Origin of the sequence: Methylomonas defluvii (genome assembly GCF_033949435.1) — a bacterium.
Lineage (GTDB): Bacteria > Pseudomonadota > Gammaproteobacteria > Methylococcales > Methylomonadaceae > Methylomonas > Methylomonas defluvii.
The window spans coordinates 1-51,680 of sequence record NZ_JAXARY010000032.1 but is presented as its reverse complement, the minus strand read 5'-3'; the positions used below and the strand labels follow the sequence as shown (position 1 = coordinate 51,680).

General features: G+C 51.8%; 45 protein-coding genes and 1 tRNA gene. 29 read left to right on the top strand and 17 right to left on the bottom strand.

Annotated elements, in window-relative coordinates; all coding sequences use genetic code 11:
* Window positions 1-84: 84 nt before the first annotated feature.
* The 5 genes from QLH52_RS22870 to QLH52_RS22850 form a co-directional block, all read right to left on the bottom strand.
* Window positions 85-561, bottom strand: a complete 477-nt coding sequence (locus tag QLH52_RS22870; RefSeq protein WP_319963076.1) for a DUF6438 domain-containing protein — start codon at window positions 559-561, stop codon at window positions 85-87.
* Window positions 562-705: 144 nt separating this feature from the next.
* Window positions 706-2,133, bottom strand: a complete 1,428-nt coding sequence (locus tag QLH52_RS22865) for an AMP-binding protein (protein ID WP_319963075.1) — start codon at window positions 2,131-2,133, stop codon at window positions 706-708.
* Between the two features lie 127 nt (window positions 2,134-2,260).
* A complete protein-coding gene (locus QLH52_RS22860) occupies window positions 2,261-3,547 on the bottom strand; it encodes a hypothetical protein (protein WP_319963074.1) in 1,287 nt (428 codons plus the stop codon).
* The gene (locus tag QLH52_RS22855; RefSeq protein WP_319963073.1) at window positions 3,544-3,786 is read right to left on the bottom strand and encodes an acyl carrier protein; all 243 of its coding nucleotides are present in this window, start codon (window positions 3,784-3,786) and stop codon (window positions 3,544-3,546) included. The genes QLH52_RS22860 and QLH52_RS22855 overlap by 4 nt, the downstream gene beginning before the upstream one ends.
* Window positions 3,787-3,842: 56 nt before the next feature.
* Window positions 3,843-4,346 carry a methyltransferase family protein gene (locus QLH52_RS22850; protein WP_319963072.1) on the bottom strand — a complete coding sequence of 168 codons (504 nt, stop codon included), beginning with the start codon at window positions 4,344-4,346 and terminating at the stop codon, window positions 3,843-3,845.
* A gap of 142 nt (window positions 4,347-4,488) precedes the next feature.
* On the opposite strand from QLH52_RS22850, the gene QLH52_RS22845 reads away from it, so the two are divergent.
* The 12 genes from QLH52_RS22845 (at window position 4,489) to QLH52_RS22790 (ending at window position 16,712) form a co-directional block, all read left to right on the top strand.
* Complete coding sequence (locus QLH52_RS22845) at window positions 4,489-4,752, top strand: phosphopantetheine-binding protein (protein ID WP_033156258.1); 264 nt, start codon at window positions 4,489-4,491, stop codon at window positions 4,750-4,752.
* A gap of 2 nt (window positions 4,753-4,754) precedes the next feature.
* Window positions 4,755-5,366 (top strand): COG4648 family protein, encoded by a 612-nt coding sequence (locus QLH52_RS22840; protein WP_319963071.1) that lies wholly within the window; start codon window positions 4,755-4,757, stop codon window positions 5,364-5,366.
* On the top strand, window positions 5,363-5,995 hold the full coding sequence (locus tag QLH52_RS22835; protein WP_319963070.1) for a LolA family protein: 633 nt from the start codon (window positions 5,363-5,365) through the stop codon (window positions 5,993-5,995). Before QLH52_RS22840 ends, QLH52_RS22835 begins: the two co-directional genes overlap by 4 nt.
* Before the next feature lie 3 nt (window positions 5,996-5,998).
* Window positions 5,999-8,329, top strand: a complete 2,331-nt coding sequence (locus QLH52_RS22830; protein WP_319963069.1) for an MMPL family transporter — start codon at window positions 5,999-6,001, stop codon at window positions 8,327-8,329.
* Window positions 8,329-9,531 (top strand): beta-ketoacyl-ACP synthase, encoded by a 1,203-nt coding sequence (locus QLH52_RS22825; RefSeq protein ID WP_319963068.1) that lies wholly within the window; start codon window positions 8,329-8,331, stop codon window positions 9,529-9,531. Before QLH52_RS22830 ends, QLH52_RS22825 begins: the two co-directional genes overlap by 1 nt.
* Window positions 9,531-10,316, top strand: coding sequence for a beta-ketoacyl synthase chain length factor (locus QLH52_RS22820; RefSeq protein WP_319963067.1), 786 nt, complete (start codon window positions 9,531-9,533; stop codon window positions 10,314-10,316). The genes QLH52_RS22825 and QLH52_RS22820 overlap by 1 nt, the downstream gene beginning before the upstream one ends.
* Before the next feature lie 46 nt (window positions 10,317-10,362).
* Window positions 10,363-10,773, top strand: a complete 411-nt coding sequence (gene bamE, locus QLH52_RS22815; protein WP_033156255.1) for an outer membrane protein assembly factor BamE domain-containing protein — start codon at window positions 10,363-10,365, stop codon at window positions 10,771-10,773.
* 15 nt (window positions 10,774-10,788) lie between these two features.
* Entirely contained in the window at window positions 10,789-11,997 is a 1,209-nt protein-coding gene (locus tag QLH52_RS22810; protein WP_319963066.1) for an NAD(P)/FAD-dependent oxidoreductase, read from the top strand.
* Window positions 11,998-12,216: 219 nt separating this feature from the next.
* Complete coding sequence (locus QLH52_RS22805; protein ID WP_033156254.1) at window positions 12,217-13,062, top strand: S26 family signal peptidase; 846 nt, start codon at window positions 12,217-12,219, stop codon at window positions 13,060-13,062.
* Window positions 13,063-13,154: 92 nt separating this feature from the next.
* Window positions 13,155-14,072 carry an AAA family ATPase gene (locus QLH52_RS22800; protein WP_319963065.1) on the top strand — a complete coding sequence of 306 codons (918 nt, stop codon included), beginning with the start codon at window positions 13,155-13,157 and terminating at the stop codon, window positions 14,070-14,072.
* A 13-nt stretch (window positions 14,073-14,085) separates the two neighbouring features.
* The gene (locus QLH52_RS22795; protein ID WP_319963064.1) at window positions 14,086-15,342 is read left to right on the top strand and encodes a DUF58 domain-containing protein; all 1,257 of its coding nucleotides are present in this window, start codon (window positions 14,086-14,088) and stop codon (window positions 15,340-15,342) included.
* Window positions 15,339-16,712: a DUF4129 domain-containing protein gene (locus QLH52_RS22790; protein ID WP_319963063.1), complete on the top strand. Its 1,374-nt coding sequence runs from the start codon at window positions 15,339-15,341 to the stop codon at window positions 16,710-16,712. The genes QLH52_RS22795 and QLH52_RS22790 overlap by 4 nt, the downstream gene beginning before the upstream one ends.
* Here QLH52_RS22790 and QLH52_RS22785 read toward each other — a convergent pair.
* Window positions 16,709-19,102, bottom strand: coding sequence for a phosphoketolase family protein (locus tag QLH52_RS22785; protein WP_319963062.1), 2,394 nt, complete (start codon window positions 19,100-19,102; stop codon window positions 16,709-16,711). The two genes, QLH52_RS22790 and QLH52_RS22785, sit on opposite strands and share 4 nt — an antisense overlap.
* Window positions 19,103-19,433: 331 nt before the next feature.
* Here QLH52_RS22785 and QLH52_RS22780 point away from each other — a divergent pair, with 331 nt between their 5' ends.
* From QLH52_RS22780 to QLH52_RS22770, 3 genes are read left to right on the top strand one after another with little or no spacing between them, the layout of a single operon-like run.
* Window positions 19,434-19,667, top strand: coding sequence for a FeoA family protein (locus QLH52_RS22780; protein ID WP_033156249.1), 234 nt, complete (start codon window positions 19,434-19,436; stop codon window positions 19,665-19,667).
* Complete coding sequence (gene feoB, locus QLH52_RS22775) at window positions 19,664-21,979, top strand: Fe(2+) transporter permease subunit FeoB (protein WP_319963061.1); 2,316 nt, start codon at window positions 19,664-19,666, stop codon at window positions 21,977-21,979. The genes QLH52_RS22780 and feoB overlap by 4 nt, the downstream gene beginning before the upstream one ends.
* Window positions 21,976-22,197, top strand: a complete 222-nt coding sequence (locus QLH52_RS22770; RefSeq protein ID WP_319963060.1) for a FeoC-like transcriptional regulator — start codon at window positions 21,976-21,978, stop codon at window positions 22,195-22,197. The genes feoB and QLH52_RS22770 overlap by 4 nt, the downstream gene beginning before the upstream one ends.
* 45 nt (window positions 22,198-22,242) lie before the next feature.
* Here the strand turns inward: QLH52_RS22770 and QLH52_RS22765 are convergent, their stop codons facing one another.
* From QLH52_RS22765 to QLH52_RS22755, 3 genes are all read right to left on the bottom strand, one after another.
* A complete protein-coding gene (locus tag QLH52_RS22765) occupies window positions 22,243-22,533 on the bottom strand; it encodes a hypothetical protein (RefSeq protein WP_101052361.1) in 291 nt (96 codons plus the stop codon).
* Between the two features lie 71 nt (window positions 22,534-22,604).
* On the bottom strand, window positions 22,605-23,558 hold the full coding sequence (locus QLH52_RS22760) for a YVTN family beta-propeller repeat protein (protein WP_205450212.1): 954 nt from the start codon (window positions 23,556-23,558) through the stop codon (window positions 22,605-22,607).
* Between the two features lie 69 nt (window positions 23,559-23,627).
* Window positions 23,628-24,221 carry an SRPBCC family protein gene (locus QLH52_RS22755; RefSeq protein ID WP_033156245.1) on the bottom strand — a complete coding sequence of 198 codons (594 nt, stop codon included), beginning with the start codon at window positions 24,219-24,221 and terminating at the stop codon, window positions 23,628-23,630.
* A 127-nt stretch (window positions 24,222-24,348) separates the two neighbouring features.
* Here QLH52_RS22755 and sbcB point away from each other — a divergent pair, with 127 nt between their 5' ends.
* The 3 genes from sbcB (at window position 24,349) to QLH52_RS22740 (ending at window position 27,279) form a co-directional block, all read left to right on the top strand.
* Entirely contained in the window at window positions 24,349-25,788 is a 1,440-nt protein-coding gene (sbcB, locus tag QLH52_RS22750; protein WP_319963059.1) for an exodeoxyribonuclease I, read from the top strand.
* A gap of 105 nt (window positions 25,789-25,893) precedes the next feature.
* A complete protein-coding gene (locus tag QLH52_RS22745) occupies window positions 25,894-27,075 on the top strand; it encodes a pyridoxal phosphate-dependent aminotransferase (protein ID WP_319963058.1) in 1,182 nt (393 codons plus the stop codon).
* A 117-nt stretch (window positions 27,076-27,192) separates the two neighbouring features.
* Window positions 27,193-27,279, top strand: a tRNA-Leu gene (locus QLH52_RS22740).
* 420 nt (window positions 27,280-27,699) lie between these two features.
* Here QLH52_RS22740 and QLH52_RS22735 read toward each other — a convergent pair.
* A complete protein-coding gene (locus tag QLH52_RS22735; RefSeq protein WP_319963057.1) occupies window positions 27,700-28,962 on the bottom strand; it encodes a type II toxin-antitoxin system HipA family toxin in 1,263 nt (420 codons plus the stop codon).
* Window positions 28,959-29,192 (bottom strand): helix-turn-helix transcriptional regulator, encoded by a 234-nt coding sequence (locus QLH52_RS22730; protein ID WP_319963056.1) that lies wholly within the window; start codon window positions 29,190-29,192, stop codon window positions 28,959-28,961. Before QLH52_RS22730 ends, QLH52_RS22735 begins: the two co-directional genes overlap by 4 nt.
* 286 nt (window positions 29,193-29,478) lie before the next feature.
* On the opposite strand from QLH52_RS22730, the gene QLH52_RS22725 reads away from it, so the two are divergent.
* Complete coding sequence (locus tag QLH52_RS22725) at window positions 29,479-29,976, top strand: hypothetical protein (protein ID WP_319963055.1); 498 nt, start codon at window positions 29,479-29,481, stop codon at window positions 29,974-29,976.
* A 234-nt stretch (window positions 29,977-30,210) separates the two neighbouring features.
* Here the strand turns inward: QLH52_RS22725 and QLH52_RS22720 are convergent, their stop codons facing one another.
* Window positions 30,211-30,384 (bottom strand): hypothetical protein, encoded by a 174-nt coding sequence (locus QLH52_RS22720; RefSeq protein WP_319963054.1) that lies wholly within the window; start codon window positions 30,382-30,384, stop codon window positions 30,211-30,213.
* 310 nt (window positions 30,385-30,694) lie between these two features.
* Here QLH52_RS22720 and QLH52_RS22715 point away from each other — a divergent pair, with 310 nt between their 5' ends.
* Window positions 30,695-33,631 carry a UvrD-helicase domain-containing protein gene (locus QLH52_RS22715; RefSeq protein WP_319963053.1) on the top strand — a complete coding sequence of 979 codons (2,937 nt, stop codon included), beginning with the start codon at window positions 30,695-30,697 and terminating at the stop codon, window positions 33,629-33,631.
* 198 nt (window positions 33,632-33,829) lie between these two features.
* The gene (locus tag QLH52_RS22710) at window positions 33,830-36,682 is read left to right on the top strand and encodes a TIR domain-containing protein (RefSeq protein ID WP_319963052.1); all 2,853 of its coding nucleotides are present in this window, start codon (window positions 33,830-33,832) and stop codon (window positions 36,680-36,682) included.
* A gap of 1 nt (window position 36,683) precedes the next feature.
* Here QLH52_RS22710 and QLH52_RS22705 read toward each other — a convergent pair whose 3' ends face one another.
* Both QLH52_RS22705 and QLH52_RS22700 read right to left on the bottom strand, forming a co-directional pair.
* Window positions 36,684-36,965 (bottom strand): type II toxin-antitoxin system VapC family toxin, encoded by a 282-nt coding sequence (locus tag QLH52_RS22705; protein ID WP_319963051.1) that lies wholly within the window; start codon window positions 36,963-36,965, stop codon window positions 36,684-36,686.
* Window positions 36,962-37,171, bottom strand: coding sequence for a type II toxin-antitoxin system VapB family antitoxin (locus tag QLH52_RS22700; protein WP_205450220.1), 210 nt, complete (start codon window positions 37,169-37,171; stop codon window positions 36,962-36,964). The genes QLH52_RS22705 and QLH52_RS22700 overlap by 4 nt, the downstream gene beginning before the upstream one ends.
* 468 nt (window positions 37,172-37,639) lie before the next feature.
* Between QLH52_RS22700 and dbpA the strand changes: the two genes are divergently transcribed.
* The 5 genes from dbpA to QLH52_RS22675 all read left to right on the top strand — a co-directional run bounded on the left by dbpA (window position 37,640) and on the right by QLH52_RS22675 (window position 42,548).
* Window positions 37,640-39,028, top strand: a complete 1,389-nt coding sequence (gene dbpA / locus QLH52_RS22695; RefSeq protein ID WP_033156232.1) for an ATP-dependent RNA helicase DbpA — start codon at window positions 37,640-37,642, stop codon at window positions 39,026-39,028.
* A 212-nt stretch (window positions 39,029-39,240) separates the two neighbouring features.
* On the top strand, window positions 39,241-40,377 hold the full coding sequence (locus tag QLH52_RS22690) for an acyltransferase family protein (protein ID WP_033156231.1): 1,137 nt from the start codon (window positions 39,241-39,243) through the stop codon (window positions 40,375-40,377).
* A gap of 36 nt (window positions 40,378-40,413) precedes the next feature.
* A complete protein-coding gene (gene mepA, locus QLH52_RS22685; RefSeq protein ID WP_319963050.1) occupies window positions 40,414-41,271 on the top strand; it encodes a penicillin-insensitive murein endopeptidase in 858 nt (285 codons plus the stop codon).
* Between the two features lie 67 nt (window positions 41,272-41,338).
* Entirely contained in the window at window positions 41,339-41,761 is a 423-nt protein-coding gene (locus QLH52_RS22680) for an HIT domain-containing protein (RefSeq protein ID WP_171695390.1), read from the top strand.
* Between the two features lie 412 nt (window positions 41,762-42,173).
* Window positions 42,174-42,548: a hypothetical protein gene (locus QLH52_RS22675; protein WP_225587603.1), complete on the top strand. Its 375-nt coding sequence runs from the start codon at window positions 42,174-42,176 to the stop codon at window positions 42,546-42,548.
* Window positions 42,549-42,674: 126 nt separating this feature from the next.
* Here the strand turns inward: QLH52_RS22675 and acnB are convergent, their stop codons facing one another.
* The 3 genes from acnB to QLH52_RS22660 are packed head-to-tail and all read right to left on the bottom strand — an operon-like array spanning window position 42,675 to window position 46,899.
* A complete protein-coding gene (gene acnB / locus QLH52_RS22670) occupies window positions 42,675-45,233 on the bottom strand; it encodes a bifunctional aconitate hydratase 2/2-methylisocitrate dehydratase (protein ID WP_319963049.1) in 2,559 nt (852 codons plus the stop codon).
* Window positions 45,234-45,251: 18 nt separating this feature from the next.
* Window positions 45,252-45,866 carry a Uma2 family endonuclease gene (locus QLH52_RS22665; RefSeq protein WP_319963048.1) on the bottom strand — a complete coding sequence of 205 codons (615 nt, stop codon included), beginning with the start codon at window positions 45,864-45,866 and terminating at the stop codon, window positions 45,252-45,254.
* 22 nt (window positions 45,867-45,888) lie between these two features.
* Window positions 45,889-46,899, bottom strand: a complete 1,011-nt coding sequence (locus QLH52_RS22660; protein ID WP_319963047.1) for an isocitrate/isopropylmalate dehydrogenase family protein — start codon at window positions 46,897-46,899, stop codon at window positions 45,889-45,891.
* 323 nt (window positions 46,900-47,222) lie between these two features.
* Here QLH52_RS22660 and QLH52_RS22655 point away from each other — a divergent pair, with 323 nt between their 5' ends.
* From QLH52_RS22655 to QLH52_RS22645, 3 genes are all read left to right on the top strand, one after another.
* Window positions 47,223-48,137, top strand: a complete 915-nt coding sequence (locus QLH52_RS22655; protein WP_101052332.1) for an ABC transporter ATP-binding protein — start codon at window positions 47,223-47,225, stop codon at window positions 48,135-48,137.
* Window positions 48,134-49,429, top strand: a complete 1,296-nt coding sequence (locus QLH52_RS22650; protein WP_101052333.1) for an ABC transporter permease — start codon at window positions 48,134-48,136, stop codon at window positions 49,427-49,429. Before QLH52_RS22655 ends, QLH52_RS22650 begins: the two co-directional genes overlap by 4 nt.
* A gap of 141 nt (window positions 49,430-49,570) precedes the next feature.
* Window positions 49,571-51,442: an ATP-binding response regulator gene (locus QLH52_RS22645; RefSeq protein ID WP_319963046.1), complete on the top strand. Its 1,872-nt coding sequence runs from the start codon at window positions 49,571-49,573 to the stop codon at window positions 51,440-51,442.
* Window positions 51,443-51,680: the final 238 nt, after the last annotated feature.

Genomic DNA, 51,680 nt, shown 5'->3' with positions numbered 1-51,680 from the left:
TTGTTTTGGATGGCATCGTGTCCGCGCATTGAAAGGCTCCAAATTTAGGTAGCCTATTTTAACAGTTGGCGGCTCATCTATGCCTTAGCTTACTTGGCTTTTCGAGTTTTTCACCAGCCTGTTAATAGCATCTTCAAGTTCCATTAATGCTCTACCATAAACAACCGATTTGCTTTTTTTGTTCGAATTAAACGTAATTTTCATATATGACATATCAGTCCATATTTGATGTTTTTTTTTCATTTCCGTTAAATAACTTTCAGGGCGGTCAAAAAAATCAACTTCTTCGAACTTTTCTATTAATCCTTTAATTTTTGTTCTATCTATTTTTTTATACCTATGCCCTTTTATATGCACATAATGTTTGCCGTACCAATGAACGTTACCGTTGTTGAATATATCGATTTTATAATCACGAACACAAGTGCATAATGGACAATATGTTTGCAATGTGATAACGGGTATACTATTTTCAGCTGATGCCACCGTTGAAACAAATATCCAGAAGGACACACTGAATAAGATCGTAAGTACTGTTTGTTTTTTATTATTCAAAGCCATATTCATTTCCATTAAGAAGCTTTTGATTAATGCAGTTTCAGATCGTTCCCACGCTCCAGCGTCGCGATTACCATGCGTCCATATATCACAGCGATTGGGATAACTCTCGCAATAGAAGCAATCAGTTTTATCTCCGCCCAAACTTTAGGCTAAAAGCATAAGAGCTAAGTGGATGTAATCCATCTTTCCATTAGCCAATCGCGGCAATTCTTCCAAAACCAGAAAACGGCTCGGCTGCATATAGGCCGGTAATTGGCGGCTAAGCACCTTGCGAATCTCGGCGATGTTCAGTTCTGGTTCCAAAACCAATGCCAAAGCCGGACGTTGGCCGGCGGTGGGATCGTCCATGCCGATCACCGCGCAGCCTTTGATACCGGGGATGGCATTGACGACGGCTTCGATTTCCGCCGGCTCGACCCGGTAGCCGGAGCATTTCAGCATCCGCCCCAGGCGACCGTGGAAGCGGTATTCGCCTTGTTCCACGCTGGCGCGGTCGCCGGTGGCGTACCAGCCGTCGGCGTTTAAAAAGGCTTGCACCCGGCCATCGCGCCAGTAGCCGCTGGCCAACGTCGGTCCGCGCGCCAGCAATTCACCGGTATCGGCTAGCAAGCTCAGTTCGCAACCGGCGGCGGGCCAGCCTATGGGGATGGCTTGATCGGCGATCAAGCGCTCGCGTTGTACCGGCCAATAGCAGCAGACATTGGTTTCGGTGGGGCCGAAGAAATTGTACAGCGCCGCTTGTGGCAAACTGGCTGCCAGATCGATAAGGGCAGGGGTGGGAAACACTTCGCCGGCGAAGATGAGAAAGCGCAACGCGGCGAGCGGGGTTTGCGTTAAATTGCCCTTGTAGGCGAGGAAGGCCAGCAAGGATGGCACGGTGTACCAGCCGCTGATGGCTTGTTCGCTCAGCCACGCGCTCAACCTAGCCGGGGCCATAGTCAAGCCGGCCGGGATGAAATGCAGGCTGGCACCGCAGCCTAATACGGCGTAAAGATCGAAGGTGGATAGATCGAAGAAAAACGGCGCGCTGCTGGCGATGCGGTCGGCAGGCGTTAAGGCCAGCAAGTCGGCGGCCCAGGATGTGAACGCCAAAATCGCCCGGTGACTAAGCGCCACGCCGCGCGGTTGCCCGGTGGAGCCGGAGGTATACAAAATCGCCGCCAGCGCTTCGGCGGGAATTTCAACTGGAGCTGGAACACCGTCGTTACAGCTGGCGATGTCCAGCCACAAATTTTCATCTAGCCAGTCAGGCGCCGAATCCGATCCTACTGCTGCGCAAACCCGAGCATCGGCGACGATAAAGCTCAGTCTGGGTGCCGGATTCTTCAGATCTAAAGGCACATAGCAGGCTCCCGCCAACAAGACACCGAACAGCGCGCAGGCGGCATCGATACCGCGATCCAGATGCACCGCGACCGGCTGGCCGGGGCGGACGCCTCTTGCTTGCAAGGCAGCGGCAATGGTTTGGGCCTGTTGCAGTAATTGCCGATAGCTGACTTGCCGGTCTTGCTCTTGCAAAGCCGGGGCGTCGGGCTGGAGTTGGCATTGGTGTAGAAAAGGCGCTAGCAACATCGGTTTAGGCTTCGCTAAAAAATGACGATTTTATGGTTCCCACGCTCCCGCGTCCAGAACCGCTGGAGCGGTTCTAACTGCATTCCCACGCTGGAGCGTGGGAACGATGGGTGGAGATGAGCGAGTATCATGGGCTATCCAATAACTCAACATTCATCCGTGCGATCACCGCATCCAACCAAGATTCGTCGATCGCCGGCGACAAGTAGCTATAGGACAAAACCAGCTTGCCGTCGAGTTGGCAGGCCAGCAGCGCCAAACCGGGCGGCAAGCTCATCCAGCACATTAAGGACAAATCAGTTACTGGGACGCCGAGAAAGCCTTGCTTGCGCCAGGACAGTTCGCCGATGTCGGAAAACCACAGCGAGCTCAACTCGCCGCCGCTGTGTTGTTTACGCAAGACTTTGGCGTATTTGTCGGGCGATAGCCATTGGCCCAGCCACATCAGCGGCAGGTAGGCCAGGTCCAGTTCATCGCGGACCACTTGCTTATGTTCGCTGACTAGATGCGCAAACAAACCTGTTCTATCCCGCACTTGCTCGCGAGTGGCGCGGGCGAACAGGCAGCCGATATGATTGCCGAATACCGGCGTCGGAGCGTTCTGGCGGCGCAGGTTAAACGCATAAGGGATGCAATAACCGTCTTTAGCGGCCGGCGGGCCGACCAGTTCCATCGCCCGCATGAAGCAGCCGAGATAGTACAAGGTACGCCCGGTCAAGCCAGTGGCTTGTTGCGCCAACTTGGCGATGCGTTGCGATTGGTCAGCATCGAAGCGCTGTATTTTTAAGTGCAGGCGCTGCGGGCCTTGTTCAATTTGTGTGGGCAGGCAACTATCCAGGCTATTGGCGGCGGTATTGTGGCGTTTGGCTTTGAAAAACAACTGTAGTTTTTTCCAGAAGCTCCATTGCGCCAGTTTGGCTTCGATTAAGGACGAAGATTCCTTGAAGCTTTCCGGCCGTTCGGACGACAGAAAATCCAGCAATATCTTGCAGCCGCGCGCATCCAATAGAGGATGCAACCAAATCAGCAGCAAAGTGCCGCCTTCCGCGCCGGCTATCCAGTGCACGGTCAGCGGCCGGGATTCCGGGCGATTGAAAATGTCCAACAGCAAACGCTGCGATTCCTCCACCTCATCCGCACCGGGTTGGCACTGATGTAGTTCCAGCGGTATCGGGTCGCCGGTGGCGACCCAGGCGAAACGCTTGCCGCTCGGCTGAATAACGGCTGAGGATTGAGGAAAGCGCTCCACCAGCAAATCCAGGCGCTTTTGCAGATCGGACAAATCCGGCGTTTGGGCCAACTGCAAGGCAAACCCGCAATATCCGCCGGGCATCCCGGCGTTGCGAATTTCTTGATCGAGTACGTAGGTAAAATAATCGCCGGGATTGAAGAGCTGTTCTTGAGAGTTTGTCATCCGGCGTAACCGCTACGGCGGATCCAGCTTTCCAGCGAGTTCAGACTGCCGACGTTATCCGGTTCGATTTCGGTGTCAGGCAGCGTCACGCCGAATTCTTTCTCGGCGAACATGATTAAACGCATGATGCCCATGCTATCCAGGCCGGCGTCCAACAGGTTGTCGTCGTCGCCGAATGTGGCCGGGTCTTCGTGGTAAATCAGTTCGGCAAAGATGAAATGCTTGAGTATTTCCTTCATGGCAGCAAAAGGTGGGTGAGTTAAAAACAAATCCTAGTCAAAGCGCAGCACGTGCGTTAAATCGGCTCCGGGGAAAAGGCTTTTAACGCAAAACCCCAGCGCGGCACTTGCCGACAATAGTGGCTGTAAGACGCACCAAACCGGCTGGTCAAATCCGGTTCTTCGCGAAACACCACGGTAATATGAAAAAACAGCGCAATCGAGCCGGCATAGCCTATCAGGCCCGGATCGGCATACAGCAAACATTCCGCTAGCAGCACCAGCAATACGCCTTGAAACATCGGATTGCGGGTCCGCCGATACAAGCCGCTCACTACCAGTTTCTTCGGTGGATCGATAGGCGCTGGCGTACCCAAGCCCGCGACAGCAAAATCCCAGGCGCAGCGCAGGTAAATAGCTAGGCCCAGCATGATACACAAGCCGGCAGGTATCGCCCATGCCGCATTTACTGTCTGCCAGTTCTCCGGATCCGAAAGTAAGTAGTAAGGCAGGTAAATCAGCACCGCGCCGGGGACTATCAGGGTAAACAGCAGGACTTTGAAGGCCAGGAAAGGACGCACGTGTCGGTCTGTCGGAGTTGGAAGTTCGGGTGGGCTAAGCTCGCAGCAATTTTGGCATTCCCCACGCCGCAATCCAAGTGATTTTGAACCGCTGCGGGAATTTGTGTAGAATCCGGCGTTTGTTAATGGAACTTGAACAGCCATGTCAGAAGACTTGATCAGCCAATTGAAAACCATGCTTATCGAGGGCTTGCTCCTGGAAGACATCGTCCCGGATGACCTGTCACCGGATGATGCTTTGTTCGGCGGTGGATTGGGTTTGGACTCTATCGACGCGCTGGAAATCGGCGTGATGCTGGACCGGCAATACGGCATCAAGATCACCTCCGGCGACGAACGCAATAATCAGATCTTTCTCTCTCTCCGCTCGCTCGCCGAATTCGTCGCCGCTAATCGCACCCGTTAACCATGGGGCAGGTCGTCAAACCGCTGATTATCGCCGGTATCGTCGTCGCTTATCCTTTTTTGAGTGCCTATCTGGCTGGTCTGGGATTTGCCAGCTTTGAACTCATCGTCTTCGCTGCGCTGACCTTGTGGCGCGGTTTTACATCGTCCGGGCTAATCTCGCGTTTGCTTAGTTTTTTACTGGCAGCAGTGTTGCTGGCCGGCGCCTATTTTGCCAAGACCTATTTTGTCTGGCTGGTGCCGTCGTTTGCCTATTTGTGGCTGACTTTTTTATTCGGGCATACCCTGTGGTCGCCGCCTTCTTTCATTGAACGCTTGGTGCGTTTGCAGTTTCCCGAGTTAGTGCCGGGTATAGCCGAATATTGCCGGAACCTGACCTGGGTTTGGACCTTGTTCTTTGCCGTCAACATCGCGATCTGCGCCGCGCTGCCGGCTATCATTGGGCAGACCGCTTGGGCACTTTACACCGGTGTAGTGGTGTATGGGTTGATGGGGTTACTCGGAACCGGTGAATGGTTTTACCGGCACAAGCGCTTTCCGGATTTGGAAATTCCACCGGCTCTGGAGACCTTCAAATGCATCGCCATGAACGGCCATAAGGTATTCAAGGGATGACGATAAAGCGCACGCTGTGTTTGCTTTTAGCCATATTACCCGTGCTTGGATGGACTGATGACGCGGTCCTGAGCGAGTTATTGACTCGAATCCGCCAAACAGGTCAGGCGCAGTTTCAGTATGAGGAAACCCGCGTGCTGGAACTGGCAGACGCGCCATGGCACGGACAAGGTGTCATGCTGTCCGGCACCGACGGTAGCCTGGTCAAATTGCAACTGCAACCGGCGCGGGTGATTATGGCTATCGCCGAACAGCACATGCTTTACTGGGACCCGCAGCAAAACCAGCGTCACAGCGCGGCTTTGGATTCGGCGGGGCCGGCGGGCGAGCAAATCAAAGTGTTTCGCAGCATCCTGCAAGGCCGCACCGAAGACTTGCAGCTTAATTATGCCATCGCCGCCGACAAGCAAGGCCCGCAATGGACTTTGCGCTTGACGCCGAAACCCGAGTTGAGCGGTGATGATCTCCCTTCCATTGAATTATCCGGCGATGACCAAGACCAGCAACGGCGCATTTTAATCAAACAGCCGGACGGCGAATCCACCGAATACCGCATGCACAAAGCCACGGCAGCACAAATACAGGACTATTCGCTCCCCAGTTTGTTGCGGGAAGCCAGCGGAGAGTAGGGCGTGTCTTTTGTATGGCGAAAACGCTGGTTCGTGCTGCTGTTTCCTTTATTCCTGGCCATCACGTTCTGGCACATCAAGGTCGAGACAGACCTGAATGCTTTTTTTACCGCGACCGACGATGAAGACTCCCGACTGTTGGCCGGCTTGTTGAAGTCAGGCGAACTGTCGCGGCGCTATTTGCTGGTGGTCGAAAAGTCCGATCACCCCCCAGTGACAGAAGCCACGAATGGCGCTGAAACCCCGATGTCCGTGGCCGCATTCACTGCGAGCTTGCTTAGTCAGTTAGCTAAACTCGATGACGTGGAGCAAGTGTGGCCGGCCGATCAGCCGCCCCGCGATTGGGTCGAAGCGGTGGCTTCGTATGCGCCTTACCACGCCCGGCTGTTCAGTCTAAACCCCGAACAAGACGCGCCTGCATTGTTCGATCCCACCCAATTGCCGGCCAAAGCCGCAGGATTGAAGCAAGCCTTGCTGTCGCCGCAAGGTAGCTTTGTAAAAACCATTGCCAAGCAAGATCCGTTGTTGCTGTCGCTCAACGGCTTCAAGGCGCTACAGGGACAATTTCAGCAGCAAGCCAAACGCAATCAGGGGGAGGCGTTAATCTTGCAAAGCCGGCCGGCGGCGCTGGATTCGGCAGCGCAGACGCGCCTGCAAGCGGCGATACAGGCCAATTTCGCGGCGTTAAACGCCGCGGCCGGGGAGGGTTTCAAGTTGTCGCTGGCCGGGGTGCCGGTGTTCAGCGTGGCCGCGCAAAGCGAGATCAGTCAGGATGTGACGCTGGTATCGGTGGTATCCAGCCTGGCTGTGGCGCTGGTGTTTTTATTCCTGTTTCATTCGCTTTCGGCGTTGCATTGGGTAATGATGGTGCAGGGCGCGTCGTTTGTAATCGGCACCTTGGCGACGGCTTTAGTCTTTCCGCAAGTGCACAGTCTGACGTTGGCGTTGGGCGCCAGTTTGATCGGCATTTCCTCCGATTACCCGATTCATGTGATGGTGCATTGCGCCAAGCATCGCAATACTCCGCTATCAGCGGCCAAGCTGTTGTGGCCCAGCCTGTTGATGGGCGGCTTGACCACGGTGATCGGCTACGGCGCCTTGGGCTTTACCGGCTTTCCAGGCTTCGAGCAAATTGCCGTGTTTGCCTTGGCCAGCGTCGTCGGCTCGCTGAGCTTGACCCGTTGGGTATTGCCGGCTTTGCTGGTCAATTCATCGCTACACGCCGCGCATTTGCCCGGCATCGGCGCTTGGGTGGATTTTTGCGGCCGGCACCGGAAAATCTTGCTGGGTCTGTTCGCCGCCAGCGTGGTCATGGCTGTGCTGTGTCTGCCGCAAATTCGTTGGATGAGCGATATGCAGCAACTAGCGGTCAATATGGATAGCTTAAAACAGCAGGATGCGGCAGTGCGCGCGCATTTTTCCAGTATCGAACCGGGCCGTTTTGTGTTGATACAAGCCGACGACTGGGAAACTGCGCTGCAACGGTCCGAAGCCGCCGAGCGCCGGTTACAGTCTTTAAAGCAAGCGGGAGTCATTAGCGAATATCACGGTCTGTTTCCCTGGTTGGTATCCAAGCAGTTGCAAACAGAGAACAGCCAGGTTTACCAACGTGGCCTGACGCCGGAATTTCAGCAAGCTTGGCAAACCGGCTTAGCCGAGGCGGGCTTGTCGGTCGAGAAGTTAGGGACGTTAGCGCCTGCGTCACCCGATGCACTGCAAGCTGAGTCGGTGATGGATTCGCCTGTCAGACATATTCTGTCCGGGCAAATAGTCAGCGGGCAATCCGGGGTGATGTTATCGCTGTGGTTGGGCGAGCACGATCCCGCCAAATTGACAGCCGGTTTGGCCGGCTTGGAAGGCACGCGGTACTTCAGCCAAAAAGATCAGCTGGATCAGTTGGCGGGGAAATATCGGGATCGGTCTTTAATGATGCTGGGCATAGGCATAATCGTGATGGCCTGGTTTATTTGGCTGCAACAACGCGACCTGCGCAAAGTGTGTTTGACCTTGCTGCCTTCGCTGGCTGGCGTGCTGTTCATTTTTGCCACGTGGGCGCTGATGGGCGAGGAAGTCAGTTTTCTGCATGTGATCGGCTTGTTGTTATCGGTGTCGCTGTGCTTGGATTACGGCATCTTTTTTATCGACAACCGCGGCCAAGATGCCGATGTGACTTACCACGCGATTGCCTCATCCACTCTGACTACGATTGCGTCCTTCGGTGCCATGGGCTTGGGCAAGACGCCCACCTTGCCAATTCTCGCACTGTCGGTAAGCTTGGGCGTGAGCTTGGGTTTTCTGCTTTGTCCCTTACTGATCCAAAAGCCAAAGAATTGATGCGTATTTCCCCACTGATTTCTCCAGTCGCCGTCACGGCCTACCAATGCGTCAGCGCCGGCGGTGACGATGTGGACGCTTTGTACGCCAGTCTGCTAGCCAATCGTCCTTGCCTGAAACCGCTAAACTTGTTCGATATTCCTTTTGATACCGTGGTGGGTGAGGTGACCTCAGCTTTACCGGACATTCGGCGTGATTTGCAAACCTACAATTCCCGCAATGCCCGCTTGGCACTAAAAGCTTTGGAGCAGGGCGGTTTTCGCGCCGAGGTGGAGAGGGCGGTCGCCCTTTACGGTGCAACCCGCGTCGGTTTAATACTCGGCACCAGTACCTCCGGTATCTACGACTCAGAGAACGCCTATGCTCGCTTGCAGCAAGACGGCGTGATGCCAGACAACTTTTATTTCACCAAAGTGCAAACCGCCCAAGCCACAGCCGAATTTTTGCAGCTGGAACTGGGTTTGCAAGGACCGTGCTACGCGATCTCCACCGCGTGCTCGTCCAGCGCCAAAGCCTTGGCCGCTGCGCAAAGATTAATCGTCACAGAGTGCTGTGACGCGGTATTAGTCGCCGGGGTGGACAGTTTGTGCCGCCTGACCCTGCGCGGTTTCAACAGTTTGCAACTGATCTCGGCGGACGCTTGCCGACCGATGGATGCCGGGCGCCAAGGGATTAACATAGGCGAGGGTGCGGCTTTACTGTTGTTGGAAAAACCCAGCACTGACAATACGGATCGGCCACGACTGTTGGCGGTGGGGGAATCGTCGGATGCCCATCACATGAGTGCGCCGCACCCGGACGGGCTTGGGGCTGCTTCGGCAATGGCGCAGGCTTTACGTTGGGCAGGACGCGATGTCAGCGAAGTCGATTACATTAATTTGCATGCCACCGCCAGCACTTTAAACGATCTCGCCGAGGCCAGAGCGGTAGCCAGCGTGTTTGCCAATCCGCCGTCCTGTAGCGGCGTGAAAGGCTTGCTGGGTCATACCTTAGGTGCGGCCGGTGCCGTGGAGGTTGTGGTGAGTCTACTCGCCTTGGAGCGCGGGTTTTTACCCGGCACCTGCGGTTTGCAAGTACCCGACCCCGAATGCCGGTTTCCGCTGGTAACGGCGCCGGAACTGAACGTCAACGCCCGACTGATATTGAGCAATGCGTTTGGCTTCGGTGGCAACAATGCCAGTGTCCTGCTGGAGGCTGCATAATGGAATGCATGAGCCTGCTTGGCGTCGGCGTTTGTGCGCCGGACGCCGCATTTCGGGCCAACCTGCCGTTTCCGGCTTTTGCTATCAATCGCGAGACCATTCCGCCGCTGTTGCGCCGGCGTAGCAGCCAGGCGATGCAGATGGCCTTCAGCGCGGCAAGCGCTGCCTGCGAGCAAGCCCAGCGTTCGCCATCCAGCTTACCGGCGATATTTGCCAGCGTGGCCGGAGAAATAAACACCACCGACCAGATTTGTAACCAACTGGTGAAAGCGGACGGGGTGATGTCGCCCAGCGCTTTTCATAATTCCGTGCAAAATACCGTGGCGGGTTATTGGAGTATCGCTCAGCAATGTACCCAGCCAGCCACCGCTCTGGCGGCAGGATCGGATACCTTGGCAATGGCGTTGTTGGAAGCCTGGTGCCAGTTGGCTTGCCAGGGAGGTGAGCTGCTATTGGTTTGTTACGATGAGGCATGGCCGGGCTATCTGGTTCCCGGTTGCGGTAATCCGGCATTTGCCTACGCCTTGCTATTGGCGGCTGGAACAGTGGACGGACGACTGATGCAGATTAGCAGACCGCAAGTTGGCGAAAGCATTTTTCCGGCGGACTGGACTGATTCGGTTAATAGCATGCCCATTTTGGCCGCCATTCCTTTGCTTGAAGCGGCTTTAACCGGAAGAGTACCGCAAGCCATAGCATTAAGCCCGCATATGCCGGGTTGGCAAGTTCATGCAGGAGTGGCCTCTGCTTATCCGAAAACGGGCGATGGTGAAAAATGGCGGTAACTGAACTACTATTGACCGCTGACAAAACTAACCGGAAGGTATCTCTGTGAAGCACTATAAAACATTTGCATTCTTCGCCGCTTTAGCGCTGGCCGCCGGCTGCGCATCCAGCAATAAGGCGCCCGCGCAAGCAGGCGCACCGACCTCTCAATCAAGCACCGCCCCGGAATCGCGGATTGACGGTAATTTTCCGGCCAATAGCCCATTCGCCAAACTCAAGCTGGGCATGACCCAGGGCCAAGTCCACGAAATTCTGGGTCAACCCACCGACACCAAGTCTTACCAAACCGGTAAAGCCTGGATTCCGTTTTATTTCGGCCCGGACGTGATGCGCACCGATGAGTTTTACAAAGGTGTGGGCATCATTACTTACACCGGCGCCGGCATCGGCGGCGTGCATTGGACTGTGTTTCGGGCCATTTACAATGCAGCCGAAGACGGTTATCCGAACGATTAATCAATATATCTCTGAATGATGCTCGACAATAAGCAAAACGGTTTTGACTATGATGTTGCGGTCGTCGGTGGCGGTCCGGCCGGCTCGACGGCCGCGACCTTATTGGCGCAATATGGCCACAAGGTTTTGCTGTTGGAGAGCGGCAGGCATCCGCGTTTTCACATTGGCGAATCCATGCTGCCGTTCAGCGAACCGGTCATCCAACGCTTGGGGATAGATTGGAGCGCTGGCAACCTATCGAAAAGCGGAGCGGTGTTCATCGACGAAGCGACCGAACAACGCATGTATTTTCCGTTGGCAATCAATCGCAAGACCTACCAGATCGAACGCGCCCCATTCGATCAAATGCTGTTTGAAAACGCCGGCAAACACGGCGTAGATACCCATCAGGACGAAAAAGTACTGGACGTTGCCTGCCAACCGGCAGGGGTGGACATCGTGTCCGATAAAGGCCAATACCACTGCCGCTATTTGATCGATGCCACGGGCCGTAGCGCGTTAATGGGCAGGAAAGACAAAGCTATCAGACGTATCGACAATTTGGGCAAATTTGCGGTATACACCCACTTCGAGAACATTCAACCGGGCGAGGAGGCCGATGAATTGTTCCGTTCCGGCAATATATACGTGCCGGTCGTGGACATCGGCTGGATCTGGATCATTCCGCTGGCCGAGCGGCGCCTCAGTGTGGGCTTGGTGGTACAGAAAGAGCGCCCTAAGGACTGCGATGCGGAAGAATTGTTGCGCCGTTATCTGGCTGCATCGCCGCTCCTGAGTCGTTTGATAACAGGAGCGGCGCAATTCGCGCCGGTACGGGTCGAAGCGGATTTCAGTTACACCAACCAAAGCCGCTACGGCGTCCGCTATGCCTGCTGCGGCGATGCGGCTGGCTTCCTCGATCCGGTGTTTTCGTCCGGCGTATTTTTAGCCTTCACCAGCGCCGCCCGAGTTGCCGACCGCGTCCATGTCGGGCTAAGCGACGGGCGGGAAGCCGATCCGGAGCTGCATACCGAGGACGATGACCAGTACTTGCTGGGTTTTAATACGATGCGATTATTCGTCGAACGCTTTTATCAATCCAATATTGTCCATAACTTGTTTTTCGAAGCCGACCGCGATCCGGATTTGAAAGCTCAGATCGCGCAACTGCTGGCCGGCGATTTATGGGTAGACGACAACAAACTGCAACAAAGCCTGCTAGCTGGTCGCCGCAGTGTAAGTTAGTTTTTCCGGAAATTTCCAGCCTTTGCCGGCTAAGCAGCATTTTTTACCTCCCCAAACCATCTAAACCCATCACTAAAACATCAAATTTTACTCGGCGCAGTTGAGGCAATGCCAAACATTGGGCATATCCTAACCCGACCATCCATCTGTCCGCGTCGCCAACATGCACGGTTTTGAGGCTGTGCTAGTCTTTAGGGCTTTTGACTCGGACGAATCACTATGCGCGTTAATCGATCTTCATTGGTGCCAACGCTGCTCAGCCTGCTGGCGGTGGTCGTTTTCGGCTGTCCGATTATTTACACTGTTATGTACCACCCGATCAGCCGCATGGCATCGGCCAATCCCTTATACAAGGAGTTGTCCAAGAACGCTTTTATGGTAATGTCCGCTAAAGTGGATTTGGCAGCCGGACGCTTGATCAGCTTTGACGATGCGGCCGGCAAACTGCAGATCAGCAGAATCGTCGGGATGCCAGGTGATGAAATCGGTTTTACAGCCGGTGTATTGTCGGTTAACGGCAAACCGGCCGCAGAATATCCGCGGAATACCTTGCCCAACTCGACGCTAATCGTGCCGCAACAAGCCGTTTTCTTTTTCCCGGATTTTATTCCCGACACTGCGGAGTCCGCGAATCCCGGGACATTGGCAAACCATCTGCTGGCGCATAGCAACATAAATGCAAGCGTGCTTTATGTATTCGATCAAGCGACGTCGGCGGCCCAGCACCCGGAACTGTTCGTTTACGGTTCGGTTTTGATCGTGCTCTATGGCCTGGTATTTTTCGGACTGGGCAAGCGTAAGGAGCGTATCGTTAAACCGGTTTATTACTTGGCGCGAATTAGCGTTGGTTTGAATTTTGCGATCTGGTTATTGCTCGGAGTCATAGGCCTATCGCTTGGTTATAACGCTGTCATGCCGGCCATTTATTATGCTTTTGTTTCCTGGTTGACGTTTTTTGGCTTATCTGTCGCCGCTGCGGGCACGACGCTGGTGGCGATTGTGATATTCGCGGTGTTGGCCCTATTTTCCGATACCGAATTTGCTGCCAAGCGCCTTAACTCGTAGTCCGGAATGACAAACGGCCAGGCTCTGCTAAGCTTGGCTCTCCCATTTCCCGCTCACATCTTTAACAGGACAATCCTCAGCTAATGGATGCCATGCTTTCTTTAATTGAAAACGTCGAAAAAGTCATTATCGGCAAACGGCCGGTCATCGAATTGGCCGTGGTCGCGATACTGTGCCGCGGCCATGTGTTGCTGGAGGATGTGCCGGGGACCGGCAAGACCATGTTGGCCAGGGCATTGGCCCGTTCGGTGGCGGTGGACATGAAACGCCTGCAATGCACCTCGGATTTATTACCGTCGGACATTACCGGTGTCGCTATCTACAATCAAAAAACCGCCGATTTTGAATTCCGGCCGGGGCCGGTATTTACCCATCTGCTGCTAGCCGACGAAATCAACCGAGCCACACCGCGCGCGCAATCGGCGTTGTTGGAATGCATGGAAGAATTTCATGTCAGCGTCGACGGGTATACACATGAACTGCCCAAGCTGTTTATGGTGCTGGCTACCCAGAACCCAATCGATATGGCCGGCACCCACGCCTTGCCGGAAGCACAGCTGGACCGGTTTTTCATGCGCTTGCGGATGGAGTACCCCAATATCGAACAGGAAATGCGGATACTGGCGGCGCAAACCCAGACTCATCCTATCGACAGCTTGCCGGCCGTCACGTCCGAAGCCGATATTCTAGCGGCGCGGGCACAGGTCAAGGCGGTGCATATCAGTATGGACGTAGCTAAGTATATGGTCGGTATCAGCGCCGCCAGCCGCCAGCATAGCGATTTGCGCTTGGGTATCAGCCCGCGCGGCACCTTGGCCCTGGCGCGCGGTGCGCAAGGCTTAGCTTATTTGCGCGGCCGGGATTTTGTGTCGCCTGATTTAGTGAAAAGCATCGCGCCGGCGATTCTGGAGCACCGCCTGATCGTCAAACCGCAGGCCGCGGTATTGGGGCGCAATGCCGGCGAGATTCTCGCGGAAATTCTCGACCGGCTGCCACCGCCGGTAGTTTGATCGCTGGACCACAATGGCGCTGAGGCTGAAATTTTTAATCTTGTGCGGCTTTACGCTGGCCGCGTATCTGGCGGCGATCAGCCGCGAACAGAGTCTGCCCTGGCTGCTCGCTGCATTGCTCAGTGCCGCCTTATTGACCAGCATGCTCTGGCCGCATTGGTTGCTGCAACGCTTATCGGTGCGGCGGGTCGGGCCGCAACGGGCGTTGGAAGGCGAAACCATCGTGTTTCGGGTCGACATACAAAATCGCGGCTGGCTGCCGCGTTTCATGGTGGAGTTGGTCGACCGCTTGCCGTTTGTGGGTGCCGCAGAACAAGGCGCCAACGACGGCGATAAATTGCTGGGCAGCGTTGCCTACGTGCCAGGCCGCGGCGCGCGTAGTTTCGACGTACCCTTGCTGTGCGAAAAGCGCGGCTTTTATAAACTGGGGCCAATGGGCTTGGCGTCCAGTTTTCCGTTGGGCTTGGCTGAGGCGCGCAGCCGCGCCGATCGTTCCCGGCAAACCCTGACCATTTATCCGAAGGTCTTTCCGATTCTATCGCTGCCGCTGTTCGGCGCACCCAGCCAAATTCACCGCGGTGGTTATTGTCTGCCGGAAGGCGCCGGTGCGGCGGAATTCTCCGGCCTGCGCGAATACCGGCGCGGCGACAATCCTCGGCATATCCATTGGCCGACTACGGCGCGCTTGAATGAGTTGATGGTCAAGGAGTTCGAGCCTTTGGCGTCGGCCTGCATCTGCATCGCCCTGGATTTAGCCAAGGACGCCAATATCGGCCGCGGCAAGCACAGTACCCTGGAATACGCGATACGCATCGCCGCCTCCGTGGCGGCTTATGCCTGTAGCCAGAATATGCACAGCCGCGTGTTGGCTGATGCCGCACAGCCTTTGCGGATTTTGTCCGGCAAAGGCGATTTTCATTACCAAGCCATCCTGGATGCGCTGGCCGTCGCGGAGGCCGACGGCGACACGCCGTATGCCAAATTGCTGACCGAGATTGCGTTGAATTGCATACGCGGCGAAACGGTCGTGCTGTTATTGGCGGAGCCGCCGCACCGCCATGCCGAAACCCTGCAGGCGCTGGCTTTGCTGCGGGCCAAGGGCGTGTATTTGTTCGCGGTATTGTTTGAACGTGACAGCTTTCTAAACGCAGCCAGTTGGACCCGTCGCGACACTAGCGACCGGACATTGAACGCCGGTTTACTGGAATTGGGTGCGCATTGCGTCACGGTTCGGCGAGGCGATGACTTAACGGCGGTGTTTAACCAATGACCGCATCGTCTCTGAGTTTTCCAGTCTATGTGGGATTGTTTCTAGCGCAATGGCTGGCCGTCGCCTGCAATGCGTTTTTGGATATTCAATACGGCAGCTTTGTGCGGGAAATGCTGTTCTGGGCTATCGTATTCGGCGGCACGTCCATTGTCGGCTGGCGGCAAAGCCACTGGCTTTCGGGAGCGGGCAAGGTTTGGCAAAAGGCGGTGTTGTTTATCGGTTTCTTGCTGTTCGTATTGGTATTTATGCCGATTTGGGGTATGCCGCGTGCCGGGTTGTATCTATTGGCGATGTTACAGGCTTCCTACAATTGCGTCACCAGCGGCCGGCGCGAGATGAATCTGGGGTTGTTGGTGTCGCTGGCGATAGTATTGTTTGCCGCCTCGCATTACCGCGCCGACTGGACCATGTTATTTTATCTAGCGCCTTATATCGTGACGGTGGTGTTTTGTCTGGTTGCCGAACAAGTCCAGCGGCGCGGCGCGGACTTGCAGCGTTTGAGTCTGGGCCGGCCCAGCAGCCAAGGGCAGGGCGCGGCCATTTTGGCGGCCACCGCCGCCATCGTGCTGATCGGTGGCGGGCTTTATCTGATAACGCCGCAAATCAACTGGCCTTATCTGGAATGGCGTTTCGGCCAGGTCAGCTTGCAAAATCCCGGCGGTGATATCGAACAAGCCGGCAGCGGCGGCCAAACCGGTTACGGTCAACCAGCCGAAAAAGCGGGTGGCGAGCAACAACAAGCTGTGGGAGGAGGAGAGGGCACGAGCCAACAATGGCAGGCCGGCAGCCGCTGGCCGAGCCCGGCGGACATGCGTGCCGCCGCTAAGCGAGTCAATATGCCGGCCTGGCAGGCGGCGGCGATCGACGGCATTGCCGACCTTAGTGAATCGGCGCAACAAGCTTTGGTTCCTGCCGTTGCGGTGATTTTCGACTGGTGGGAGTGGTTGAAACAATGGCTGCGCGAGCACTGGCTGGCGGCGTTATTGGGTTTGCTGGCTTTGATTTTACTGGCCATTTTACTGGCGTTCGGGGCTTTGTTGCGGGAAACCCCTTGGGTAATTTGGCTAATAACCCAATGGGACTATCTGCGTTTGGGTGTGATCGGTCGCCATGCCGGCGGCGAAACCGCCGCCCGCCAGTATTACCGGGCGATGTCGCGCTTGTTTGCATTGCACGACGTGCCTCGCGCCGATACCGCCAACACCCGCGAATATCTGGCGCAAATCAGTCGTCGGCATCGCGATGCGCGGCGAAGTGCGGCGGAAATCACCGGTTTGTTCGAAGCGGCCCGTTACGGCGATAAACCGTTAGCAGACGCGCATATTCGGCGCATGCGGCAGTTGTACCGCACAATTTATCGTCAACTTTAATACGGCCAGTGCCATTGGTCGTCTTCCGGCCGGTCTATGCCGTGCTCGTAAGCGTAGTTGCGGCAATCGATTTGCCGGTCACGCAGCTTTTCCTTGACGTGGGCTCCGGATACTTGCAACGCCGGAATCCGATCTATCGCATCGATTGCCAGGCTGAAACGGTCGGTTTCGTTTTGAATGGCTAGTTCTAACGGGGTGTTGATATTGCCTTTTTCCTTGTAGCCGCGCACATGCAGATTATTATGGTTATGGCGCCGATAAGCCAGCCTATGAATTAGCCAGGGATAACCGTGGAAGTTGAAGATCACCGGTTTATCGACGGTAAACAAACTGTCGAAATCCCGATCCGACAGACCGTGCGGATGCTCGCTGGCCGGCACTAGCTTGTACAAATCCACCACGTTGATGAAACGAATTTTCAATTGTGGAAAGTGCTCTCGCAACAAAACCACCGCAGCCAAGGCTTCCTTGGTGGGAATGTCGCCGGCGCTGGCCATCACCAGATCGGGCTCGGCACCATCGTCATTACTGGCCCATTCCCAAATACCGATGCCCTTGGTGCAATGTTTGATCGCCGCGTCCATATCCAGGTATTGCAGATGTTTTTGTTTGTCGCAAACTATCACGTTAATGTAGTCGGTACTTTGCAAACAATGGTTGGCAACAGACAGCAGGCAGTTAACATCGGGCGGCAAATAGATGCGCGTTACCGACGGGCTTTTGTTGACGACCAAGTCCAAAAAGCCGGGGTCCTGATGCGTAAAGCCATTGTGATCCTGCCGCCAGACCGTCGAGGTTATCAACAAGTTTAGCGAGGAGACCGGCGCCCGCCAGGATACAGCCTTGGACATGGCCAGCCATTTGGCGTGTTGATTGAACATGGAGTCGATCACATGTACAAAGGCTTCGTACGACGAAAAAAAGCCGTGGCGGCCGGTCAATAAATAGCCTTCCAGCCAACCTTCCAGCGTGTGTTCGGAGAGCATTTCCATCACCCGGCCATCGGTCGCCAGTTCGCCGCCGTCGGCATCTTCCGGCAGATAATCCGCCAGCCAGGTTTTCTTACTGGCTTTGTAAACATCATCCAGTTTGTTGGAGCTGTTTTCGTCGGGACCGAATACCCGAAAGTTGTGCATATTGGCACTCATGATGTCGCGCAAAAACTTGCCCAGCGGCCGGGTATTTTCCGCCGACACTTTGCCGTGGCCATCCAACGCCAAGGCATAATCTTGAAAATCCGGCATCCGCAAAGCCTTACGCAACAGACCACCGTTGGCATGCGGGTTCGCGCTCATCCGGCGGCTGCCTTGTGGGGCCAGGGCTTTTAGTTCAGGAATCAGCTTGCCATTCTCATCGAACAATTCTTCCGGTTTGTAACTGTGCAGCCAGTCAGACAAGAGTTGCATATGCGCCGGATTGTCTTTCACGCCGGCCAACGGCACCTGGTGAGAACGCCAAAAGGCTTCCACTTTATGCCCATCCACGTCTTTCGGCCCGGTCCAGCCTTTCGGGCTGCGTAAGATAATCATCGGCCAATGCGGCCGGGTAGGGATGCCACTAGCACGGGCTTCTTGCTGGATCCGCCGAATTTCCAGGACGCAAGTTTCCAGTACGCCAGCCATCAGTTGATGCATGGTGTCCGGATCGCTGCCTTCCACGAAATACGGGGTGTAGCCGTAGCCGCGAAACAGTTGTTCCAGCTCTTCATGAGGGATCCGTGATAATAAGGTCGGATTGTTGATCTTGTAGCCGTTTAGATGCAGGATGGGCAGCACCGCGCCGTCGCGGATCGGATTCAGAAATTTATTCGAATGCCAGGATGTAGCGAGCGGCCCGGTTTCGGCTTCGCCGTCGCCGACCACCACCACCGCCAGCAAATCCGGATTGTCGTAAGCGGCGCCGTAAGCATGGGAAATGCTGTAACCCAACTCGCCGCCTTCATGGATAGAGCCCGGCGTCTCCGGGGTGCAGTGGCTGCCGATGCCACCTGGGAACGAAAATTCTTTAAAAAACTGCAACAAACCGTCTTGGTCTTCGCCTTTATTCGGATAAGTTTCGGCGTAAGTGCCTTCGAGATATACTGGTGCCAACACTCCCGGCGCACCGTGACCAGGACCAGCCAGAAATATCGCGTTAAGGTCGTATTGTTTGATCAGCCGGTTGAGATGTACGTAGATAAAGCTCAAACCGGGACTGGAACCCCAGTGGCCGAGCAGCCGGTTTTTGATGTGGTCCGGTTTCAGCGGTTCCTTTAATAAGGGGTTATCGCGCAGATAAATCATGCCGGCCGCCAAATAAGTGCAAGCTCGCCAATAGGCGTTGATGCCTTTTAGTTCTTCTTCGCTCAGTGGCGAGATAACCGCTGGTAAAGCTGTTTCCAGTGTCGTCATGCGCTAACTCCTTTGTTGACCAAAACGTGTTTCCGCGCTACCAGAACGGCGTGGAAATTCCTGGATTAGTGTAGTGTATGCTTGTGCAATTCAAAAATAGTGAATTACCGATAAAATTTGGCATTGTCGCATTGGTTGGATACAGCACTTAAACCGGAACAATGTTCGCCAATGATCGAAATAGCGTGTTTTCGCAATCCACACTATTTAACATAATATACATTATGCGAATTTATTGCCGTCTGTAGTTATCCGGTAAACTAATATTGTCATCCCTTTGGGATGATGTGCTATATTGCAACTTAATGAGAACAATTATTAATTAGTTTGCATGTCGACATATCTTAAAGCGCTGGCGACTGGCGATACAGGTCGTATAGTTGGATTCGATCAATCGGGTGGCGTTTATCGCAAGAAGTTGTTGGCCATGGGTTTAACGCCAGGCACTGAATTTACAATTACGCGATTTGCACCGATGGGTGATCCGGTTGAAATCAAAATTCGCGGCTTTTCGTTGTCGCTGCGTAAAAACGAGGCCTCCGTCTTACTTATAGAAAAAATATGAGTATGGATTTTACTGTTGGCGTGGTTGGTAACCCAAATTGCGGAAAAACCACACTGTTCAATGCACTGACCGGCTCCAGGCAACACGTCGGCAATTGGCCTGGTGTGACTGTTGAACAAAAAACCGGCGAATACGCGCACCAAGGCAAACAGATAAGCCTGGTTGATCTACCCGGCACTTATTCATTAGAAGCCGACGACGACAGTATCTCCCTGGACGAAAAAGTCGCGCGAGATTACGTCGCTTCCCGCCAAGCTGATTTAATCATTAACATCGTCGATGCCTCCAATATAGAACGAAACCTATATCTAACCTCGCAATTGATAGAAATGCGGGTGCCGATGATTTTGGTACTGAACATGATGGATGCGGTAAAAAAGCGCGGCATCAAGATCGACATCGAACTGCTTGCCAAACAAATGGCTTGCCCGGTAGTACCGGTTACCGCTGCTACGGGTTCCGGTATTAAGGAATTGCGCGACCTTATCAATAGAGCTAGCCTCAGCAAGCCCATTCCCGCATTACAAGTTAATTACCATCCAGCTATAGAACAAGCCGTCAGTCAATTGCAGCCTCTATTGGCTCAGCAATCTGTCGATTTAGTTTGTGACAGCCGCTGGCTTGCCTTGCGCTTACTTGAAAATGATACCTTGGCAAAACAACTTGCCGGCCCTGAACTACAAAAAATTGCAGAACAATTCCGCGCCGATATCGAAACGCAAACTCAAGATGAAATCGACATACTCGCGGCCGACGCGCGCTACGGTTTGGTTAATCAACTGGTACAAACCAGCGTCTGCAAACTTAACGAGGTTTCCCGCAGCACCACCGATAAAATCGACAGCGTGGTGTTAAATCGATTTTTGGGGATTCCGATTTTCTTGTTGGTCATGTATGCCATGTTCATGTTTACCATCAACATCGGCAGTGCTTTCGTTGACTTTTTCGACAAAGCGGTCGGTGCGTTACTGGTGGACGGTTTAAGCGAACTATTAACTGGCATGAATTGGCCTGCTTGGCTGGTGGTGTTGATCAGCAGCGGCATCGGCGGCGGTATTCAAGTGGTGTCTACCTTTATCCCCATTGTCGGCTTTTTATTCATATTTTTATCGATGCTGGAAGATTCCGGCTACATGTCCAGAGCTGCATTTGTAATGGATCGGTTCATGTGCATCATCGGCCTGCCCGGCAAATCGTTTGTGCCGATGATCGTCGGTTTTGGCTGCAATGTACCGGCCATTATCGCGACCCGGACGCTGGATAATCAGCGTGACCGGGTATTGACCAATTTGATGAATCCGTTCATGTCCTGCGGCGCCCGCCTGCCCGTTTATGCCTTGTTTGCCGCGGCCTTTTTCCCGGTTGGCGGCCAGAATCTGGTGTTTGGTTTGTATTTGTTCGGTATTGTGGTGGCGGTGTTGACCGGTTTAATCATGCGTCACACCTTGCTGCGCGGCTCCCCTACTCCTTTTTTGATGGAACTACCCGCTTACCATTTGCCCACTTTGCAAGGTGTCTACACCAAAACCTGGGAACGCTTGAAAACCTTTATCTTCAACGCAGGCAAAGTCATCGTGCCTATGGTACTGGTGTTAAATGTATTAAATTCTTTGGGTACGGACGGTAGTTTCGGACAGGAAAATAGCGATAAATCAGTACTAAGCGAAATCGGCCGCGCATTGACACCTGTATTCCACCCCATGGGTATCGCCCACGATAACTGGCCGGCGACCGTCGGCATCTTTACCGGCGTGTTGGCTAAGGAAGCCGTAGTCGGGACGTTGGATGCGTTGTACAGTCAAATGGCCGTTTCCGATCATACCGAAGAAGAAAAAAGCTTTGATTTACAGCAAGCCCTGTTAGAGGCTTGTCAAACGGTACCGGACAACCTGACGGCCATTGCCGAGAAGCTGCTGGACCCATTGGGATTGGGTATCGCTAATATCTCCGATCAGGCTGCGGCAGCGGAACAGCAGCAAGTCAAACTCGATACCTTCGGCGTCATGCAGGCGCATTTCGACGGCCAAATCGGCGCGTTTGCCTACTTATTGTTCATTTTACTGTATGCGCCCTGCGTAGCCGCCACTGCGGCAATATACAAAGAAACCAACGGCAGCTGGGCTTTATTCGTGGTGGGCTGGACGACTTTTGTGGCTTACTTGACCGCCACCCTCTTCTATCAAGGCATGACCTATGCACAACATCCGCATTCCGCTATTGGCTGGATATTGGCATTAACGCTTATCTTTGCCGGAGTACTATTCCTGTTGCGATTTTACGGCGTGCGCCAAGCCAGTGGAGTCCCGCAATGATATTGTCCGACTTACGCAGCTATTTGCAGGAAAAACGTCGGGCGACCTTGAGCGATCTTGTTTTGCATTTTCATATGGATGCCGATGCCTTACGCGGCATGCTCGGCAAGTGGATCAACAAAGGCAAGGTTAGACTAAGTCCTGTCGGTGCTTCCTGCGGCACCAGTTGCTGCAAATGCGATCCGACTTTGACAGAGATCTATGAATGGGTGGATTAGTATAGCGAGGCTTATTAAACAAACGCCTCGCTAAACTGAAGCGGTTTATTTGGCTTCCGCCAACCAACCTTGTAGCGCGTCGATTAACTCTTGCGCTTGTTTTTCGCTGGAAATATTGAATTTGGATTTTTGCTGATATTCGCCGTTACGTTTTTGATAACGGCGAATGCTAAATCTATCCTGGCTATATTGATTTTTAGCCGGCTCCCAATCCTGATAACGGTAAATAACCGTCGCCCAAGCGCCCTTGCTCAGGATTTTTTTGTCCAGTTCCTTGACAGTTTCAACGCCGCCGTCTTCGTAACTAATGGTTAAATCTTCAACGGTTTCAGCCATATATTTCTCAATGAGGTTAACAACGGCGCGCAGTCTACCATACATGCGCGGCCATCAAAATGCCGAATCGCCTAGCGTGCAATGAACTCGCCAAAAGCACGACTGCCCTCCCCCGTTTTAATCGTGTTTACTACTTTTAAAGTTTTGGCGTCGATGACGGACACATTATTGTCAAACCAGTTGGCAACATAGACGTTCTGGTCGTCCGGATGCGTGCTGATGCCTTCCGGCTTATCGCCGACTGCGACCACGTCAATTTGCTTATATGTGGTGGTATCAACGACCGATACGGTGCTATCGTCCTGATTAGTAACAAACAGCAGGCTATCGTTCAACGCCAGTGCAACCGCATACGGCCTGGCGCCAACCTTGATGGTAGCCAAACGCTTTAGACTGCGGGCGTCCAAAACGGTCACATTGTCACTTTCCACATTAGCGGAATACAAACGCTTACCCTGACTATCCACCGCTATGCCAAACGGATGCGCGCCGACTTTGGTGGTATTGCGGATAGTCAGTTTGCTTAAATCGATTTGCGAAATCGAATCGTCGATACGATTGGCAACATACAGCCAGCGATTATCCGGACTAACGGTCATGCCGGACGGCGATTTGCCGACCGTAAGCGTTTTAATTTTCGCGAAATTTTTGGTATCAAAAACCGTCACCGAATTTTCATACCAATCAGCGACAAATACCTGCTCGCCCTTTCTGTCCGCGGTGATCCCTAGCGAAGCGCCGCCGACCTTAACCTTGGTTAATTTAGTAAGTTTTTCGCTATCCAAAACCGCAAAACCGCCACCTTCAGGGGTGCTGATATATACCTGTTTCTTCGGTTGATTCAGCGCAACGCCAGCCGGCTTACCTTCCACTTTGATCGTTTCAACGACCTGTTGGCTTTTGGTATCGATAACAGATACCGAATTATCCAACTGATTGGTAATAAAAGCGCGCGAATCAGCGCTAACGCCAGATGCGAATGCACCGAGCAATGAAAAAGCCAACAACGAATATCTGATGCGCATGGTGAGAATGACAGGAATGGGGGGGCGAGGGTTCTCGGCGCGAATGACCGAGAACCAAATAACAAAAGCTTAGCGTTTAATATCGATCTCAACCGCGGCGGAACCTGAGCCTACTTTTTTAGCAATCGCTTCCAGACCGGTTTTCAAAACATTGCTAACCGCTTTATCGGCAGTTTCTTCGTTCAATTCGGCTGGTGGGTTGTTGTTAACATAGGCACGGTAATAAGTGGCCACCCACTCGATTTCGGCTTTTCCGCCTTTGTCGTTCACGGACAATTCTGCCGCATAGTTACCCACAGGCAATACTGGCAGCGGCTCGTCTTGACCGGCGTGTTTAATGGTGCCGGTTGAGCTCATATCGGTGATTTTGTATTTGTAAGAGAATTTCGCTGCGTCATAGGCCTTTAATTCTTCTGTGATGGTACCGTTCGCCAAAGTCAACACGCGGATAGCGCCTTTGTTATTGGTGCCGTCGCCTTTCACGCTTTTAATGCCTGGGTGCCAAGACATATCATCGTAGTTCTTGATCAAATCCCACACTTTGGCCGCTGGGGCATCAACAGTGATGGTGGCTGTCATTTTTGCTCTAACCGGACCATGAGCATGGGCAAAACCGGCGAACAAAAATAAAACGGTTGAAACGAGCAACGAGGTTTTTTTCATAACACTTTCCTATGATGGACACATAAAATGGAGCGGGCGATTATAAAATAAAATCCGTCCGCAAGTATTCGCAAAAGCATGTTTGCGGAAATTTTCCCGACTCTGCCATCCTACCCGCACGTATTTAATGACTACAGCTACTTTTTTCTGGCACGATTACGAAACCTTCGGCATCGACCCGCAACGCGACCGGCCTTGCCAATTTGCCGGCATCCGCACGGATGTGGATTTCAATATCATCGGCCAGCCCATCATGGCCTACTGCCAGCCCGCCGACGATTACTTGCCACACCCGGAAGCCTGCCTGATTACCGGTATCTTTCCGCAATTGGCCGCCGAAAAAGGCGTTTGCGAAGCTGCGTTTGCCGCCATTATCAATCATCAACTCGCCGAACCCGGTACCTGCGGCGTTGGTTACAACAGCATCCGTTTCGACGATGAAGTGACTCGCAATCTGCTTTACCGTAATTTTTACGATCCCTATGCGCGCGAATGGCAAAACGGCAACTCGCGCTGGGATATTATCGACTTAGTGCGCGCCGCCAAAGCCTTGAGACCGGAAGGTATCGAGTGGCCGGTTAATGCCGACGGTGTTGCCAGCTTTAAATTGGAAGAACTCACCAAAGCCAACGGCATCGCCCATGAAGCTGCGCACGATGCGTTATCGGACGTGTATGCAACCATCGCCATGGCTAAATTAATCAGGGAGCGACAGCCAAAACTATTCAATTATTTACTGAATAATCGCTATAAAAATACTGCACTAAACCTATTACAACTGGGTAGCTTTAAACCCTTGATTCATGTCTCCGGCCGTTTTTCGGCCCGGAATAATAGCCTGGCGGTGATTCTGCCCTTAGCACAGCACCCTAGCAATAACAACGAAGTCATCGTTTACGATCTTTCCGTCGATCCGGCACCTTTACTTGAGTTAAGTGCAGAAGAGATTCAACAGCGGCTGTTTGTTGCCACCGAAGCACTGCCGGAAGGCATTGCCAGAATCCCCTTAAAAACCGTACATATCAACAAATCGCCGGTGTTGGCGCCATTGTCGGTGATACGCCCGGCCGATGCCGAACGCTTGCAACTCGACTTGGACTTGTGTCTATCCCATTTGCAGCGGATTCAGACTGCGCCGTCTTTAGCTGAAAAGCTGTCGCAAGTCTTTACCCGGCAATATCAAGACTCACCTACCGATCCTGATTTGATGATTTACAGTGGCGGTTTTTTCAGCAACAAAGACAAGGCGGCCATGGCCCGGATCAGGCAAGCCAAACCCAGCGAGCTATCCGAATTTGACACCGATTTCGACGATGTCCGTTTGCCGGAAATGCTGTTTCGCTATCGCGCCCGGAATTATCCGCATATCCTATCCAGGGAAGACGTCCAACTCTGGAAGCAATATTGCTGGGACAAGCTAAACGGCACACTAGCGACCGGCGGACTGACGCTGGAGCAGTTCAACGCCAAAATTAAACTATTGCGGGACGAGCCAAATGTAAATCAATCGATACTGAACGAATTGGCAGCCTATGCGGAAGATCGACGCTTAAAATTTTCGAATTGAGGTTTTTTGCCGATTTAAAAGCCAGTAGCTCGTTTCAGGAATAAGGTGCTTTTAGCGTTATGCCGTATAATGACGACCATTTGAGTAAATTTCGACCGAGGCATCATGAGCATTAACCTGTCTAACCGCGTAAAAGCGGTCAAACCCTCCCCTACCCTGGCCATTACCGCCCGTGCCGCTGCGATGCGCGCCGCCGGCAAAGACATTATCGGCCTGGGCGCCGGCGAGCCGGATTTCGATACGCCGGAGCATATTAAAACCGCCGCCATTAAAGCCATCAACTCCGGATTTACCAAATATACCGCTGTTGACGGTACCGCCGGCCTGAAAAAAGCCGTCATTCAAAAGTTCAAGCGAGATAACGGTTTGGATTATCAGCCCAATCAAATCCTGGTGTCCTGCGGCGGCAAACAAAGCTTTTTCAACCTGGCGCAAGCGCTGCTGAATCCCGGCGACGAAGTCATCATCCCCGCCCCATACTGGGTATCCTATCCGGATATGGTGCTGCTGGCCGATGGCGTCCCGGTGATTTTAGAAGCCGGACAAGCGCAAAACTTTAAAATTACCCCGGCACAACTGCGCGCCGCGATTACTCCAAAAACCCGCCTATTGGTCATTAATAGTCCTTCCAATCCAACGGGCGCTGCGTATAGCCTGGAAGAATTAAAAGCCCTAGGCGACGTGTTATTGGATTTTCCTGAGGTGTTGATCGCGACCGACGATATGTACGAATTAATCCTCTGGAACAAAGGCGAATTCGTCAACATCCTCAACGCCCACCCCGGTTTCTATGATCGCACCATCGTTTTAAACGGTGTATCCAAAGCCTATTCCATGACCGGTTGGCGGATCGGCTATGCTGCCGGCCCGGCACCGTTGATCGAAGCCATGTGCATCATCCAATCGCAAAGCACTTCTAACCCTACATCGATTTCCCAAGTGGCAGCGGAAGAAGCGCTGAACGGCGACCAAGGTTGCATCGACACGATGATGGTGGAATTTAAAAAGCGCCACGATTACGTGGTTGCCGAACTGAACAGCATTGATGGTATTGAATGCTTACCTACCGACGGCACCTTCTACGTTTTCCCGAATGTGGAAAAACTGTTGAGTCGACTGGATGGCATCCACGACGACCTGGAGTTTGCCGAATACCTAATCGAAAAAGCCGGCGTGGCCTTGGTGCCGGGTTCGGCATTTGGCTGTCCGGGCCATATCAGAATATCCATCGCCACCAGCATGACCAATCTGGAAAACGCTTTGGTTAGAATTAAACAAGCGGTTTAAGGCCTATTAGGGTTTGCCGTCGCGAACGGATAAACTGACATTAATTTGCCATTTTTCAATTGACAAATTTAATCAATGCTATAGAATTCGCGGCCTTCGCACTTCATCAGTAAGAAGGCCTCGGTGGCGAAATAGGTAGACGCACGAGACTTAAAATCTCGCGACCGAAAGGTCGTACCGGTTCGATTCCGGTCTGAGGCACCATAAAAATTAAGGACTTTGGTTTACACCTGGTCCTTTTTTTATGCCTAATGATTGCCACGTTCCCTTTGAATAACGCCTCGGTAAAACTGGTTGAACATGAAGAAGATATTTCACTTTAAACGCAGGAATCCGCCGCTGCTATGGCGCCTCAAGTGGTTTCTAGTTTTAGTCACCATCGGCTGCTTAGAAATACTCCCGGTCCCGGTCACCGACTCAATCCTGATATTTGTCTTAATCTACAGACCACTGTGGTTCAAAAATGTGGTCAACAAGCTCTATTCTCATCTGCCTTCTGCATCACCAGAGGAAACCGAGCTATCCTATTTTTCCAAATATCAATTAGATCACCCCAAGCATTTCAATAAGTGACAGTCACCGGCCTTGCTATAGTCTGTGTCGCGTATCCAACGGCTTTGGAGTTTAATCAAACCCGGCGAACCGCCTGACCGTCAGCGCCGCGCGTTGCTCGATCAGCTGTACGATTTGTTCAATCACTGGGTTTCCAGCAAATTCATGATCCGCCGATGTCTGCAACCTGCGAGCGACCGCTGGTAGCCGTTGGCACAAACCGAGAATGCGTTTTCGGGTTTGCGCTACCGACAAGCCCGCCGCTTGGGCAAAGCGATCCCAATGTCGGGCTTGCACTTCGCTGAATTTATATTTGCCACCCAACTGCATTGCCATCTTGGGCGTCAGACTGGGATAAACGGCGGTTGACAATACGTCGTAGAGCGGCGCCAGAACTGCTCCCTGGTCGGCATACAAGATAGAAAAGTTCTTGGCATGGGCGTCGTGGTTGCCAATCAAGGCATTGAAAATGACCGCATCCAGCAGTCGCAACACCTGCGGCGCACTCGGTCGGGTCACGCGGCGGACCAAGTCGAAGCACTGGTCCAAACCCGGCCCACCCTCGTTCTGATATTTAAGTTCCGGTACCACGCCTAGTGCCTGGCAGAAATCTTCCTGATGCAGACGCACGCATTGGCCATTTGCAGCTCGAGTTCTGTCATAACGCTCAACCAGCAGAAATGAGCGGTCGCGAATGGCACAAATCCTAGACTGTGCGGTCTGGAATTGCATTGCACCTGCCAATGCCAGACAGAAACCTTCGTTGATTACACTGTCTTCAACGGCAGCGATGGCCGGTTTGAGAATATGGTTACTAGGCGAGCCATTGCGTGGCAGACCGATTCGTTGACCATCAAACACCACCGGTAATTTATCCTGAGCACCCGCCAAAGATAAGCGCAAACCATCCTGACCAGCCAGCATCGGCCGCTGTGGCAATTCATCCAGCAAGGCCACTACGTCAGAGTCGGATAACCAGTCGATCTCGTTCGCTGGTTCAGATACAGCGGGTAATCGGTCTGGCGACAACAGCGAAACGGCGCCGGCGCATTCGCCGCCGATATGATCGAGCAAGGCAAAATCGTTCTGCTTCGAGACCTGAAACTGGCGAGCAATCAGTTGGCGTAATTTGCCTTCCGGTAACAATCCAGAAAAGAAAGGCCGCGTCTGTTGGTCGTTGAAAACCTCTACTTGCAACGGTAACGAGCAGGACAGCGGGACGGCGTCGGCATGTTGCAGCCAGTCGGCGCTGTAGCTAAATTGCAGTCTGCCTTCAACCAAGGCCAAATCCCCTACTCGACGATCAAATAAATAGACAGCAAGCAAATGGCTCATGGTGCTTCGGTTATGTCCGACAGGCCATCGAGCATGACCTGACCTCCCAGCGCCTCGATTACGCGCATCACCGTTTCCAAGCGCACGGTCGGCTTCCCGGCTTCGAGGTCGACGATAAAGCGAACGCCAACACCTGCCGCCAACGCCAGTTCGGATTGGGTTAATCCGAGCTGTTTGCGGGCGGAGCGCAGCGCTTGGCCAAGTTGTTGGGTTGTTTGGATGTTGATCATGAGTTTTCCCGTTCGGGAAATTATTAAGCGAAAACAACCGATATGCAAGTTTAATTTCCCGTACGGGAAAATTAATTTAGAATTTACGATAGACGAGCATCGAAGTTCCCGTTCGGGAAAAATAGCCCCATTCTGTGTCAAGTCTATCTGACTGTGATGGTTAGCGCTGAATGCTGATGATATAACTTAGGGTAATTGCAAAAACGAACTAAAAGAAAACAACCGACAGCAAATCACTAGCAAACAGAAAAAATCCAAAGCATCCTGGGGCGACGTTAAATTCAAATTGGCTGACGTCGATCGAGTTGGTCTGATCGGGCTGATACAGGATCTATACGCAGCCAATAAAGATAATCAAACGTTTCTGCATGCACGATTCGGGTTGGGCGAGGATATTCTTAAACCCTATAAAGACACGATTTCCCGCTGGATTTGCCCGGATGTCATGCGCAATCAACCTATTTCAGTGGCCAAAGCGAAGAAAGCGATAACCGATTACAAAAAGGCGCTCGGTCAACCAGAAGGATTGGCTGAACTATCGGTTTTTTATTGCGAGGAAGTGTTTGTATTCCTGGGTTACTGCGGCATGGACGATGAAGGCTATTTTGATGCCTTAGTGCGTATGTTCGAACAAGCATTGAAATATGTCATGGCCTTGCCGGAAGCCAAACGCCCAGCTTTTATAGACAGACTCGAGCAAGTTGCGCTGCAAGGCCGGAACGTCGGCTGGGGTGTTGGCGAAGATATGGCAATATTGTTATCCGAATATGACATTGATGACTAGTAATGCGCTTTTAGCCGATCTTCAAACTAAAAACGCAAGGCTGATTGCTTTACTCGAAGCACATAACATCGCGTGGAGGTTACCGCCAAGGCTTCCACCAAAAATAGATCCGATACCTGCTCCCGCACTCGGCAATTGAAACTGACTTCGTAAGATCGCTTGTTTCCCAACACAACTCAACATTAGCCTGAAAGCCGCTGAAGTATTAGATCAACAAGCCTGCAGCATCCTGTCTCACGGACGTCTGGAAGTGGTGCGTGTCAACACATCCAGGCCCTGGCCCACCAGTAAGCCCGCCAAGACGCCAAAGCCCATCGTCGCTTGCAAATCGGCCGGATGATCAAGTTCGTGGAGTTCATCGAGCAGACCGTGCGACCGCATAACCTGCACGAAATCGGCAAGCGTCATGTCATCGCCTTCTGGAAAGAGCCCACCGCGACCTGGCTCCAAAAACCGACCATGCCTATTGGCTGGCGTTATGTGTAATCTGGGAATGGAGCGACAAACCGGGGCAGCCACCCAAACCGATGTGAATAGTCAAAACAATTTCAGACGGCACGGATGACTAAAGACGCTATGAACAAAGTCCGGCAACATCCGTTCGCGACGGCTTTTACTTTGCTTGGATTGACGAAAAAATGTTAATTTCCATGTTTTGGCCATTCGATTTACTTGGTAGTCCTGATTCGACATTAGGATTTTGATTTAGTAAGGACATATGCAGACACCAACCCCCACGCCGTTACCACGTTATCAACTCAGTCGTTGGGCCAAGTGGTTTGCAAAAGATCGCCACTTTCACGCCCTTGCCCTCGAGCAAGAAACTTTGGCGTTAATCGATGAGCGCCAAAAGCAACTCAAGCTCCAAATCTTGAACCTTCAGCCTGGAATTGGCATCGACTCCGGTTGGTTTTGGGATACTTTGTTGTTTACGTTAAATGATGGCCAAACGCTACGCTTTGGCGGCGTCAATAAAGAACAGTCGGCGTTTTTGCAGGTCTCGATGAAACGTTATGTTAATCAACGCATTCAACGGTTTTACCAGCAGTTAGTACCTGCACTGATACAAGCATCCCAAGAAGCTAGATTGCTGCTTTCCAATAAAAAATACATTCGCCGATCCATAGCTGAACAGTGGATAGGCAATCATTTGTGGTTGGCGGCGGGACTTAAAAGAACGGATTGTCTGCAGCGTTTGCCAGCCGAGCTTCATCAGGATTATCTCGCTATTCGGCCTCTATTGGACGACGCACACCAGCAGGTTGCTAAGCTCAATCAAACCTTTATCGCTCGACAGGCTCAGCAATTCAAAGACTTCTTTGATCAGGTCGAAACCAATCCGCTGACCGAAGCGCAACGAAAGGCTTGCATCATCGACGAGCAGCATAACTTGGTGCTGGCCGGCGCGGGTACCGGCAAGACCAGCACCATGATCGGCCGCGCGGGTTACCTGATCAACGCCGGCCTGGCAAAACCGGAACAGATATTGATGCTGGCTTACGCCCGCAAAGCGGCGCAAGAAATGGAAGAGCGCATCCAGTCCAAACTGGGGATTCAAAACCTGACGGTTAAAACCTTTCATGGCCTGGGTTTAGACATCATTAGCCAGGTTGAAGGTACCAGGCCGGCCATCGACAAAATGGCCGAAGACGATACCTTGCGCGCCGCGTTTGTCGATAGCCACATTCAAAGCTTGCTGGAGGATGAACGTTATCGCTCGCGGCTGCTGACCTATTTTTTGCGCTTTGCCTATCCCTATAAAAGCCAATTCAATTTCAAGAGCTTGGGCGCCTACAATGCGTACATCCTTGAAAACGATATTCGTACGCTACAGGGCGAGCTCGTTAAAAGCTACGAGGAATGCGAGATTGCCAATTTCTTGTATCGACAAGGCATTGCCTATCAATACGAAGCCAATTATCAGGTCAACACCTCGGGCCCGGATTACCGCGTCTACCAACCGGATTTCTTCCTGCCGGCTTACGGCATTTATATCGAGCACTTTGCCGTTAACGAACACAATCAAACACCGCCCTTTATCGATCAAGAAAACTACTTGGCCGGTATGACCTGGAAACGGGCATTGCATGAAAAATATCAAACCCCGTTGATCGAAACTTATAGCTACCTGAAACAACAAGGACGATTGACCGAGGTACTCAGCGAAAAATTACGGGCTGCTGGTGTTCAGTTCCAACCTTTGCCGCAAAATGAATTATTGAACCAACTCAATCAGCTAGGCCAGGTATCGGAATTCAGCAAACTGATGGCGCAAATCCTCAGCTTGTTCAAAGCCGCTTACCTCAGTATCAAACAGCTGGTCGAAAAAGCCGACAAGCATGAAGACCAGGAACGCATGCGCGCCGCCGCGCATTTATTTGAACCGATCTACCAAGCCTACCAGCAACAGTTGCGCGACAACGCCACCATCGACTTTGACGATATGATTGGCAGAGCCATTGAATACGTCGAATCCGGACGCTTTAAGTCTCGGTACCAATACTTATTGGTGGACGAGTTTCAGGATATTTCGGCCAGCCGGGCGCGCTTACTGAAAGCCTTGATGTCCCAGCAACCGGAAGCCAGCCTGTTCAGCGTGGGTGATGATTGGCAATCCATCTACCGTTTTACCGGCAGCGACGTTGCACTGACCAAAGACTTTCAAAGCCACTTTGGCGACACGGCAACCAGTGTGCTGGATCAAACCTTTCGCTTCAATAACAAAATTGGTGAAGTGGCGTCGCGCTTCGTCATCCAAAACCCCAGCCAGATCAACAAACAGATCCGTAGCCTGCGACTTGTCGAGCAGGCCGCCGTGTCGCTAATCAAAACCGATCAGGATTTATTCGGCATACAGGCGGCACTCGACGCTATCGCCGGTAAGGCCAAGCCATCCGCGAGTGTTTTGCTGTTAGCGCGCTTCAACTTCAAACGGCCCGATGTCGCCGCTTTAAAGCGGCGCTATCCGCAGCTGTCACTGCAATTTATGACGGTACATGCCTCCAAGGGTAAAGAAGCCGATTACGTGGTGGTGTTCGGCTTGGAAAAAGGCGAACACGGTTTTCCGTCGGAAAAGGCTACCCATCCCTTGCTAGAGCTATTGCTGCCTCAGGCCGAGGCCTTTGCACACGCCGAAGAGCGTCGCCTGTTCTACGTGGCACTGACGCGAGCGCGGCATCACGTGTATTTGGTCACCAACGGCCTTAACCCGTCGCCGTTTGTCAGGGAATTAATCGACGGCGACTACGCCGTTACGGTCGACGAATTTACCGGACCAGGTTTTCAAGAGCAGATTGCCTATATTCCCTGTCCAGCCTGCAAAACCGGCTGGATGGTACCCAGAGATAGCCAGTACGGCAGCTTTTTCGGCTGCAACCAATATCCATTGTGCAATCACACGCAACGGGCTTGTCAATGGTGTGGCGGCGGCTTGAAAACTCAAGGCCGCTTTCTCGTTTGTGAAAATCGCCGTTGCGACTTCGTCGAACCGATCTGCCCACATTGCCAAGGCGCCATGGTGCTGCGCAAAGGACCGCATGGCCAATTTTGGGGCTGCTCGCATTACCGAAAAAACGCAGCGTTTTCCTGTTCGCACACCGAGCAATTTATCGATTTACAGGCCGCCAAGGTCAACTGCCCCGTCAATGCCACCTAAGAGCGGCTTCGGACATGGTCTAAACTTGGTCCGATCTAACTAGAGAACTACAGAGATGAGTGACGAGAAACGCCTATCCACCACCCAACTGGCCAAATTGCGCGGGGTGTCCCAATAGCAAATGTTCGGGCAATTGACAGCTTAAGGGTTGATTGGAAAATTAAAGACTTTACTAAAACAAAATACATAGTAACCAGAATGGAAAAACATAATCTTTTTATAAGCTACAGTTGGGATTCCGAAGAGCATAAGGGGTGGACTAAAAATATCGCCGATCGATTAGAAGAATTTAATGAATTTCATATAGCATTTGATCAATACGATTTGGATTCATTCGAAGATAAAAATCTCTTCATGGAACAAGGAGTCTTTCAAACGGATATTGTTTTGGTAATTGTCACTACAGCATATGTTGAGAAAGCTAATGGGCGATTAGGTGGGGTTGGAATCGAGACAAAAATGTCAGTATCGAGACATTGGGAAGAGAGTTCTTCTCTTGGAAAGAGTAAGATAATTCCGTTATTGAGAGAAGGAGAAATTCTACCAAACTACCTTAAAGAGAAATTCTTTATAGATTTTCGCAGTGATGATAATTTTGAAAAGTCCTTTCATGATTTATTAAAGCATATTATTGATGATGCAAAGGAAAGGCGTCCTACAAAAAAGCACTCTATACATCAATTGCCTCCGATAAAAAATCTAACACGTATAGAAGACTTTTTAAAAATCAATCACAAAAAAAGAAAGTTAGTATTTGATAAGAGTGAAACCACTGATTTTTCATCCAAAAACAGGATTAAATTCGAGCTTTGGGAAACAAGATCTCCCTCTATTGATTACTATCTGTTTTTATTTGAAAACATAACCTTAAGTTCTACGATCAAAAGATTTTGCGAGCTAGTTAAAAGAGATAAAATAAAAATTAAGACGTTAACTGTTCTAAGGGAGAATAGAAGCGAGAAAGGATATTTAAGACGGATGTTGTTAGAAAATGGAATAGACTTGGAGCTAACAGAGTTAACTTATTCTGAGTATATATGGGATTTTTGCATCGATGATGATGCGAAAAACAACAAGGGCACATATAAGAATCCATTTTTTATTGATCAGCCTTTAGTTGATAAAAATGATGAGCAAGAGCTTGGTCCAGCTTTTGAGTACATCATTAAACAACTTAATTTACCTCAACAATCTGCAGCAAAAATTATTGTTGCGCCAGGAGGGACAGGCAAAACAACTTTGTGTCAACATATTGCAGGGCATTATCAAGGTTCTGGTAATGCAGTTTCGGTATTGATGCAATCTGAAGAATTAAAGTCAGAAGGATTTGGAGTTTTATCTGAAAATACTAAGATTGAATCTGTTTATGATTTGTATGAGACATATGCAAGAATATGCGAACGGCAAGGAGATGGAGGGTTTATTTTTGACAAGGTGACTTTTGAAGTCGCACTTTTAACAGGTAAGCTTGTTTTGATTATTGATGGAATAGATGAATTTATTTCTATTTTTCCTGAAATGTTTAATCTTGATTTGTTTCTGCAATCAATTGATGATTTAAACAATGAATTGGCTTCTAGCAAGATTATTGTGACATCAAGGAATGATGTATTTAATGAGGCTATTACAGCCAAATATGAAAACATAGATAAATATAATTTACTAGGATTTGATAATAAGGCTTGTGATAAATATCTGAAAAAAAGATTCGGTAAATATGATAATTCAGAGAAAATGATTCGAAAGGTTCTTTCAAACATAGAGCCCTTAATTATTAAAGATAAAGATGAACGAATTATGCCTTTCATTGTTGACTTGTTGTCATCAATTGTAGAAGATGCAAGTGAAAATGATGATATTAGATTGGATTTGTCGTTTGATGGAAAGGATTACAAAAGCAATGAGGATATTACTGATTATTTGGTTTACTCCATTTTAAGAAGAGAATCTGTTAGACAGTCTATTGAGATAAAAATAAGCGAAGTATTAGACTTGTTTCTCGAGATAGCTGCTTCATATACGGAAATATTTCCGAGAGCTGTTCTGGAGGAGCTCGTTTCAGCTTATTATAGCGAAAATGCTGAAAACCTTACTGGTAAGCTTTTGAAAAACCCACTTATTGAACTTGATAAGGAGTACTGTCGTTTCAAATACGATTTCATATCTGATTACTTTAGAGGGTTGAGTATTATTAACTCTATTACAAAGAAGCGTAGTGATGATGATTTTGTGTTGTTAGCGTCTAAATATGCATTTGGACATGGTGGTGCATTTAAAGAAGTAATAAAGTATTTTAATTCGCGAAGCGAAGAATTTATAGAATGCGCACAAAAAATTTTAAAAGACATAAGAAGGGGTATTTCATTAGAAGATGTATTCTCAAAGCGAGACATTAAATTTAAAGCCATAAGTTTTTTTGTTGAAGTATTATCCTTTATAAATGGTGTTTCTACATCGAAGGAGGAGTTTTCGGATGTTATAAAAAGGCTGTTTTCGGCAAATGGCGAAATCAAGCATTTAGCGATTTACGGGAATGCTAAAACTATAGATTTTTCAGGAATGAGAGTGGTGGGTTCAAGATTCGTTGGATACAATGGTTTTACATCATCTAAATTTGAGGGGGCTCGGTTTGTTAATTGTTATTTTGAGGGGATAAACGGCAATTCAATATCGGAGAGTTTTAAAGCTGACATGTTCGAATCATGCAGACTTGGTGATTTAGAGAATATTATTGATGTCGTTAAGCAAAAACTTGAAAACAATCGAGAAGTTTTGGAAAAGGAGTTAAGAAAGTTCTTCGGAAGCTTTTTTCGAAGAAATAAATTTACAGACCAAAAGAAGGCTTTTGTTAAGTTTTCTGATAGGACGGGATTAAATTCGGCATTTTTTAATGAGCTAATAAAAAGAGGTATTATTGTGATTTTCAATGAAAAAGCAGATGAAACCTATTACTCTATTTCCGATCATTACAAAGATAGCGTGTATGGGTTTTTGGTTAATAATAAAATTGACAAAAAGACTGAAGAAATAATAAAAATTGTTGAAAAATAATTTAGAATATTAGCGTCGTAGGGTCTATTAACCCGCAACTAAAACCATACAGCAATTCTCGTTCGATAAATTCTTCCACTTCCTGCAAACCGGCTTGATTGCAGAGCCTTAGCTGACGCAGGTTGTTCAGGGTTTGGGTTCTCGGCGCGGGCGGCGTACCGCAGGCCAATTCGGCAATAATCAGAGGGTGTATCAACGCCGAATCGGAAACAAGCAAGCGAACCAAGTCTTCGTTACGATTTTTGAAATGGTCAACCCAAACCGAGGTGTCGACCAATATCATGCAGACGGTTCGGTTTGTCGGCGATCTCGGGGAATATCGGCCATCTCCGGTAGGGTTCCGCCCAAGGCAGCCAAGCGTTTGGCGGCCTGAATCCGCACGAAGGTTTTCATTGCCTCCCGGAAGATTTCGGTCTTATCCATACCTGGATCAGCCATTTCCAGGGCCTTTTGGTACAACGCATCGTCTATGGTTACAGTGGTTCTCATAGGGTTTTCCAGGCGTCACTTGATGATCTACTGTATCAAAAAATGAGGTCAAGGGATTGTGCTAAAACATGCACCAAACGCCAATGTAATGTTCAACAAAAACCGGTCATTTGTTTCGCCAGCGCCTCTCGAAATTCCCGCTCGAGTGACCGGGTGTTGAACGGTTCTCATCTCCAAGTCAAACAACCTTCGCCTCCCCCACATTTGCGACACCAACTCAATCGTGTTTTTGGTCGTCGTTTGGAGCCAAGCTTTAATTGCGCTTGTCTGCCTCCGGCTTCAAGCGAATGATCGATATTTTTAATGTTTGAACGGCGGACAATTTTGTTTATCGGCCGATAAGTGAAAAATCGACCGCGAATGGCAAGCTGGCAGCCCGTTGATTCGGCAAGGACCCAATCTGCAACTCTGGTATCATGGCCTCCCGCATGTCGGCAAGCGCGCCGCATCATATCGATTAGAGCCTTTGTGAATACACCCGAATTTTCGTCCCTGCCATTAAAACCCGCCCTGCTGGAAAACATCGAATCGCTGGGTTACACCCACCTGACACCCATCCAAGCCGAAAGTCTGCCGCATATTCTGGAAGGCAAGGATGTGATCGCCCAAGCTAAGACCGGCAGCGGCAAGACGGCGGCGTTTGGCATTGGCTTGTTGTCGCGGCTGGATTTGAGCAGCTTTAAAGTGCAAGCCATGGTGATTTGCCCTACCCGCGAATTGGCCGATCAGGTCTGCAAAGAAATCCGCCAATTAGCCCGCTTCACGCAAAATATTAAAGTGCTGGCCTTGTGCGGCGGCACACCGTTCGCGCCGCAGCGCAGTTCGCTGGAACACGGCGTGCATGTGGTGGTGGGTACTCCGGGCCGATTGCAGGAACATCTGCAAAAAGCCAGCTTGCGCCTGGATCATTTAAAAGTATTGGTGCTGGACGAGGCCGACCGCATGCTGGACATGGGCTTTGCGGACATCATCTCCGACGTAATTGCCTACGCGCCGACACATCGGCAAACGCTGCTATTCTCCGCGACTTACGCCGAGCCGATTCGCGCCTTGAGCCAGAAATTTCAATTCAAACCGATCTCGGTCAGCGTCGAAACCAGCCATCTGGACAACCCTATCGAACAACGTTTTCATCAGCTAGACAAAGCCAAACGCCTGAATGCGCTCGGTTATTTGCTGGCTTATCATCGCCCGGAATCGACGGTGGTGTTTTGCAATACCAAGCGCGAATGCCAGGACGTGGCAGATACATTGACCAATTGCGGCTTTTCCGTGCAGGCCTTGCATGGCGATTTGGAACAAAAAGACCGCGATCAAGTGTTGGTGCGTTTTGCCAATAAAAGCTGTTCGATTCTGGTCGCCACCGATGTTGCCGCGCGGGGCCTGGACATCAAAGATATGCAAGCGGTGATCAATTATGAATTGCCTTGGGACCCGGAAGTGTACGTGCACCGAATTGGCCGTACCGGCCGTGCCGGTGCGAAAGGCCTGGCGCTGAGTTTGGTCAGCGAAGCCGAGTTAAACCGGGTTAAAGCCATCGAAGACTATATGGCAGGTTCCGTGAAATGGGACGAAATTGCACCGTTTAAACTGAGCAGCGAACACCGCTTCGAGCCGCCGATGGTCACGCTATGGATAGACGGCGGCCGCAAGGACAAGATGCGGCCGGGCGATATTTTGGGCGCACTCACCGGCGCTAACGGCATAGCCGGCGGCGAAGTGGGCAAAATCGACATCTTCGATAAACACGCCTATGTAGCGGTGAAACGCGGCAGTGCGGATAAGGCTTTGACCTGCTTGCGGGCCGGCAAAATCAAGGGCCGCAATTTCAACGTGCGCAAATCGCAATGGAATTAGTTTAAAGCCTTGAGCAGCGGTTTTGCTTGGTTTTTCTGACGGCATTTCCTCATCCCTGCCGACGGGGGATGACGTCTGAAGACGGATGATCAGCATCTGAACAGCGTCTGCTTTCGTAACCCAGCAAATATAACAGCGCTCGATAGCCGAATCGCCAAAGCCTGCTATACCTATGCCAGCCGACACTGACTACTCCAAAATAAGATTCGCCTGTGGCACCTAAAACACATATCAGTTACCTGGACACCATTCGCGGCCTGGCGGCCTTGGCCGTTATCAGCGAACATTTCGTCATCGCCTATGGCCTACCCTGCGAAACGCCACTTTGCCAGCAACTATTGGATTTCTCGCCGCTACACATTTGGTGGGACGGCTCGGCGGCAGTATCGATGTTTTTCGTGCTCAGTGGCGTGGTGCTGTCTTTACGCTATTTTCGCGCCGGACACATGCCCGATCTGAGCGAATTTCATTTGGCGCGTTTTTTGATTAATCGGATGTTTCGGATCTGGTTGCCGTACTTGTTGGTTTTACTGATCAGCGCCGGCCTGTTTGTGAACACCTTCGACAGCGCGATACTGAAGACCAGTCTGCCGGCAACTGACTGGATAACCGGCATGTGGCATAAATTTCCGTTAACGCCCGCCGACATGCTGCGTGAGAGTTTTTTATTGAAATTGCCCGCCTTGATCGTACTACTGCCGCAAGCTTGGACTTTAAGTATCGAATTGGTCTTGTCTTTGCTGCTGCCGGTAGGCTTATTGCTGGCGGGACGCGGCAGTTCTTGGCTGGTATTTTTTGGCTTGCTGGCGACCAGCCTATTGGGTGTGTCGATTTTCTTGCTGCATTTTCTATTGGGCATGACCATTGCCAGACACTACACCGATCTGACCCATTACCTGTCCGGCCGACGCTGGCAACGGCGTTTGTTGCTATTGACCGGCTTAGCGTTTTATACCTGCGGCACTTTTGTGCCGTCCGACATATTTGGGGATACCGCAGTCTGGCTGGGTTCCGGTTTGGGAGCCGGTTTGATTTTGATGTTCGTGCTAGGTTCTAAAGATGCGCAGCAGGTGCTATCGCAACCGATGTTACGGCAAATCGGCAAAGTGTCTTACAGCGCCTATCTCAGCCACATGGCGATTCTGATTTGTCTAACGCCGCTGGTTTTAAAATTTTTGGAAGGGTTTACCGAAAACCGGCTGGCACTTTGGTTTGGCGGCTGGCTTATCACTATCGGCTGCGTGCAAGGGGTTTCTTTGTTGTTTTATCATTGGCTGGAAATCCCCAGCATGAGTTTGGGGCGGCGAGTGACCGATGCGATAGCCGCTATCGGCAAGCCAACGGTATAATCGCGGCCCGTTATTCCATTTCCTTGCCAATTGACCATGCGCCTAGCTAGCATTTCATCCATTTTAGTAAGCGTTGCCGCGTTGAGCGTTAACACCATCGCTACCGCAGGCTCGACCGCTCAAGACTGGGCCAAAATCACCACACCGACCCAGGAACCCAGCGAAAGCATCGGCACCTATACCAGCGGGTGCATCAGCGGCGCGGCCACCCTGCCCCTGGACGGCCAAGGTTATCAAGTGATGCGCTTATCGCGCCACCGCTATTATGGGCATCCTAACTTAATCGGTTTTATCCAGCATCTAGGCCAGTTCAGCGCCGAGCATAAATTGGGCTCGTTGTTGATCGGCGATTTAGGCCAACCACGCGGCGGCCCCACTTTAAGCGGACATCGCAGCCATCAGTCAGGCTTGGATGTGGATATATGGTTTTTGTTATCCGAACCAGCCAGTAACCGGCAATTGACGGCCAACGAACGCGAAACTTGGAGCGCGCCTTCGGTCGTGAACATGCAAAACGATACTATGGATTACCAGCATTGGTCGCCGGACCTGGCAAAGGTACTGGAAGCCGCCGCACGCCAACCCGAGGTCGACAGGATTTTTGTGAACCCCAGCATCAAACAAGAACTGTGCGCCACTAAAAGTCCCGGAGCCGGCGAGTGGTTGAGGAAGATTCGCCCATGGTGGAAACACGACGATCATTTTCATGTGCGCTTGAAATGCCCCCCGCATAGTCCGCATTGCGACTCGCAAGAGCCGCTGCCCGCCGGCGACGGTTGCGACGCCAGCTTGGCCTGGTGGTTTTCCGCGGAAGCCAAAGCGCCGTCGAAAAGCGTGCCGTTGCCGCCACCGCCGTTACCGGCATTGTGCGAGCAGCTGTTGCATCGTCCCTGATGATATTGGCGTATCGGCCTTTACAGCATCAGTCAGCTAAATATTTTATTCTTCATTTGAGAGCACCATGCCCGATTTCGTACTTCATCAACAACTAGCGCAAGATTGTTTTAACGTAGGGAGCTTTGCGCTAACGGAATTGTTAATGATGAACGACAGCCAATACCCTTGGTTCATCCTGGTGCCCAGGCGCCACAATATCAGAGAAATTTATCAGCTTGGACAGGCGGATAGACAGGCTCTGCAAAGCGAGTCCTGCCTGCTTGCCGAGGCACTGGCGAGTATTTATCGCCCCGACAAACTCAATATTGCCGCAATTGGCAATCTCGTCCCGCAATTGCATCTGCACCATGTGGTGCGCTATCAAACCGATAAAGCCTGGCCGGCACCGGTATGGGGAAAGTTCGCCAGCCTGCCGTATGCAGGCGACCAGGCCGAACAAAGGATTACCCAACTCCGTTCCGCTTTGCAGATGCATTTAATCAATTGAAAATTGAGTGAATCTTTAGCCAGGGATAGCAAGCGAGAATAGGCAATAACTGAAATAACCCAATTATTGTGTGATTGACGCTCGGTGCAAAAGCAAGTCACAATCAAAAAGGTCGCAACGTAAGGACAGGCGCTTGCAAATATCGTGACTCCAGTTTGAGCCCGCATCAGAAGCTCAGGAAATTTCGAGCCAGGTAAGCCGCTTATATCGATTGCTCAAATCCGTCGAGCTTATGGCAGACTTTGTAAAACTTAAAAAAGCCATTGTTACTACCATGCCTATTTTCATCGTCTGCTGTCTAATCTTAACTCCCCTAACCTTAACCCAAAATGCATTTTTACCCTTACTGAATATAAAAGCCGTATGGGGTGCGGGAGCGTGCCTTGCGGTGCTTTTTCTATTGAGTGGTTGTTTGAAATTAGTACCCAGCAAAATATGGCACGATGGTTTTGCCTCCGCAGGCTTATGGACTTGGTACGGTTACTGGAGCCCGCAATTCAGCGACGGCTCGCCGCAATTCAGCGTGTTTCCAGTTTATTTTGCTTTGCTTAGCAGTTGGATGCTACTGGGTTTAATCAACAAAAGTCCGCAGTTTGATTGGGAATCCCAAGAATCCTTGCGCTATATGCAAAAATATTTGGCCCGCTTCGATTCCTGCGCCGTTGCGGTATTGGTGCTCATTTGTCTGGCACTACCTGAGCACTATCTATCCTACCCGCTTGCAATGACCTTTTTCATCGTCCGTAGTGCTTTTCAGCGCTGCCTGGAGATTATTGATAGCCTGTAATTTTATTTCATTGCTTACCACTTCCAAGTGGAAGACGTAAATATTTTCCCACTGGGTGCGGCGCGGTAGCCCAACTAAAACCGGGTTACCGCGCCTGCTACGGCACGATGCCTAAAATCCGCCGGGCTAAGCGACTTCCTTGGCCTTATCCTGATAACTATCAATTTGATCGAAGTTAAGATAACGATAGGTATCCGCGCTGGTTTGTTCGATGCTGGCGGCATATTGCATATACTCGGCAACCGTCGGAATCTTGCCCAATAGCGAGCATACCGCTGCCAATTCCGCTGAGGACAGATAGACGTTCGCACCATTGCCCAAACGGTTGGGGAAGTTGCGGGTCGATGTCGATACCACGGTCGAACCTTCCGCCACCCTCGCCTGATTGCCCATACACAAGGAGCAGCCCGGCATTTCGGTGCGCGCTCCGACCTTGCCGAAGGTGCCGTAATAGCCTTCTTCCACTAACTGGTTTTGATCCATTTTGGTCGGCGGTGCTACCCACAAGCGTGTGGGTAAGGCCCCGGCTTTTTCCAGCAACTTCCCGGCGGCGCGGAAGTGGCCGATGTTGGTCATGCAGGAACCGATGAACACCTCGTCGATCTTGGTGCCCGCCACTTCCGACAGCGGTTTGATGTCATCCGGGTCGTTCGGGCAAGCTAGCAATGGCTCGGTGATTTCATTTAGGTCAATTTCAATGATTTCCGCATATTCCGCGTCTTTATCCGCTTCCATCAATACTGGATTCGCCAACCAATCCTGCATCGCTTTGATACGGCGTTGGATGGTTCGGGCATCGCCGTAACCTTCGGCGATCATCCATTTCAGCAAGGTGATGTTGGAGTTCAAATACTCGCGAATCGGCGCCTCGTTGAGCTTGATCGTGCAGCCGCCTGCGGATCGCTCGGCCGAGGCGTCGGATAATTCGAACGCTTGCTCGACTTTCAAATCCGGCAAACCTTCGATTTCCAAAATCCGCCCGGAAAACACGTTCTTCTTGCCTTGTTTGGCCACGGTCAATGAGCCGCTTTTCAATGCCGCATAAGGAATCGCGTTGACTAAATCGCGCAAGGTAATGCCAGGTTGCATCTGGCCCTTGAAGCGCACCAATACCGATTCCGGCATATCCAGGGGCATCACGCCGGTCGCCGCAGCGAAGGCCACCAGGCCGGAACCGGCCGGGAAGGAAATACCGATAGGGAAACGGGTATGTGAGTCGCCGCCGGTGCCGACGGTATCCGGCAACAACATCCGGTTCAACCAGGAGTGAATCACGCCGTCGCCGGGACGCAATGAGACCCCGCCGCGGGTCATGATGAAGTCTGGTAAGGTATGCTGCATTTGCACATCCACCGGCTTGGGATAAGCGGCAGTATGACAAAACGATTGCATCACCAAATCCGCAGAGAAGCCTAAGCAAGCCAGATCTTTAAGTTCGTCGCGGGTCATCGGCCCGGTGGTGTCTTGCGAACCTACGGTGGTCATTTTCGGTTCGCAATAGCTGCCAGGCCGCACGCCGGCCACGCCGCAAGCCTTGCCGACGATTTTTTGCGCCAGGGTAAAACCTTTGCCGGTATCGGCGGCTTCGCCCAAGCGGCGAAACACCGTAGAAGCAGGCAAGCCCAAGAATTGGCGGGCACGGTCGGTCAAGCCGCGGCCAATAATCAACGGAATCCGGCCACCGGCGCGGACTTCGTCGAAGATCACTTCGGTTTTCAAAGCAAACTTGCAGACGACTTCGTCCGTATCATGCCGTTTGACGACACCTTGATAAGGATAAATATCGATCACGTCGCCCATCGCCATGCCGGTGACGTCACACTCGATAGGCAGCGCGCCGGAATCTTCCATGGTGTTGAAGAAGATAGGCGCGATCTTGCCGCCAATACAGACGCCGCCGCCGCGTTTATTGGGGATAAACGGAATGTCGTCGCCCATGAACCACAACACCGAGTTGGTCGCGGATTTTCGCGAGGAGCCGGTGCCGACCACGTCGCCGACGTAGGCCACCGGAAAGCCTTTGGCTTTCAGTTCGGTAATTTGTTGCTCTGCATTGGTGATGCCGTCGCGCGGCATCTTCAGCATGGCCTTGGCGTGCAACGGGATGTCCGGCCTGGACCAGGCGTCCGGCGCCGGCGACAGATCGTCGGTATTGGTTTCGCCGGTAACTTTGAAAACAGTGACCGTCAGTTTTTCCGGCACTTCCGGCTTGGCGGTAAACCATTCGGCATCAGCCCAGGATTGCAGTACCTGTTTGGCGTAAGCGTTGCCTGCTTGGGCTTTTTCCTGCACATCGTGAAAGGCGTCGAATATCAGCAGAATTTGCGACAGCGCTCTCGCGGCAATCGGCGCCAATGAGGCGCTTTCCAGCAATTCGATCAACGGCGCGACGTTGTAACCACCCAGCATCGTGCCGAGCAATTCGGTGGCTTTTTCCGGCGTCAGCAGCGGTGAAGTCGCCTCGCCCTTGGCGACCGCCGTCAGAAACCCGGCTTTGACATAAGCGGCTTCGTCGACGCCGGCTGGAATGCGGTTTTCCAGCAAATCCAGCAGAAACGCTTCTTCGCCGGCAGGCGGCTGTTTCAATAATTCAACCAGCGCGGCGACTTGTTCGGCGTCCAGTGGTTTGGGAACGATGCCTTCGGCAGCGCGTTCGGCGACATGTTTTCGGTATTGTTCTAGCATGATGATTTCCGGTAAAAATTATTGGACTTGGGACGCTTGGTCTGCGGCGGCCTGTTCGGCGATAAAAGTGCGCATGTCGTCGTTATCAACCCGCTGATAAATCTCGGCAACGTCCAGCGTTAAATCCACCGATTCGAAGCGGGCTTGATCGCCGAGAAAGTAATGATTGGACACCCAGCCTTCGCTACGCCGGCAGACTTCAACATCGACGATGTCCTGTTCGATCAGCACATATTCCAGCAAGCTGGGGATGGTTTGGTACAAGCGGCGCTTGATGGTTTCGTCGCGGCGGCGGGTGGATTTAGACAGCACTTCGACGATCAAGACTGGCGCTTCGGCATAATAGTCGTGGGTCGAGGTATCTTCGCAAACCACCATCGCATCAGGGTAGAACAGATACTGGTCGATCTTGACTTTGACATCGGAACTGAAGGGTTCACAAGGCTTGCCTTGTAAATGATTACCCAACAGTCGAGCCAAACTCATCTTGATGCGCTCATGATTCTTGCTGGCACCCGACATGGCCACCAGTTCGCCGGCGTCATACTCATGCTTTATGTCGCTGAGCAATTCCGCTGCCAGATAATCTTCGACGGACATCCAAGACTTGTCGAATTTAGGTTGCGCACTCATAACCGCCTCCGCCGCAGGTTAATCACTCCATCGCATCGACGATGGCTTGACCCATTTCCTGGGTGCCGTATTTGGTGTCTGGGTTCAAATCCGGGGTGACATAGACACCGCCGTTCACGACTTTTTCAATCGCGTTCAGCATTCGGGTAGCCGCTTCGTGTTCGCCCAAATGGTTCAGCATCATCACGCCCCCCATCATCACCGCCGTAGGGTTGGCGATATTTTTGCCGACGATGTCCGGCGCACTGCCGTGTACCGCTTCGAATAGCGCTGCATCGGCACCTATGTTCGCACCAGGGATCAAGCCCAAGCCACCTACCAAACCGGCAGTCAAATCCGACAAAATATCGCCAAACATATTGGTGGTGACCACCACGTCAAATTGTTCCGGCTTCATCACCATGTGCATGCAGGCGGCATCGACGATTTTTTCGTCGAACTCGATATCGGGATATTTGGCCGCCACTTCCCGTGCCGCTCTCAGGAACAAGCCCTGGGTGTATTTCAAAATATTGGCTTTGTGGCAGACCGTCACTTTCTTACGATTGTTATCGATAGCATACTTAAAGGCATATTCCACAATGCGTTCGGAACCGGCCTTGGTAACCACCGCCAAACTTTCGGCGATGTCCTTAGCCGGCGTCAGATAATGTTCCAAACCGACATAGAGGCCTTCGGTATTTTCGCGCACAATGACAATATCGACGTCGTCGTAACGGGTTTTTACGCCTTTCCAGCTTTTCGCCGGCCGCACGTTGGCATAAAGATCGTATTGTTTGCGCAGTTCTACGTTGATGCTTCTAAAACCCTCGCCCACCATCGTGGTCAATGGTCCTTTAAACGCCACCCGAGTCTGGGCGATAGATTCCATCGTCGCATCCGGCAGCGGCGTGCCGGTTCTTTCATAAGCCGACATGCCGGCGTCCGCCTCATGCCAATGAATTTTCGCACCCGAAGCGTTGATCACCGCCACGGCGGCGTCCATGATCGAAGGGCCAATACCATCACCTTTAATCAACGTGACGTTATGCATTCATTTCTCCTACTTGATGTTTAAAAATAACCAGTCTTTGCGTGTACTCATCTGTATCGCGATTGAGTCGTTACTCATTCGCGTGATAAAGCACCGTTATTGCGAGTAATAATACACAGTTTCGCGCCCCGCCGCATGGTCAAGCAGGATTGGTGTAGGCCTTAATTTCGGGCGTACTCGGAGTTTATCAGCCAAACTCACCTCAGAAATGCAGCAAAATTCATACCCAAGCAGCCTAAGCCGATAATCGGCGTCCGGCAAACCAAAAAGCGGTATCATCGAACCCGCATCATTTTTTACCCAAGCCTTCATCAGAGCTAAACATGATCTCCGTCGATAAGCTGATTTTCGAATACCCAGGCCTACGCGCATTGGACGATGTGTCGTTCGACATCGCCGCCGGCAGCATTACCGCGCTGGTCGGTCCCAACGGCGCCGGCAAAACCACGCTGCTGCGCTGCATGGCGGCGCTGGATCAACCGGTCAGCGGTGCGATCAATATCGCCGGCATCGACGTATTGGAACAACCGCGCGAGTGCCATCGCATCATCGGCTACTTATCGGATTTTTTTGGGCTTTATCAACGCTTGACGGTGCGGCAATGCCTGCATTACGTGGCCCGCGCCCAAGGCATTTTTGCAGCTGATTGCCCGGCCGCTATCGAAGCTGTCAGCAGGCGTTTGCATATTCAAGATAGATTGGAAAACAGCCCGGCCGAGCTATCGCGCGGCTTACGTCAACGGGTAGCCATCGCCCAAGCCATCATCCACAAACCGCCGGTGGTGTTGCTGGACGAACCGGCATCCGGCTTGGACCCGGAAGCCCGCCATGAACTGGCCGAGCTATTTTTAGACCTGCAAGCCCAAGGCATGACGCTGCTGGTGTCCTCGCATATCCTCGCCGAGCTGGAGGCCTATTGCACCGATATGCTGGTGCTGCGTCACGGCAAAATCGTCGAACAGGTTGCGGTGAAAGCGCCGTCCTTGCTAAAACCCTTCAAGTTGCTGCTGGCACATCCAGTAGAAAACCTGTTGCAACGCCTGCAATCGCTACCTGATGTTAAGGTATTGAATAGCGACGATAAACAACAAGCCTTACTGCAGCTGAACGGCGACGCGGCTCAACAACACCAAGTGTTGAAAGCCCTCATCGCACTGGATTTACCGGTCTGCGAATTCGCCCCGGTCGCCAGCAATCTGCAAGACGCTTACCTACAAACCATCCGCCACAGCTCATGAATCTAAATCCCGAATTTGAACGCCAACTGATTTTGGAATGCTCGCCGGCCCGGCTGATAGGCGCGCCTGTGGTGTTGGGCGCGGTGTTTACCTTAACCTATTTCCTAGATGACTACCGGCTGGGCAGCATCACCGCGCAAGCCGCTTTGACGCTATTCATGCTGATCACGCTGCTATGGGGCACCCGGCAAAGCCTGGACAGCATTGTTGAAGAATACCGCGATCGCACCTGGGATACGCAACGCCTGTCGGCTCTCGGGCCGTGGCAAATGACCTGGGGCAAACTGCTGGGCAGTACCAGCATGGCCTGGTACTGCGCCGGCATTTGTTTACTGGTCCATGCGCTGGCTACCGACAATCCGGCCGCCCTACCCTTATTGTTTTTTTACGCCATTGGCACTGCATTACTGGTACAAAGCGCCGGGCTTTTGTTGGGTTTGCTGGCAGTGCAACGCGGCCAGCTAAAAACCGGTTCGATACTCATTTTGGTATTGGTGGGTTTCCTCGTTTTCATGCCGTCTTTGACTGATTTAACCGAAACGGCCAATTATTTGCCCGGTCATTTTCAAAGCAACACCTGGTATAACCTGACTGTTAACCCACAGACTTTGCACCAAATAAGCCTGCTTTGCGCCTTATTCTGGTGCGTCATGGGCAATTATCGCTTGCTGGCGCAAGACTTGAGTTTGCGCAATTTGCCCTCGGCCTGGCTGGGTTTTACGCTGTTTTTGATTATCTATTTGGGCGGCTTTATTCCCAATACCCACTATTCCTTTTCGCTGGCTGCTTTAGCCGTTTGCAGCGCTTTAACTTACATTGGCGTCATCGTCGAACGGCACGAGCCAATGCGCATCAAACGCTTACTGGATTATTGGCGACAAGCGAATTGGCGCCGAGTGGGTGAGGAACTACCCTTGAGCGCATTGAGTTTTGCGCTAAGCCTGCCGTTTGCGATATTTCTGAGCTTCCAAGAGCAACGCTTTGCCTGGCTGGACATCTCCCTGCATGCCTACCCACTGGCTGTCGCACTATTAGTATTACGCGATTGCGCCGTTTACCTGTTTTTTTGCTACGGCAAAAATCCGCAACGCGCTTTTAGCCTGAGTTTACTGTCCGCAGCGCTGCTGTACGGCATTCTCCCCGGCCTGTTCGGCGCAGTCGGCATGACCAGCGTTTCAGCGTTATTCTTTCCACTATGGGCGGATTCCGCATTCTCGGCGTTAGCTTTTGCCGCGCTGCAATGTGCGCTGATTTTACGCCTACTTTATCAACGCTGGCGGCAAAGTGTTTAAGGCCAATAGAATTTGTTGGTGCGTTAGCTAACTTTTCTTGCTTAGGCCTACCGGAATAGAGAAAATAAAGCCCAGCTACAAAAACAACAATAACTTGGCTATCGGAAAAACTGATGCGCTCTTTGCGCCGCATCGAGTACGATGGTTGCGACCAAGACCGGCGGCATGCGCGTACCAAATCCATTCATCGAACATCTTGCCGGCAAGGCTTTTTTTCGCGCCCCCACCCACCGTCCGCTCGGACTTTTTCTCGATACCAAACTATCGCTCAGCCTCACCAAACTGTTTGCCATCCCGCAGTTCGATGAAGATAGCGAACGGCAGTTTTGGGAAGAACGTTACCTAGTATTACTAAGCCCCCTCAAATGGGCGTTAGGCTTGGGAGCCGTCGCATTCCTGGTCTATATCCTGCTGGATCTGCATACAGGTAATACCTCAACCGCAGAAGCCATCTTAAGACTTCCCATAGTCCTGGTACTTTTGGGCTTATTCAGATACCTAAATGTCTGCGTAGAAGCAGCGGCAAAAATCAACACCATCGCCAAACTCAGCGCCGGACTGTCCGCAGCCAATTTAATCGCCATCTTGCTATACGACGGTAATCCCCGCTACTACGCCGAAACCTGGCCGGCCCTATTGCCCATGTATTTTTTCAGTTACGGGCAAATGTTCATGTCGTTGCGGGCGACAATAAGTTTTGGCTGGAGTACTGCGCTGGCTATGCCGCTGGCCGGCTATTGGCTTGGGCTGACCGTGATTGACTTGATCCCGTCTGTCCTTAATCTTTGCATCGTCAATATCTTCGGCGTCTGCACCCGCTGCCAACTGGAAGCTTACGCCCGCAAATCCTTCAGTGAAAAGCGCAAAGTGGAACTGGTCGCCGAGCGTAAGAGCCGCTTCTTGCGGCAGCTCAGCCACAATTTGCGGCAACCACTGCAGGCCCTGAGTTGCTATTCCTCCGTCATGGAGGCAGCCTGTATGGAACCTGCCACTCAATCATTGCAACATATCGCCGGGCGTATGGGCTTTGCGATTGATGAACTGAACCGCGCCGTCAACCATATTTTGGACATTGGCAACCTGGAAAACGGCACGCAACGTCCGTTGCTGACTACCGTCGACATCAATTTGTTGCTGGCCGCATTAGAAAATCAGTTTGCCCCACAAGCCGCCAAACGCGGCCTGAATTTGATCGTGCATCTCCGTCGAAGCCCACCTTATAACGTCCACAGCGACGCCAGCATTTTAAGCCAAATCATCGGCAACCTGCTGGATAACGCGATCAAATACACCAATAGCGGCTGGATCATACTGACGGCCGTCAAAATCGGCCCGGACTGCTTGCAAATCCATGTGCGCGATAGTGGCCCCGGTATCTCGACGGACATACGCGGCGACATCTTCAAGGAATTCGTCCGCGGCCAGCGCCGCAATAACGACCCCAGCGCGCATGGTTTGGGAATTGGTCTGGCTTATGTATCCACCGCCGTCCAACATCTACCCGATCACGAACTGGCATTGCATTCCAAACCGGGACGCGGCTGCGACTTTAAACTGAGCGTACCCATCGCTCAACTCAGTTTGACCAATTTCGAATCACCGGCGCCTATCGGCGACTTTGCCGGCCGTCTAATGCTGGTTGTGGACGATGACGCCGAAACACTCGAAGCTCTGAGCTGCCAACTACAAGCCTGGGGCTGCGACGTACAAACCGCGACTTCGCTTGTCGAAACCCGACTGGCCCTGGCCGACACTCTACAAGTGCCGGACTTACTGATTACCGATTTTTACCTGGGCGACACCGAAACCGCCCACGACATCATCGCCGCCGTCCACGCCGATTGCGGTCCGGTGCCGATCTTGGTGCTGTCGGCGGAAGGCATCGGCGAAGAGGACAAAGCCCACTGGCCGGCCGGTACTCAGTTGTTGCGCAAGCCGGCGAAGTCGGATGTGCTAATGGCGACGATAGTTAAGGCGCTAGAGCGCGAAACGGAGAATGCACAACTTATTTAAGCCTGCCATCGGGCCTTGTATTATCCACCCGTGTTTTTCAGGAGATAATAAAATCTCGAAAAACATGCCTGAGGGGCACCTCAGGTTTGGGTCACTGGATGCCGTATCGGACCTTGGCCGAGACGTAGACCCCTGCAGCAGTGACCCACCCTCGATCAACGATCGGACAGTCTCTTCGGCCCGGATTCCGGCAGCCTGCATTCACAAGGTAGATCATTTGAGGTTTTCAATGTCCCAT

Coding starts and splice junctions, on each gene's coding strand:
- QLH52_RS22795 (WP_319963064.1), top strand. CDS start 14,086: ATGGCGCTGAGGCTGAAATTTTTAATCTTGTGCGGCTTTACGCTGGCC.
- QLH52_RS22730 (WP_319963056.1), bottom strand. CDS start 29,192: ATGATCAACATCCAAACAACCCAACAACTTGGCCAAGCGCTGCGCTCC.
- QLH52_RS22700 (WP_205450220.1), bottom strand. CDS start 37,171: ATGAGAACCACTGTAACCATAGACGATGCGTTGTACCAAAAGGCCCTG.
- QLH52_RS22680 (WP_171695390.1), top strand. CDS start 41,339: ATGCCCGATTTCGTACTTCATCAACAACTAGCGCAAGATTGTTTTAAC.
- QLH52_RS22705 (WP_319963051.1), bottom strand. CDS start 36,965: ATGATATTGGTCGACACCTCGGTTTGGGTTGACCATTTCAAAAATCGT.
- QLH52_RS22785 (WP_319963062.1), bottom strand. CDS start 19,102: ATGACGACACTGGAAACAGCTTTACCAGCGGTTATCTCGCCACTGAGC.
- QLH52_RS22650 (WP_101052333.1), top strand. CDS start 48,134: ATGAATCTAAATCCCGAATTTGAACGCCAACTGATTTTGGAATGCTCG.
- QLH52_RS22800 (WP_319963065.1), top strand. CDS start 13,155: ATGCTTTCTTTAATTGAAAACGTCGAAAAAGTCATTATCGGCAAACGG.
- QLH52_RS22780 (WP_033156249.1), top strand. CDS start 19,434: ATGTCGACATATCTTAAAGCGCTGGCGACTGGCGATACAGGTCGTATA.
- QLH52_RS22660 (WP_319963047.1), bottom strand. CDS start 46,899: ATGCATAACGTCACGTTGATTAAAGGTGATGGTATTGGCCCTTCGATC.
- QLH52_RS22805 (WP_033156254.1), top strand. CDS start 12,217: ATGCGCGTTAATCGATCTTCATTGGTGCCAACGCTGCTCAGCCTGCTG.
- acnB (WP_319963049.1), bottom strand. CDS start 45,233: ATGCTAGAACAATACCGAAAACATGTCGCCGAACGCGCTGCCGAAGGC.
- QLH52_RS22835 (WP_319963070.1), top strand. CDS start 5,363: ATGACGATAAAGCGCACGCTGTGTTTGCTTTTAGCCATATTACCCGTG.
- QLH52_RS22665 (WP_319963048.1), bottom strand. CDS start 45,866: ATGAGTGCGCAACCTAAATTCGACAAGTCTTGGATGTCCGTCGAAGAT.
- QLH52_RS22755 (WP_033156245.1), bottom strand. CDS start 24,221: ATGAAAAAAACCTCGTTGCTCGTTTCAACCGTTTTATTTTTGTTCGCC.
- QLH52_RS22825 (WP_319963068.1), top strand. CDS start 8,329: ATGCGTATTTCCCCACTGATTTCTCCAGTCGCCGTCACGGCCTACCAA.
- QLH52_RS22715 (WP_319963053.1), top strand. CDS start 30,695: ATGCAGACACCAACCCCCACGCCGTTACCACGTTATCAACTCAGTCGT.
- QLH52_RS22810 (WP_319963066.1), top strand. CDS start 10,789: ATGATGCTCGACAATAAGCAAAACGGTTTTGACTATGATGTTGCGGTC.
- QLH52_RS22645 (WP_319963046.1), top strand. CDS start 49,571: ATGGTTGCGACCAAGACCGGCGGCATGCGCGTACCAAATCCATTCATC.
- QLH52_RS22760 (WP_205450212.1), bottom strand. CDS start 23,558: ATGCGCATCAGATATTCGTTGTTGGCTTTTTCATTGCTCGGTGCATTC.
- QLH52_RS22790 (WP_319963063.1), top strand. CDS start 15,339: ATGACCGCATCGTCTCTGAGTTTTCCAGTCTATGTGGGATTGTTTCTA.
- QLH52_RS22710 (WP_319963052.1), top strand. CDS start 33,830: ATGGAAAAACATAATCTTTTTATAAGCTACAGTTGGGATTCCGAAGAG.
- mepA (WP_319963050.1), top strand. CDS start 40,414: ATGCGCCTAGCTAGCATTTCATCCATTTTAGTAAGCGTTGCCGCGTTG.
- QLH52_RS22745 (WP_319963058.1), top strand. CDS start 25,894: ATGAGCATTAACCTGTCTAACCGCGTAAAAGCGGTCAAACCCTCCCCT.
- QLH52_RS22735 (WP_319963057.1), bottom strand. CDS start 28,962: ATGAGCCATTTGCTTGCTGTCTATTTATTTGATCGTCGAGTAGGGGAT.
- QLH52_RS22765 (WP_101052361.1), bottom strand. CDS start 22,533: ATGGCTGAAACCGTTGAAGATTTAACCATTAGTTACGAAGACGGCGGC.
- sbcB (WP_319963059.1), top strand. CDS start 24,349: ATGACTACAGCTACTTTTTTCTGGCACGATTACGAAACCTTCGGCATC.
- QLH52_RS22845 (WP_033156258.1), top strand. CDS start 4,489: ATGTCAGAAGACTTGATCAGCCAATTGAAAACCATGCTTATCGAGGGC.
- QLH52_RS22820 (WP_319963067.1), top strand. CDS start 9,531: ATGGAATGCATGAGCCTGCTTGGCGTCGGCGTTTGTGCGCCGGACGCC.
- QLH52_RS22720 (WP_319963054.1), bottom strand. CDS start 30,384: ATGACGCTTGCCGATTTCGTGCAGGTTATGCGGTCGCACGGTCTGCTC.
- QLH52_RS22770 (WP_319963060.1), top strand. CDS start 21,976: ATGATATTGTCCGACTTACGCAGCTATTTGCAGGAAAAACGTCGGGCG.
- QLH52_RS22840 (WP_319963071.1), top strand. CDS start 4,755: ATGGGGCAGGTCGTCAAACCGCTGATTATCGCCGGTATCGTCGTCGCT.
- QLH52_RS22855 (WP_319963073.1), bottom strand. CDS start 3,786: ATGAAGGAAATACTCAAGCATTTCATCTTTGCCGAACTGATTTACCAC.
- QLH52_RS22655 (WP_101052332.1), top strand. CDS start 47,223: ATGATCTCCGTCGATAAGCTGATTTTCGAATACCCAGGCCTACGCGCA.
- QLH52_RS22860 (WP_319963074.1), bottom strand. CDS start 3,547: ATGACAAACTCTCAAGAACAGCTCTTCAATCCCGGCGATTATTTTACC.
- feoB (WP_319963061.1), top strand. CDS start 19,664: ATGAGTATGGATTTTACTGTTGGCGTGGTTGGTAACCCAAATTGCGGA.
- QLH52_RS22865 (WP_319963075.1), bottom strand. CDS start 2,133: ATGTTGCTAGCGCCTTTTCTACACCAATGCCAACTCCAGCCCGACGCC.
- QLH52_RS22870 (WP_319963076.1), bottom strand. CDS start 561: ATGGCTTTGAATAATAAAAAACAAACAGTACTTACGATCTTATTCAGT.